The organism is Leisingera sp. G5_S3_59_S7 (assembly GCF_054968485.1).
This window is the reverse complement of record NZ_JBQKUH010000012.1, coordinates 1-55,097: the sequence shown is the minus strand read 5'-3', so window position 1 is coordinate 55,097 and position 55,097 is coordinate 1. Positions and strand designations below refer to the sequence as shown.

General features: G+C 65.5%; 55 protein-coding genes and 1 tRNA gene (1 of these 56 running past the window's edge). 29 read left to right on the top strand and 27 right to left on the bottom strand.

Annotation, left to right across the window (positions count from 1 at the left end):
* Together ACTRWG_RS08135 and ACTRWG_RS08130 are read left to right on the top strand one after the other, a co-directional pair.
* Positions 1-279 carry the 3' portion of a capsular polysaccharide export protein, LipB/KpsS family gene (locus ACTRWG_RS08135; RefSeq protein ID WP_462829204.1) on the top strand. It extends 744 nt beyond the left edge of the window, so only the last 279 of its 1,023 coding nucleotides appear in the window; its start codon lies beyond the left edge, outside the window; its stop codon occupies positions 277-279.
* A 101-nt stretch (positions 280-380) separates the two neighbouring features.
* On the top strand, positions 381-1,526 hold the full coding sequence (locus tag ACTRWG_RS08130; RefSeq protein WP_027237227.1) for a lytic murein transglycosylase: 1,146 nt from the start codon (positions 381-383) through the stop codon (positions 1,524-1,526).
* Between the two features lie 12 nt (positions 1,527-1,538).
* Here the strand turns inward: ACTRWG_RS08130 and ACTRWG_RS08125 are convergent, their stop codons facing one another.
* Positions 1,539-2,183 (bottom strand): response regulator transcription factor, encoded by a 645-nt coding sequence (locus tag ACTRWG_RS08125; RefSeq protein WP_027237228.1) that lies wholly within the window; start codon positions 2,181-2,183, stop codon positions 1,539-1,541.
* 61 nt (positions 2,184-2,244) lie between these two features.
* Complete coding sequence (locus ACTRWG_RS08120) at positions 2,245-3,672, bottom strand: cache domain-containing protein (protein WP_027237229.1); 1,428 nt, start codon at positions 3,670-3,672, stop codon at positions 2,245-2,247.
* 283 nt (positions 3,673-3,955) lie between these two features.
* On the opposite strand from ACTRWG_RS08120, the gene ACTRWG_RS08115 reads away from it, so the two are divergent.
* The 3 genes from ACTRWG_RS08115 (at position 3,956) to ACTRWG_RS08105 (ending at position 8,476) form a co-directional block, all read left to right on the top strand.
* Entirely contained in the window at positions 3,956-5,038 is a 1,083-nt protein-coding gene (locus ACTRWG_RS08115; protein ID WP_027237230.1) for a TRAP transporter substrate-binding protein, read from the top strand.
* Between the two features lie 141 nt (positions 5,039-5,179).
* Positions 5,180-6,106 (top strand): TRAP transporter small permease subunit, encoded by a 927-nt coding sequence (locus ACTRWG_RS08110; protein ID WP_462829203.1) that lies wholly within the window; start codon positions 5,180-5,182, stop codon positions 6,104-6,106.
* A 15-nt stretch (positions 6,107-6,121) separates the two neighbouring features.
* On the top strand, positions 6,122-8,476 hold the full coding sequence (locus ACTRWG_RS08105) for a TRAP transporter large permease (RefSeq protein WP_027237232.1): 2,355 nt from the start codon (positions 6,122-6,124) through the stop codon (positions 8,474-8,476).
* 172 nt (positions 8,477-8,648) lie between these two features.
* On the opposite strand, the gene ACTRWG_RS08100 is transcribed toward ACTRWG_RS08105, so the two are convergent.
* The 4 genes from ACTRWG_RS08100 to ACTRWG_RS08085 all read right to left on the bottom strand — a co-directional run bounded on the left by ACTRWG_RS08100 (position 8,649) and on the right by ACTRWG_RS08085 (position 10,964).
* Positions 8,649-9,032 (bottom strand): VOC family protein, encoded by a 384-nt coding sequence (locus ACTRWG_RS08100; RefSeq protein ID WP_027237233.1) that lies wholly within the window; start codon positions 9,030-9,032, stop codon positions 8,649-8,651.
* Complete coding sequence (locus ACTRWG_RS08095; protein WP_027237234.1) at positions 9,032-9,856, bottom strand: arginyltransferase; 825 nt, start codon at positions 9,854-9,856, stop codon at positions 9,032-9,034. The genes ACTRWG_RS08100 and ACTRWG_RS08095 overlap by 1 nt, the downstream gene beginning before the upstream one ends.
* Positions 9,857-9,986: 130 nt before the next feature.
* Positions 9,987-10,418, bottom strand: a complete 432-nt coding sequence (locus ACTRWG_RS08090) for an RDD family protein (protein ID WP_027237235.1) — start codon at positions 10,416-10,418, stop codon at positions 9,987-9,989.
* Positions 10,419-10,502: 84 nt separating this feature from the next.
* A complete protein-coding gene (locus ACTRWG_RS08085) occupies positions 10,503-10,964 on the bottom strand; it encodes a DUF2852 domain-containing protein (RefSeq protein WP_027237236.1) in 462 nt (153 codons plus the stop codon).
* A gap of 350 nt (positions 10,965-11,314) precedes the next feature.
* Here ACTRWG_RS08085 and ACTRWG_RS08080 point away from each other — a divergent pair, with 350 nt between their 5' ends.
* From ACTRWG_RS08080 to ACTRWG_RS08065, 4 genes are all read left to right on the top strand, one after another.
* Positions 11,315-14,119: a [protein-PII] uridylyltransferase family protein gene (locus tag ACTRWG_RS08080; protein ID WP_027237277.1), complete on the top strand. Its 2,805-nt coding sequence runs from the start codon at positions 11,315-11,317 to the stop codon at positions 14,117-14,119.
* The gene (locus tag ACTRWG_RS08075) at positions 14,103-14,372 is read left to right on the top strand and encodes a hypothetical protein (protein WP_027237278.1); all 270 of its coding nucleotides are present in this window, start codon (positions 14,103-14,105) and stop codon (positions 14,370-14,372) included. Before ACTRWG_RS08080 ends, ACTRWG_RS08075 begins: the two co-directional genes overlap by 17 nt.
* 100 nt (positions 14,373-14,472) lie before the next feature.
* Positions 14,473-15,687: an RSP_2647 family RNA methyltransferase gene (locus tag ACTRWG_RS08070; RefSeq protein ID WP_027237279.1), complete on the top strand. Its 1,215-nt coding sequence runs from the start codon at positions 14,473-14,475 to the stop codon at positions 15,685-15,687.
* 5 nt (positions 15,688-15,692) lie between these two features.
* Positions 15,693-16,241, top strand: coding sequence for an RSP_2648 family PIN domain-containing protein (locus tag ACTRWG_RS08065; RefSeq protein WP_027237280.1), 549 nt, complete (start codon positions 15,693-15,695; stop codon positions 16,239-16,241).
* A gap of 55 nt (positions 16,242-16,296) precedes the next feature.
* Here the strand turns inward: ACTRWG_RS08065 and ACTRWG_RS08060 are convergent, their stop codons facing one another.
* Complete coding sequence (locus ACTRWG_RS08060; RefSeq protein WP_027237281.1) at positions 16,297-16,983, bottom strand: M48 family metallopeptidase; 687 nt, start codon at positions 16,981-16,983, stop codon at positions 16,297-16,299.
* Positions 16,984-17,144: 161 nt separating this feature from the next.
* Between ACTRWG_RS08060 and ACTRWG_RS08055 the strand changes: the two genes are divergently transcribed.
* Positions 17,145-18,317, top strand: a complete 1,173-nt coding sequence (locus ACTRWG_RS08055; protein WP_462829202.1) for a threonine/serine exporter family protein — start codon at positions 17,145-17,147, stop codon at positions 18,315-18,317.
* Here the strand turns inward: ACTRWG_RS08055 and ACTRWG_RS08050 are convergent.
* The 5 genes from ACTRWG_RS08050 to ACTRWG_RS08030 all read right to left on the bottom strand — a co-directional run bounded on the left by ACTRWG_RS08050 (position 18,314) and on the right by ACTRWG_RS08030 (position 23,500).
* On the bottom strand, positions 18,314-19,765 hold the full coding sequence (locus ACTRWG_RS08050; protein ID WP_027237283.1) for an HD-GYP domain-containing protein: 1,452 nt from the start codon (positions 19,763-19,765) through the stop codon (positions 18,314-18,316). The two genes, ACTRWG_RS08055 and ACTRWG_RS08050, sit on opposite strands and share 4 nt — an antisense overlap.
* Before the next feature lie 186 nt (positions 19,766-19,951).
* On the bottom strand, positions 19,952-20,215 hold the full coding sequence (gene minE / locus ACTRWG_RS08045; protein WP_027237284.1) for a cell division topological specificity factor MinE: 264 nt from the start codon (positions 20,213-20,215) through the stop codon (positions 19,952-19,954).
* A gap of 3 nt (positions 20,216-20,218) precedes the next feature.
* On the bottom strand, positions 20,219-21,067 hold the full coding sequence (gene minD / locus ACTRWG_RS08040) for a septum site-determining protein MinD (protein ID WP_036797507.1): 849 nt from the start codon (positions 21,065-21,067) through the stop codon (positions 20,219-20,221).
* Between the two features lie 38 nt (positions 21,068-21,105).
* Entirely contained in the window at positions 21,106-21,870 is a 765-nt protein-coding gene (gene minC / locus ACTRWG_RS08035) for a septum site-determining protein MinC (RefSeq protein ID WP_051357831.1), read from the bottom strand.
* Between the two features lie 199 nt (positions 21,871-22,069).
* Positions 22,070-23,500: an alkaline phosphatase D family protein gene (locus ACTRWG_RS08030; protein WP_462829201.1), complete on the bottom strand. Its 1,431-nt coding sequence runs from the start codon at positions 23,498-23,500 to the stop codon at positions 22,070-22,072.
* Positions 23,501-23,683: 183 nt separating this feature from the next.
* On the opposite strand from ACTRWG_RS08030, the gene ACTRWG_RS08025 reads away from it, so the two are divergent.
* Positions 23,684-24,052 carry a hypothetical protein gene (locus ACTRWG_RS08025; RefSeq protein WP_462829200.1) on the top strand — a complete coding sequence of 123 codons (369 nt, stop codon included), beginning with the start codon at positions 23,684-23,686 and terminating at the stop codon, positions 24,050-24,052.
* 215 nt (positions 24,053-24,267) lie between these two features.
* Here the strand turns inward: ACTRWG_RS08025 and ACTRWG_RS08020 are convergent, their stop codons facing one another.
* The 4 genes from ACTRWG_RS08020 to ACTRWG_RS08005 form a co-directional block, all read right to left on the bottom strand.
* The gene (locus ACTRWG_RS08020; RefSeq protein ID WP_259956676.1) at positions 24,268-25,452 is read right to left on the bottom strand and encodes a vWA domain-containing protein; all 1,185 of its coding nucleotides are present in this window, start codon (positions 25,450-25,452) and stop codon (positions 24,268-24,270) included.
* A 19-nt stretch (positions 25,453-25,471) separates the two neighbouring features.
* Positions 25,472-25,639, bottom strand: coding sequence for a hypothetical protein (locus tag ACTRWG_RS08015; protein ID WP_027237290.1), 168 nt, complete (start codon positions 25,637-25,639; stop codon positions 25,472-25,474).
* Positions 25,640-25,672: 33 nt separating this feature from the next.
* Positions 25,673-27,094, bottom strand: a complete 1,422-nt coding sequence (locus ACTRWG_RS08010; protein ID WP_245597392.1) for a DUF2927 domain-containing protein — start codon at positions 27,092-27,094, stop codon at positions 25,673-25,675.
* Between the two features lie 130 nt (positions 27,095-27,224).
* On the bottom strand, positions 27,225-28,064 hold the full coding sequence (locus ACTRWG_RS08005; RefSeq protein WP_027237292.1) for an AAA family ATPase: 840 nt from the start codon (positions 28,062-28,064) through the stop codon (positions 27,225-27,227).
* A 186-nt stretch (positions 28,065-28,250) separates the two neighbouring features.
* Here ACTRWG_RS08005 and dksA point away from each other — a divergent pair, with 186 nt between their 5' ends.
* Both dksA and ACTRWG_RS07995 read left to right on the top strand, forming a co-directional pair.
* Positions 28,251-28,673, top strand: coding sequence for an RNA polymerase-binding protein DksA (gene dksA / locus ACTRWG_RS08000; protein ID WP_036797862.1), 423 nt, complete (start codon positions 28,251-28,253; stop codon positions 28,671-28,673).
* 102 nt (positions 28,674-28,775) lie between these two features.
* Positions 28,776-29,942: an FAD-dependent monooxygenase gene (locus ACTRWG_RS07995; RefSeq protein WP_027237294.1), complete on the top strand. Its 1,167-nt coding sequence runs from the start codon at positions 28,776-28,778 to the stop codon at positions 29,940-29,942.
* Positions 29,943-30,043: 101 nt separating this feature from the next.
* Here ACTRWG_RS07995 and xth read toward each other — a convergent pair whose 3' ends face one another.
* Positions 30,044-30,850 carry an exodeoxyribonuclease III gene (gene xth / locus ACTRWG_RS07990; RefSeq protein WP_027237295.1) on the bottom strand — a complete coding sequence of 269 codons (807 nt, stop codon included), beginning with the start codon at positions 30,848-30,850 and terminating at the stop codon, positions 30,044-30,046.
* Between the two features lie 276 nt (positions 30,851-31,126).
* On the opposite strand from xth, the gene ACTRWG_RS07985 reads away from it, so the two are divergent.
* The 3 genes from ACTRWG_RS07985 (at position 31,127) to ACTRWG_RS07975 (ending at position 33,891) form a co-directional block, all read left to right on the top strand.
* Positions 31,127-31,813 (top strand): hypothetical protein, encoded by a 687-nt coding sequence (locus ACTRWG_RS07985; RefSeq protein ID WP_462829199.1) that lies wholly within the window; start codon positions 31,127-31,129, stop codon positions 31,811-31,813.
* 105 nt (positions 31,814-31,918) lie between these two features.
* Positions 31,919-32,980, top strand: a complete 1,062-nt coding sequence (locus ACTRWG_RS07980; RefSeq protein ID WP_462829198.1) for a DUF6902 family protein — start codon at positions 31,919-31,921, stop codon at positions 32,978-32,980.
* Positions 32,980-33,891, top strand: coding sequence for a DMT family transporter (locus ACTRWG_RS07975; protein ID WP_462829209.1), 912 nt, complete (start codon positions 32,980-32,982; stop codon positions 33,889-33,891). The genes ACTRWG_RS07980 and ACTRWG_RS07975 overlap by 1 nt, the downstream gene beginning before the upstream one ends.
* 121 nt (positions 33,892-34,012) lie before the next feature.
* On the opposite strand, the gene ACTRWG_RS07970 is transcribed toward ACTRWG_RS07975, so the two are convergent.
* Complete coding sequence (locus ACTRWG_RS07970; protein WP_008558117.1) at positions 34,013-34,336, bottom strand: HesB/IscA family protein; 324 nt, start codon at positions 34,334-34,336, stop codon at positions 34,013-34,015.
* A 92-nt stretch (positions 34,337-34,428) separates the two neighbouring features.
* Between ACTRWG_RS07970 and ACTRWG_RS07965 the strand changes: the two genes are divergently transcribed.
* From ACTRWG_RS07965 to ACTRWG_RS07925, 9 genes are all read left to right on the top strand, one after another.
* The gene (locus ACTRWG_RS07965) at positions 34,429-35,580 is read left to right on the top strand and encodes a deoxyguanosinetriphosphate triphosphohydrolase (RefSeq protein ID WP_027237298.1); all 1,152 of its coding nucleotides are present in this window, start codon (positions 34,429-34,431) and stop codon (positions 35,578-35,580) included.
* 374 nt (positions 35,581-35,954) lie between these two features.
* Complete coding sequence (locus tag ACTRWG_RS07960) at positions 35,955-36,347, top strand: GFA family protein (protein WP_027237299.1); 393 nt, start codon at positions 35,955-35,957, stop codon at positions 36,345-36,347.
* A 268-nt stretch (positions 36,348-36,615) separates the two neighbouring features.
* A complete protein-coding gene (locus ACTRWG_RS07955) occupies positions 36,616-36,915 on the top strand; it encodes a YciI family protein (RefSeq protein ID WP_027237300.1) in 300 nt (99 codons plus the stop codon).
* A gap of 186 nt (positions 36,916-37,101) precedes the next feature.
* A complete protein-coding gene (argS, locus tag ACTRWG_RS07950) occupies positions 37,102-38,847 on the top strand; it encodes an arginine--tRNA ligase (protein WP_027237301.1) in 1,746 nt (581 codons plus the stop codon).
* A gap of 118 nt (positions 38,848-38,965) precedes the next feature.
* On the top strand, positions 38,966-40,147 hold the full coding sequence (locus ACTRWG_RS07945) for an SPOR domain-containing protein (RefSeq protein WP_462829197.1): 1,182 nt from the start codon (positions 38,966-38,968) through the stop codon (positions 40,145-40,147).
* 117 nt (positions 40,148-40,264) lie between these two features.
* Complete coding sequence (nagZ, locus tag ACTRWG_RS07940) at positions 40,265-41,269, top strand: beta-N-acetylhexosaminidase (RefSeq protein ID WP_462829196.1); 1,005 nt, start codon at positions 40,265-40,267, stop codon at positions 41,267-41,269.
* Positions 41,262-42,056 carry a segregation and condensation protein A gene (locus ACTRWG_RS07935; RefSeq protein WP_027237304.1) on the top strand — a complete coding sequence of 265 codons (795 nt, stop codon included), beginning with the start codon at positions 41,262-41,264 and terminating at the stop codon, positions 42,054-42,056. Before nagZ ends, ACTRWG_RS07935 begins: the two co-directional genes overlap by 8 nt.
* The gene (gene scpB / locus ACTRWG_RS07930; protein ID WP_027237305.1) at positions 42,056-42,733 is read left to right on the top strand and encodes an SMC-Scp complex subunit ScpB; all 678 of its coding nucleotides are present in this window, start codon (positions 42,056-42,058) and stop codon (positions 42,731-42,733) included. Before ACTRWG_RS07935 ends, scpB begins: the two co-directional genes overlap by 1 nt.
* A gap of 110 nt (positions 42,734-42,843) precedes the next feature.
* Complete coding sequence (locus tag ACTRWG_RS07925) at positions 42,844-43,044, top strand: hypothetical protein (RefSeq protein ID WP_027237306.1); 201 nt, start codon at positions 42,844-42,846, stop codon at positions 43,042-43,044.
* Here the strand turns inward: ACTRWG_RS07925 and ACTRWG_RS07920 are convergent.
* On the bottom strand, positions 43,019-44,170 hold the full coding sequence (locus ACTRWG_RS07920) for an MFS transporter (protein WP_027237307.1): 1,152 nt from the start codon (positions 44,168-44,170) through the stop codon (positions 43,019-43,021). The two genes, ACTRWG_RS07925 and ACTRWG_RS07920, sit on opposite strands and share 26 nt — an antisense overlap.
* 104 nt (positions 44,171-44,274) lie before the next feature.
* Here ACTRWG_RS07920 and ACTRWG_RS07915 point away from each other — a divergent pair, with 104 nt between their 5' ends.
* A complete protein-coding gene (locus ACTRWG_RS07915; protein ID WP_027237308.1) occupies positions 44,275-44,772 on the top strand; it encodes an Lrp/AsnC family transcriptional regulator in 498 nt (165 codons plus the stop codon).
* A gap of 124 nt (positions 44,773-44,896) precedes the next feature.
* Here the strand turns inward: ACTRWG_RS07915 and ACTRWG_RS07910 are convergent, their stop codons facing one another.
* The 8 genes from ACTRWG_RS07910 to ACTRWG_RS07875 all read right to left on the bottom strand — a co-directional run bounded on the left by ACTRWG_RS07910 (position 44,897) and on the right by ACTRWG_RS07875 (position 51,837).
* Positions 44,897-45,976, bottom strand: a complete 1,080-nt coding sequence (locus ACTRWG_RS07910; RefSeq protein ID WP_260000115.1) for a 2'-deoxycytidine 5'-triphosphate deaminase — start codon at positions 45,974-45,976, stop codon at positions 44,897-44,899.
* 125 nt (positions 45,977-46,101) lie between these two features.
* Positions 46,102-46,178, bottom strand: a tRNA-Pro gene (locus ACTRWG_RS07905).
* A gap of 149 nt (positions 46,179-46,327) precedes the next feature.
* Positions 46,328-48,307 (bottom strand): MerR family transcriptional regulator, encoded by a 1,980-nt coding sequence (locus tag ACTRWG_RS07900; RefSeq protein ID WP_462829195.1) that lies wholly within the window; start codon positions 48,305-48,307, stop codon positions 46,328-46,330.
* A 17-nt stretch (positions 48,308-48,324) separates the two neighbouring features.
* Positions 48,325-48,627 carry an integration host factor subunit alpha gene (gene ihfA / locus ACTRWG_RS07895; protein WP_008207184.1) on the bottom strand — a complete coding sequence of 101 codons (303 nt, stop codon included), beginning with the start codon at positions 48,625-48,627 and terminating at the stop codon, positions 48,325-48,327.
* 101 nt (positions 48,628-48,728) lie between these two features.
* Positions 48,729-49,703 (bottom strand): beta-ketoacyl-ACP synthase III, encoded by a 975-nt coding sequence (locus ACTRWG_RS07890; RefSeq protein WP_027237310.1) that lies wholly within the window; start codon positions 49,701-49,703, stop codon positions 48,729-48,731.
* Positions 49,704-49,719: 16 nt separating this feature from the next.
* Complete coding sequence (plsX, locus tag ACTRWG_RS07885) at positions 49,720-50,832, bottom strand: phosphate acyltransferase PlsX (protein ID WP_027237311.1); 1,113 nt, start codon at positions 50,830-50,832, stop codon at positions 49,720-49,722.
* 37 nt (positions 50,833-50,869) lie between these two features.
* Positions 50,870-51,076: a 50S ribosomal protein L32 gene (rpmF, locus tag ACTRWG_RS07880; protein ID WP_008558107.1), complete on the bottom strand. Its 207-nt coding sequence runs from the start codon at positions 51,074-51,076 to the stop codon at positions 50,870-50,872.
* Between the two features lie 224 nt (positions 51,077-51,300).
* Positions 51,301-51,837 (bottom strand): YceD family protein, encoded by a 537-nt coding sequence (locus ACTRWG_RS07875; protein WP_259956656.1) that lies wholly within the window; start codon positions 51,835-51,837, stop codon positions 51,301-51,303.
* 99 nt (positions 51,838-51,936) lie between these two features.
* On the opposite strand from ACTRWG_RS07875, the gene ACTRWG_RS07870 reads away from it, so the two are divergent.
* The 3 genes from ACTRWG_RS07870 to ACTRWG_RS07860 all read left to right on the top strand — a co-directional run.
* The gene (locus tag ACTRWG_RS07870) at positions 51,937-52,410 is read left to right on the top strand and encodes an outer membrane protein assembly factor BamE (RefSeq protein ID WP_027237313.1); all 474 of its coding nucleotides are present in this window, start codon (positions 51,937-51,939) and stop codon (positions 52,408-52,410) included.
* A gap of 83 nt (positions 52,411-52,493) precedes the next feature.
* Positions 52,494-53,234 carry a GNAT family N-acyltransferase gene (locus ACTRWG_RS07865; RefSeq protein ID WP_051357833.1) on the top strand — a complete coding sequence of 247 codons (741 nt, stop codon included), beginning with the start codon at positions 52,494-52,496 and terminating at the stop codon, positions 53,232-53,234.
* Positions 53,235-53,303: 69 nt separating this feature from the next.
* Positions 53,304-55,097, top strand: a 1,794-nt coding sequence (locus ACTRWG_RS07860; RefSeq protein ID WP_462829194.1) for an ABC-F family ATP-binding cassette domain-containing protein, incomplete at its 3' end; no start/stop codon positions are given.

Sequence of the window (55,097 nt, the reverse complement as noted above, 5' to 3'; positions counted from 1 at the left end):
ATTCTCTATGGCACGTCTGACTTTCACCATATGGCAGAAACCGTCACCGCGCCGGGGCAGTTCGCGGAGGCGCTGCACCGCGCACAGGCGCGAACCGGCGGCTATGCCCAGTTCCTGACCTGGTACTTCCGGCACAATTGCCTTGAAATCGGCGCGCCGGACCTGGAGCAGCGGATCTGGGAGATTTTTGCCCGGGCAGGCTTCCCGCGGGAGCGGTTCGCGTCGGGGCGGGCATTGGACAGACAGGCGGGACACCAAGACGGCAGGTCTTTGCTCTGACGCGATTCCGGACCTTGGCGGCCCCGCCGGTTTCTGGCAGCCTGTGAGGCAAAAGCCCTGCTGCACAAGGCAGGCGGCAACCAGCGGAACGGGCAGAGATTATGAATATCACACGGCGTCATTTCGGGTTTGGTCTTACAGCCTTCGGGCTTACGGCCTGCAGCAGCACGGTGCCTGCGGGGGGCAGCTCCCGCAGCACTGGTCTGCCGGCGGATCTGCGGCCCGTGCCTAATACGGGTTATGACCGGTGGGTGGCTTCCTTCCGCTCCCGGGCTGAGGCCCGGGGCATTTCCCAATCCACCCTGCGCGCGGCCTTCCGCGGGGCCGGGTATCTGCCCGGGGTTATCAAGCGCGACCGAAACCAGACCGAATTCAAGCGCACGCTGGAGGATTATCTGTCCATCGCCGTCTCGGACGAGCGGCTGGCCAAGGGCCGCGCCGCTTTTGCCCGGCACCAGACCATCCTGCGCACTTTGGAGCGCACCTATGGCGTTGATGCGGAAATCATCTGCGCCATCTGGGGGCTGGAGAGCTTCTTTGGCGAGCGCCGCGGCGACGTGCCGGTGATTTCCGCCACTTCGACGCTGGCCTATGACGGGCGGCGCGGCTCGTTTTTTGAGAAGCAGCTGATGGCGGCGCTCAGGATCCTGCAGAACGGTGACATCACGCCCGCCCGGATGACCGGCAGTTGGGCAGGCGCCATGGGGCATACCCAGTTCATCCCGACCTCCTACCAGGCCTTTGCGGTGGATTTCACCGGCGACGGGCGGCGCGATATCTGGTCGGAGGACCCAAGCGACGCGCTGGCGTCCACCGCTGCCTATCTGCAAAGGAACGGCTGGACCCGCGGGCTGAAATGGGGCGGAGAGGCCGGGGCGCCCGGCACCCCCTCAGGCCGTATCATCCAGCCGCAGGCGGGCGGGCCGAAGTTTGCGGTGACCAGCAATTTCAACGCCATCAAGCGCTACAACAACTCGGATGCCTACGCGATCGGGGTGGGCCATCTGGCCGACCGCATCGCCGGGGGCGGTCCGCTGCGCGCGGGTTTCCCGCCGGACAAATACGGGCTGACCAAGGATGACCGCATCCTGCTGCAAAAACGCCTGACGGCCAAGGGCTTCGATACCGGCGGTGCCGACGGGGTGCTGGGGCCGAAAAGCCGCGCTGCGATCAGCGGCTACCAGTCCAGCCGCGGCCTGCCGGTGACCGGCGATCCGTCTCCGGCGCTGCTGGCCAGTCTGAACTAGGGGCAGGGCGCCTCAGAACCCGGCGCCGGTGCCCTGCAGCACCCCGTGCTCCAGCGCATAGCGGGTCAGCCCGGCGGTGGAGGAGATGCCCAGCTTGCGCTTGATGTTCTTGCGGTGGGTTTCGACTGTTCTGACCGAAATATCCAGCGCCTGGGCAACTTCCTTGTTGGATTTGCCCTGCGCCAGTTCCAGCAGGATGGTTTGCTCGCGCCCGGTCAGCGCTTCGCGGGTGCCGTTATCCTTGGGCTTCAGGGAGCCGGCCGCACCGGTGCAGAGATAGGTCTGCCCCTCCATCACCGCGTCAATCGCCTGCTTGATCTCATCCGTCGGCACGTCTTTCAGCACATAGCCCATCGCGCCGTGGCTCAGCGCGGTGGAGATATATTCGGCGCTGTCATGCATCGACAGGATCAGGATGCGGGTGCCGGGGTGCTGTTCCAGGATGATCTCGGTGGCGCTGAGGCCGCCGAGCTTGGGCATATTCAGGTCCATCAGCACCACATCCGGCGCCAGCCTGCCCATCTGGTCCACGGCATCGCGGCCGTCGGTCAGCGAACCGACCACCTCAATATCGTCGTAGCTTTCCAGGATCGACTGGATGCCCTCGGCGACCATCGGGTGGTCATCCACGATCAGAACCTTTACCGGATCAGCCATCATTCCCCCAATGCAGCTTTCCATTGCCCGGGAGCCTTGCACCTTGCCGCATTCTCCCCGGTCACGGCAGCTGTGCAGGCGTTCCCTCTTCGCCCGGCGGCAGCAGATGGCTGAGAGGCAGGCTTGCCTCGATCACCGTGCCGCTTTGGGTGCCCCGTGATGACAGAATGCGCAAGGTGCCGTCAAGCTGCTCGATCCGTTCCTGCATGTTGCGCAGGCCGATCCCGGGGCCAGTGCGGGCATCCCGCGGCGGCAGGCCGCGGCCATTGTCGGTGATCCGCATGGTGGCGCCCTTGGTGTGGCCGCGCAGGTCGATGCTGACCTTGGTGGCGTCCGCGTGGCGTTCGATGTTGGTCAGCGCCTCCTGCGCGATGCGGTAGAGTGCAATCTTGGAATCCTGGTCCAGCCGGTTGCGGAACACTACGGTTGAGAATGCTGTCTCGATCCCTGTGCGGGCGGCAAAATCATCGGTCAGCGCCTTCAGCGCGGGCCCCAGGCCCAGATCATCCAGCACCCCGGGGCGCAGATCGCGGCTGATCCGGCGCACCTCGGTAATCGCGGTCAGCAGGCTTTCGGTGCCTTTCTCCAACGGCGCAACCGCGCCTTCGCCATCGCCGCGGGTCAGGCGGCGGCGGGTGTTGTCCAGCGCATAGCGCACGCCAACCAGCAGTTGGCTGATGCCATCATGCAGCTCCCGCGCCACCCGGCCGCGCTCCTCCTCCTGGGCGTCGAACACCCGCTGGGTCAGCTCCTTCAGCTTGGCGTCCGCCAGCCGCCGCTCGCGGATGTTCAGGAACATCCCCGAGGCAAAGACCAGTACCAGAGAAATCAGCGTGATCGCCCCGATATACAGAAATGTGCGCTGCACCCGTGCCTCCACGTCCGCGCGGGAGGCGGCCACGGTGGCCAGCACATCGTCGATGAACACGCCGGTGCCGATGGCCCACTGCCAGTCCTGCAGGCCCAGCACATAGGCGATCATCTGCGCCTCTTCCCCGGTGGAGGGCTTTTCCCAGGTGAAGCTGTGCCAGCCGGCGCCGTCGCGCGCCAGCCGGATGAACTCATCCACCACCGGCACGCCTGCGCTGTCCGTCAGGCCCGCCCAGTTGCGGTTGATGAATTCGGTCTGCCGCGGGCTGACCAGATTGGTGCCGTCATAGTCATAGACAAAGAAGAAACCGTCCTTGCCGTAGATCATCGCGCTGAGGATCTGCGCCACCTGTTCCTTGGCCTGCGTATCATCCGGCGCCGCCAGGCCATAGATATGGGCAAAGCCGTTGCGCGCCTGGGTCACGTAGTTGCGCAATTCCGCCTTCTTGGCCTCCAACAGCTGCACCTCCAGCGCCTGAATCTCGCGCTCGGCCAGGGCGCGCGACTGGTAGCCCACCAGAACCGCAATCGCCGTGCCCGCCACGATCAGCGGCAAGGTCATCAGAAGCGACAGTTTCTGCGCGTAGGTAGGGCGCAAAAGTGTTTCGAAAAGACGCATCAGCGGGGTCCTGGAATTGGTCAGAATCTTGTACCGAATCAATGTGCAGCCGCCCAGAAGAATCAAAGAGGCATCACACGATTGCGCCCATTGCGTGTGCCGGCATTTGGCGGTTCGCGCCAGAAATGCGCCAACTTTTCCTGTCCGGCCGCGAAAAACGTGCCGTTCTACGCAGTACTAGGTATTCACATAAAATTCGCCGCCGCTAGGCTGGCCGCACTCGAACCGATCCGCCCGGGGGGGACCTTCCGGGCAATCCGAATGATAATGGGAGGAATACTTTATGGATCGCCGTTCTTTTTTGAAAACGTCCGCACTGGGCGGCTCCGCCGCAGCAGCCGGCACATTGGCCGCGCCGGCCTATGCCCAGGGCAAGCGCACCCTGACCATGGTCACCACCTGGGGCCGCGGCCTGGCAGGTGTGCATGACTCCGCGCAGTATGTTGCCGACACCATTACCGCCATGTCCGATGGCAACCTGACCATCGACCTGAAAGCCGCAGGCGAGCTGGTCGGCGCGTTTGAAGTGTTCGACGCCGTGACCGCAGGCCAGGCCGACATGTACCACGCGGCCGATTATTATTTCGTCAGCCAGCACCCGGGCTATGCGTATTTCACCGCAGTGCCGTTCGGCATGACCCCGCAGGAGCTGACCAACTGGTACTACCACGGCGACGGCCACGCGCTGCATGACGAGCTGGGCCAGATCTTTGGCCTGAAGTCCTTCATCGGCGGCAACACCGGCCCGCAGTCCGGCGGCTGGTACAACAAGGAAATCAAAGGCCCCGAAGACTTTAACGGTCTCAAGTTCCGGATGCCTGGCCTCGGCGGCAAGGCACTGGGCAAGCTGGGCGCCTCCGTGCAGAACATCCCTGGTTCCGAAGTGTATCAGGCGCTCTCCTCCGGCGCCATCGACGGCACTGAGTGGATCGGCCCCTGGGCGGACGAAAAGGCCGGTTTCCAGGAAATCACCAAGACCTACTACACCGCGGGCTTCCACGAGCCGGGCGCGGCGCTGTCGGTTGCCACCAACCGCGAAGTCTTCGAAAGCCTGTCGCCGGCCCATCAGAAGATCATCGAGATGGCGTCCGCAGCCGGCCACCAGTGGAGCCTGGCGCAGTTCATGAACAACAACGGCGCAGCGCTGCAGCGCCTGCAGTCCGGCGGCGTGAAGACCCTGGAATTCCCGGACAGCGTCTGGGATGCCTTCGGCCAGGCCACCAAGGAAACCCTGGACGAGTTCATGGGCGACGAGCTGTTTGCGAAAATCCGCAACAGCGTCGAAACCTCAATGAAAGCCTCCTCCGGCTGGATCACCAAGTCCGAAGGCGCCTACCGCGTGCAGCGCGACCGCGTCCTGGGCTGATCCGCCTGACTGGCATTAACCGGATCCTCCGCCGCAGGCGGGGGATCCACATGCAGTTGCCCTAAGCGCGGGACGGCCGGCCAGCAGCGCCGTGTGCCCAATCCTCCGCCGCAACTTCGCAGCAATCTTCCCGGGGGAAACATGCAGGAAGAGAGTGGCATCACCTTCTTTGGCGCAATCTGGGGCGGGCTTGTCTGGCTGATCCAGAACATCGCCGGCGCCTTTTACAACTTCGGCTACGCCGTCACCCATCCTCAGCTCTGGCTCGACTGGTCGGACAAGGCCTCGATCATGCGTTTCGTCTACTATGGCGGCTCGGTCGAGTTCTTCTTTGTCATCTTCACCACCTTCCTGGTGCTGACCGGCATCGGCTTCTACTTCCGCGGCTTCATGTGGGGCATGGTGAGGGGACTTGAGGGGCTGGCCAACACTCTGGGCCGCTTCTTTGCCTGGGCGGGGCTTCTGATGGTCCTTCAGCAGATCATCATCGTCTTCATGCAGCGGGTGTTCGCACGGCCCGACATCAGTTTCGGCTTCGGCATCCCGTTCAGCCAGGATATCAGCTGGTTTGCCGAAGAACTGAAGTTTTACAATGCCTTGGTGGTCTGCCTTTGCGTGACCTACACCTTTGTGCAGGGCGGCCATGTGCGGGTGGACCTGATCTATTCCGGCATCAGCTTCCGCGCCAAGAAGGTTGTGGACATGGTGGGCTCGCTGATCTTCATGATGCCCGCCGCGGTGCTGACGTGGATGTACGGCTGGTTCTTCCTGTGGCGGCATCTGATCGTGCCGAAACCGTCGGCGTCGGACAGCCTTGACCGGTTGGTGATGAAATCCCGCGCCCTGCGCTGGAACGTCGAGACCATCGGCTTCAGCCCCAACGGGTTCAACGCCTACTTCCTGTTCAAGATCCTGCTGGTGCTGTTTGCGGGCCTCGTGTTCCTGCACGCCATCGCCTTCTTCTACCGCTCCTTCCTGGAGTTCGTCGAAGGCCAGGGCAGTGAAAACAAATACCTCGACAAGGATAGTCTTGGAGAGGGTGAAGAAGCCTACGAAGGCACGCACTAAAGGGACGTCGGAAACATGCTATTTGGACTTGATGGCGTCGAAATCGGACTGCTCATCGTATTCTTCTGCCTCTTCGGGGGCATCCTCTCCGGCTTTCCGGTGGCCTTTGCCATCGGCGGTGCCGGGATCATCTCCTTCGGGATCATCGCCGCACTGGACAGCGCCGGGATCCTGGTGCACCAGGCAATTGATACCTCGTCGCAGGCCTACCGCGACCTGCTGAATTCGGGCATCAGGCCCGATAAGGTGTCGGTCTTCCGGTACCCGGATTTGCCAAGACTGGCGGAACCGGTGTTTGCGCAGGGCTGGGAAGTCGCGCTGGACCGCAACATCTCCTTCATCGTCAACCGGATGAACGAGCGGGTGCTGGCCGGTGCCTCGATTGAGACCCTGCTGGCGGTGCTGATGTTCGTGCTGATGGGCATCACCCTGGAGCGCTCCAAGATCGCGAACGACCTGCTGACTACCATGGCGCGCGTCTTTGGCCCGCTGCCCGGCGGTCTGGCGGTGTCGATTGTGGTTGTGGGCGCGTTCCTGGCAGCCTCCACCGGCATCGTCGGCGCCACCGTGGTGACCATGGGCCTGCTGGCACTGCCCACCATGCTGCGCAACAACTACTCGCCGGAACTGGCGACAGGTGTGATCGCGGCGTCCGGCACGTTGGGCCAGATCATCCCGCCGTCCATTGTGATCGTTCTGCTGGGCACCCTGGCGGGCGACCTTTATTCCACCGCGCAGGAGACCCGCGCGATGGAGGCAGGCTGTTCCGACGCGCTCACCTACCTGGGCGAACCGGCGGTGGTTTCGGTCGGCACCTTGTTCCAGGCGGCGCTGCTGCCGGGCATCATGCTGGCGCTGCTTTACGCCACTTATGCCTTTGGCTATGCGCTGTTGAACCCGCACAAGGCCCCGGCTGTGGCAATGGAGCAAAGCACCGGCGAGGTGATCACCCGCAACGAAGGCCTGATCTGGTTCCTGGGCGTCCCGGCCGCAATCATCGGCGGCGCGGTCCTGCTGAGCAGCTTCAACGTGATCGGCAGCCAGAACATCGTTGTTTCCACCTTCTCCGACGCCGGCGAGACCGCGTCCCTGCGCACCAATGTCGGCGCCGAGTGCAAGGCGTCAATGATTGACCTGCACGGGCAGGAAGCCTGGGACGCCGCGGTGGCGGAACAGGTAGCCATCAACGAAGCAGGCGGTGTCACTCTGGCGGAACGGCTGACCGAGGAAGAAATCGCCGCGGCGGTTGAGGCCAAGACCGCCGCCGCAGCCCCCATCGGCACCGGCATCAGCGTGATCATGGTGCTGCTGGGCCTGGTGCTGGCCTTTGGCCGCGGCGTGGCGCCTTCGCGCGATCCCAAGCCGCTGATCCTGGGCGCCATCGGCATCCTGCTGATTGCGCTGGTGGATCTGGTGGCGATTGCGCCGACCACCTCTCCCGGTGTCACGGTGCTGTGGATCGCGCTGCCGCTGCTGCTGGCGCTGTGGGGCAGCCGCGAGGCCGCCGCGCGCTGCGCCCGAAACGATCTGATCCGGGTGGTGTTCCCGCCGCTGGTGCTGATCGTTGCAGTGCTGGGCTCCATCCTGGGCGGCATCACCAACCCAACCCCCGCCGCGGCGCTTGGGGCAGGCGGTGCCATCATGCTGGCGGCCTACCGCAAGCTGCAGGACGAAGGCAAATCGGGCAAGATCATCATCTGGTCCACCTTTGCAGTGATGCTGTGCATCCTCGTCGGCATGAACTTCGACCTGCGGGTGAACCAGGGCGGCGTCAGCGTCGAGAGCTGGATTGCCTTCTTCGTGGCCTACGGCGCCTATCTCTATGCGCTGTTCGGCCTGCTGTATGGCTGCTGGGTTCTGTTCCGCTCCGGCGTGCTGACCCCGGTGGTGCGGGAAACCGCCAAGGTGACCTCGATGGTCTTCACCATCCTGATCGGCTCGCAGCTGCTCAACCTGGTGGTGATCTCCTTCGGCGGCGAGCACTATATCCAGCAGTTCCTGAAGAGCTTCGACAACGAAATGACGGTCTTCCTGATCGTGATGCTGGTGCTGTTCTTCCTGGGCTTCGTGCTCGACTTCCTGGAGATCATCTACATCGTGATCCCGATCGTGGGGCCGGTGATCTATGGCGGGTCGTTCGATCCGAAATGGGTGACCATCATGGTGGCGGTGAACCTGCAGACCTCGTTCCTGACACCGCCCTTCGGCTTTGCGCTGTTCTACCTGCGCGGGGTGGCGCCGAAAGAGGTGACGACGGCGCATATCTACCGCGGGATCGTGCCGTTTGTGCTGATCCAGGTGGTGGGGATTGCCATCCTTTGGGCCTTCCCGTCGATTGTGACGATCGTTCCGGCGCTGATCCCGAACTGATCCGGGGTTTCCAGGACAAGACAACGGAAAAGGGGCCCCAAGCGGGCCCCTTTGCTTTTGTCCCGGGGCAGGGGCGCTGCCCCTCTGCGCGCGCGGCGCGCATTCACCCCGGGATATTTTCAGCCAGATGAACAGGGGATCCCGGCGGGGACCGTCAGGCGAGGCGGGCGGCTCAGGCGAACTGGATAAGGTCCCAGCGGTTGCCGAAAGGGTCGCGCCAGACCGCGACGGTGCCATAAGGCTCCTGGCGGGGGGCTTCCTCGAAGGTGACGCCCTGGGCCAGCATTGCGGCATGGTCGCGGGCAAAGTCATCCGTGGCCAGGAACAGCCCGACGCGGCCGCCGAACTGGTTTCCGATTGCCGCCTCCTGCGCGGCCCCTTCGGCGCGGGCCAGGATCAGGCTGCCCTGCGCAGCCCCCGGCGGCAGGATGCGGACCCAGCGCTTGCTGCCCTGGTCAATGTCCTCCGCCAGATGCCAGCCCAGCTGGCCGCAGTAAAAGGCGATGGCGGCGCCGTAGTCCGGCACCACCAGCGAGACAGCGTGAAGGTTCTGCATCAGCGGTTGCGGTGAATGGGCTGTTCGGGCAGCTGGATATTGGCCACCTGTTCAGCAATCGGGTCGGTCGACAACGGATGCACGGCGGCCTCGAACTGCGCCGGGTCGGTCATCTTTTTCCATTCGCTCTGGTGATAGATTTCCAGTCCGGAGAATTTGGCCTTGTAGCCCATCTTCTGGCTGCCGGGCACCCAATAGCCCAGGTAGACGTAGGGAAGGCCTGCCTCGCGCGCGATGCTGATGTGGTCGAGGATCATGAAAGTGCCGAGCGAATCCTGCGGCTGGTCCGGCGCGTAGAAGGAGTAGACCATGCTGAGGCCGTCCTCCAGCACATCGGTGAGCGACACCGCGGTCAGCTGATTGCTGCCTTCCTCGGCATATTCAACCACCCGGCTGCGCACCGGGGTTTCCTCGATCATCGCGGCGTATTCGAACACATCCATGTCGGCCATGCCGCCGTCTGCGTGGCGGCTGTCCAGATAGCGGCGGAACAGGGCAAACTGGTCCTCTGTCGCCCAGGGCGAGGTCGCCCGGCGTTCAAGGTGCGCGTTGCGCTTCAGGGTGCGCTTCTGACTGCGGCTGGGGCTGAAGGCCGACACATCAATCCGGGCGGACAGGCAGGCCGAACACTCCGAGCAGGACGGCCTGTAGAGCACGTTCTGCGAGCGCCGGAAGCCCTGCTGGCTGAGGCTGTTGTTGAGCTGCTCCACCCCGTCGCCCTGCAGCGCGGTGAACAGCTTCCGCTCCATCCGGCCCTCCAGATAGGGGCAGGGCTGAGGGGCCGTCACGTAGAACTGCGGTGCAATCGGAAGGGTATGGCGCATCGGAACTCTTCGGCAGTTTCGCGGGACAGGTGGAACAAGCGGCAGCTACTCCAACTGATGATAACAACGCGGTTCCGGTGCGCCAAGTGGCCTTGTGGAAAATGGCTTAACGCTGTCTTGCGGAATTCACTCAAACCCGCCGGTTCAGCATGACGGTGCCGAGGAAATGGTCGGTCAACCCCTGGCCGCGCGGCGAGGTCAGCATCAGGATGATCGAGATCACCTGCAGCACCGGGAAGCCCAGCGACAGTGAATAGCCCGCGGTGTGCAGCGCCGCTAGGCCGCTGTCGAGCCGCTGGCCCGCGCTGTCGCGCAGCTCAATCCCGGCAAAGCGCATGCCCCAGGTGGCGGAGCCGTTGGCGATCGTCACGGTCCGGTAGGCAAAGCCGACCGCCAGATACAACAGCGGCCAGATCAAAAGCCCGGTAAACGCGGTCAGCAGCACCGCGGCAGCGCTGAGGGTGAAGATCAGGATGCTGTCGATGACCCAGGCGATCAGACGCTTGGCCGGAACAGACGCATAGAATTCTGCCTGGTAGTCGGGGTCGGGCAGGGCGGTCATGCAAGGGGTCCTTTGCTAGGGGAAAAGGCAGGCAGCGGAAGCCCCGCCCGGACGGGGGCGGGGCAGCCGGAGGAGGGGCAGAGCTTAGTGGCGCTTGGGTTCGCCGCCGGCTTCGTCCTCGTCCTCCGCGTCATCGCCATGATCGGCGGCGCGGGCGCGCTCGTCCATGAACTGGTCGAACTCGGCCTTGTCCTTGGCCTCGCGCAGGCGTTCCAGGAAGGCCTCGAAATCATGCTGTTCCTGCTCCAGGCGGCGCAGCGTATCGGCCTTATAGGCATCAAAGGCGCTGTTGCCCGAGGGTTTCATCGCCGAGAACCCGTGGCGCGCCCAGGCTTTGCCTCTGTGGCGGCAGGAGGATTTGCTGAACATGCGTTTGCTCCAGATCATGTAGAAAAGAAGGGCCAGGCCCACCGGCCAGAAGAACACAAAGCCCAGCACCATAACGGCAATCCAGGCGCCTTTGCCCTTGCTGTCCAGCCAGGCTTCGCTGCGGGAAAACCAGCCCTGCACCGGTGTATGGGGGGCGGTTTGGGTGAAACTCGTCATCGGGGTCCTCCAGGTTGCGGGTGTATGTAAATCCCTTTCACATTATTGCATATCGGGAGCCGCCGCGGGGGTTTCAAGTCCCTATGTGAATCTTTTTCACATGCTCTCTGAAAAGCGGCTGGGCTCAGGCCTGCAAGGGCTGTGTGTCCGGGCGGGAGGCGCAATCCGCCTGCCCGCAGCGGGCAAACTGCCGGCGGACACCCTGGCTGGGGCTCCCGCACCGGCACCGATCACAGGCTGGAGCGGGAGGAGGGAAATCCCGAAGGTGCGCGGCGGCACCTGGGCCGGGGCCCTGCCGCGCGGCATTTCGGCCATTGACGCGGCGGTGCCGCGGGAACAGTGTCAGGGGCATGACGACCGCCCTGCAGATCACCCGCATTCCCCGCCCCTTTGACCCTGAGCTTGGCGCCGAAGCGCGCGCGCTGGTGCCGGCGCTGTCCGGCGAACTGGCCGATCTGGTGGCCGGGGCCTGCGGCTCCAGCCCCTATCTCTCGGAACTCACCGGACGGGAGGCCGGGTGGCTGCCGGAGGCGCTGCAGGATCCCGGCGCGGCGCTGGAAACCATTCTGGCGGATTGCCGGACGCTGGAGGGCGCGCAGCTCAAGCCCGGCCTGCGCCAGGCCAAGCGGCGGCTGGCGCTGCTGACCGCGCTGTGCGACCTCAGCGGCGGCTGGAGCCTGGAGCAGGTGACCGGCGCGCTGACCGAATTCGGCGGGCTGAGCGCGGATGTCGCCATCAAGGCGGAAATCGCCAACCTGATCCGCCGCAAGAAACTGCCGGGCCTGACAGAGGACGACGTGGAAACCGCTGGCGGCCTCACCATCCTGGCGATGGGCAAGATGGGCGCGCATGAGCTGAACTACAGCTCCGACATCGACCTCATCTGCCTGTTCGACGAAACCCGGTTCGATCCGGATGACTTTTATGAGGCGCGCCAGGGCATGGTGCGCGCGACCAAGAACATGTGCGCAGCCCTCAGCGACCGCACCGGTGACGGTTACGTGTTCCGCACCGACCTGCGGCTGCGCCCCGATCCAGCGGTCACGCCCGTCTGCCTGGCGATGGAGGCGGCGGAGCGGTACTATGAGAGCCTGGGCCGCACCTGGGAACGCGCCGCCTATATCAAGGCCCGCCCCTGCGCCGGCGACATCGCCGCGGGCCAGCGGTTTCTCAAGACCCTGCGCCCCTTTGTCTGGCGGCGCCATCTGGATTTTGCCGCCATCCAGGACGCCCATGACATCCGCCTGCGCATCCGGGAAAGCAAGGGCACCGGCGGTGCGCTGAGCGTGCCGGGGCACGACATGAAACTGGGCCGCGGCGGCATCCGCGAAATCGAGTTCTTTACCCAGACCCGGCAGCTGATCGCGGGCGGGCGCGATGAATCCCTGCGCCTGCGCGGCACCGTCGAGGGGCTGGCGGCGCTGGCGGGCAAAGGATGGGTGCCGCAGGACGCGGCAGAGCAGCTGGCGGCGCATTACCGGGCCCACCGGGAGGTCGAGCACCGCATCCAGATGGTGCATGACGCCCAGACCCACCGGATGCCGAAATCCGATGACGGCATCGCCCGTATCGCCTGCCTGATGGACCGCGACCCGGAACCGCTGATGGCGGAAATCAAGGAACGCCTGGAAGACGTGCATGCGCTGACCGAAGGGTTCTTTTCCGCAGGCGCCGTGCCGCCGCCTGCTGCGCTTCCTGCGGAAACGGCGGAACTCGACGGCGCCGTCATCGCCCGCTGGCCGACCTACCCGGCGCTGCGCTCAGCCCGCGGTGCGCAGATCTTCGAACGGCTGAAACCGGAACTGCTGGCCCGGGTTGCCAAGACCGCCAAACCGGCAGAGACGCTGCTGGCGCTTGACGGCTTCCTGGCCGGGCTGCCTGCCGGGGTGCAGCTGTTCTCGCTGTTCGGCGCCAACCCGCAGCTCATCGACCTGCTGATCGATATCGCCGGCACCTCCAGCGAGCTAGCCAGCTTCCTGTCCCGCAACTCCGCCGTGTTTGATGCGGTGATTGGCGGATCCTTCTTTGATCCCTGGCCGGGCGCGGCCGAACTGCGGGGTGAACTGGCCCGCCGCCTGGCCCTGGAAAGCGATTATGAATCCCGCCTCGACGCCACCCGCCGCTGGTGCAAGGAATGGCACTTCCGTATCGGGGTGCATCACCTGCGCGGGCTGATCGACGGCCACCAGGCCGGGGCGCAATACGCCGAACTGGCAGAGGTGGTGATCGCCGGGATCACCCCGGAAGTGGTGGATCACTTCGCCCGTAAACACGGCCCCGCACCGGGCCGCGGCGCGGCGGTGCTGGCGATGGGCTCGCTCGGGGCCGGGCAGATCAACGCGCAATCCGATCTCGACATCATCGTGATCTACGACCCCGGCACGGCAGAGATGTCAGAGGGCAAACGCCCGCTGGCCACGCGCCCCTATTACGCCCGTCTTACCCAGGCTTTTGTCACCGCGCTGTCGGCGCCAATGTCGCAGGGCCGCCTCTACGAGGTCGACATGCGGCTGCGCCCCTCCGGCACCCAGGGTCCGGTGGCGGTCAGCCTGGCGGGTTTCACCCTCTACCAGCAGAACGAGGCCTGGGTCTGGGAGCATCTGGCGCTGACCCGCGCCCGGGTGGTTGCAGGGGAGGACAGCCTGGCCGCGGAAATTGAGGATTTCCGCGCGGGCTTCCTGGCGCAGCCGCGGCCGCGCGGCGAGGTGCAGCACGAGGTGGCGAAGATGCGCGAAAGGCTGGCCGCCGCCAAGGCTCCGGCGGGTGTCTGGGACGCCAAGAACGGGCCCGGGCGGATGATGGATGTGGAGCTGATCTCGCAAGCGGGGGCGCTGACCTCCGGCTCCGGCGCGCGCGATGTGCCCGCAGGCCTGGCCGGGGCTGTCGCTGCCGGATGGCTGAGTGACGCGGATGCAGAATACCTCGGCGCCAGTTACCGGCTATTCTGGTCCGTGCAATGCGCAGCGCGGCTGCTCTCCGGCAAGGCCATCGAGGCTGATGCCATCGGCGAGGGCGGGGCGCAGTTCCTCTGCCGCACCACCGGCTATGCCCGGCTGGATGCTCTGGAGCAGGAGCTGCAGTCCCGCTACACAGGCTGCGCTGCGATCATAGCGGAAGCCTTGCAAGGAGAAGGGGCGGATGAAGGGCAGCAGTGAACACGACCCGCGCGGTCTGATCTACGAATCCTACCGGATCGACGGCATCACCGGCGCGCAATGCCGCAGCATCTTCTTTGACTGGGCGCTGGGCATGGATGCTGCACGTGACAGCCGCGCCGACATTCAGGCGCTGTTGGAGCTTTACGGCACCGACCAGCCGGACCACCCGATGACGGCGGTGCTGCGCGACGGTCTGGCAGGCTCGGAAAAACCGCGCCGCCGCGGCGGCTGGCGCTCGCGCGAGCGGTGACAGGCCCGGACGCGCAGGGGCGCAGGCCGCCGCGCCGGTTCTGCGGCCGGGGGCGAAACGGCCTCTTTCCCTGTTTGGGGCTTACGGATATGAGGGGGGCATGACAGCCTCCCCTGATGCGCCGCAGCGCCCCCGCGTGAAAATGAAGCCCAAGTCCAACGCCCGCGCCATCCGGCACGGGTTTCCTTGGGTTTATGCCAACGAGCTGGTCACCGACCGGCGCACCCGCAATCTGGCGCCCGGCACCCTGGCGGTGCTGGAAGACGAGGCGCAGCGCCCGCTGGGGCTGGTTTCGGTCAATCCCGAAAGCAAGATCATTGCCCGGATGCTGGACCGTGACCCGGAGGCGCAGATTGATCAGGCCTGGTTCGCCGCACGCCTGACCCGCGCGCTTGAGATGCGCGAACGGCTGTATGATGCGCCGTTCTACCGGCTGGTCCATGCCGAATCCGATGGCCTCCCCGGCGTTGTGATAGACCGCTTCGGCGGCACTTGCGTGGTGCAGCCCAACGCCGCCTGGGCCGAGGCGCATCTGGACATGCTCGCCGCCGCCCTGGCAGACGTGACCGGCGCTGAAGTTATCCTGAAAAACGCGACAGGCCGCACCCGCGGGCTGGAAGGCCTCGATGACGTGAACCAGACCCTGCTGGGCGAGGCGCCCGCCGCGCCGGTGCCAGTCATGATGAACGGCGCCACCTATATGGCCGACCTTACCGGCGGCCAGAAGACCGGCCTGTTCTTCGATCAGCGCGAAAACCACGCCTTTGCCGCGCGCCTGACCGCGCCGGGCGCCAAGGTGCTGGATGTGTTCTCCCACGTCGGCGGCTTCGGCCTGGCGATGCTGGCGGGCGGAGCAGGGCAGGCCACCTGCGTCGACGGCTCTGCCGCCGCGCTGGAACTGGCCGTCCAGGGCGCTGAGGCCGGAGGCTTCAAAGACAAGCTCACCGCCCGCCAGGGCGATGCGTTCGACGTGCTGGCGGCCCTGGGGCAGGAGGGCGAGACCTTTGATGTGGTGATCTGCGACCCGCCCGCCTTTGCGCCCTCGAAGCAGGCGCTGGAAGCGGGCTTGCGCGCTTATGAGCGCGTGGCCAAGCTGGCCGCGCCGCTGGTAAAGCCGGGCGGCTACCTCGGCCTGTGCTCCTGCTCGCACGCCGCTGATCTGTCCCGGTTCCGCAACGCCTCGGCCCGCGGCATCGGCAAAGCGGGCCGCTGCGGCGCGCTCATCCACACCGGTTATGCAGGCCCCGACCACCCGCAGCTGCCGCAGCTGGCCGAAAGCGGCTATCTGAAGGCCGTGTTCTTCCGGCTGGACTGACGCAGGTGAAGCTGCTCCTCGACACTTGCGTGCTCTACCCGACGGTGATGCGGGAGATGCTCCTGGGCGCGGCGCGCCTGGGCCATTTCACCCCGCTGTGGTCCGCCCGGATCCTGGGTGAGTGGGAGCGCGCGGCGCTGAAACTCGGCCCCGAAGGCGCGGCGCAGGCATCGGCAGAGATTGCCCTGGCCCGCGCCAATTGGCCCAAGGCCGAAGTCGCCCCCGCACCGGGGATTGAGGCGCGCCTCTGGCTGCCCGACAGCGGTGACACCCATGTGCTTGCCGCCGCCATCGCAGGCCATGCCGACGCCATCGTGACGGTCAACAACAAGGACTTCCCCCGCCACACCCTGGCGGAGGAAGGGCTGGAGCGCCTTGGCCCGGATGAACTCCTCTACCGCTTCTGGCTTCAGGACAGCAGCGGCATGGAGGCGCTCGGCGCGCAGGTGCTGGCCGAGGCCAACCGCCTCTCCGGTGGCGCCTGGCAAATCCGCCCGCTGCTCAAGAAAGCCCGCCTGCCGCGGCTGGCCAAGGCCCTCTCGTCTTCTTTGTGAAAATCCTCCGGGGAGTTTGAGGGGACGGCCCCTCAATCCCGCCCTTGCCGCAGGCTCAGCCCCTGGACCATTTCGCTTCCAGCCGCTCCAGCGCGGCGATACGCTCATCTGTCTTGGGGTGGCTCATCAGCCAGGCAGGCGCCATGCCGGCCCGCGCCTGGGTCAGCTCTTCCAGCTTGGCAAACAGGCTTTTCTGCGGGGCCAGCCCGATCCCCGCCTTGGTCAGCAGCGCTGCGGCATATTCGTCCGCCTCATATTCATCCCCGCGCGACAGCCGCGCCGCCAGCAGCGAGGTCAGCGCCCCGGCAATCCAGGGGCCGATAAAGGGGATGTAACGTCCCAGGATCAGCATCAGCGCCGTGCGCAGCGCATTCTGGCCGGAAAAGTCGATGATCCGCTTACGCGCATGCCCCAGCGCGACATGGCCCAGCTCATGCGCGATCACGCTGGCCAGCTCCTCTGCGCTCACCTCGCCGTTCTGGTATTTGCGGTAAAAGCCGCGGGTGATGAAAATCCGCCCGTCCGGCGCCGCCAGCCCGTTCACCGGGTCGACTTCATAGATATGCACCGGGATGCGGGCGATGTTCAGCGCCGCTGCCAGCCGGTCGGTCAGCCGCTTCAGCCGCGGGTCCGCCAGCTCGGTTGAGCGCTGGTCCAGCTCGCGGCTGGTGCGCCAGACGGAAATCCGGTACATCACAAGGCCATAAAGCACGGCCAGCAGAATTGGCATGAGGCGCAGCATGCTCCAGATATGGGCCGAAACCGCGCCGCCAGCAAGAGGCAGCGGCCCGGAAGCCTTGCATCCAGCGCAGGCCGCCATGCAAAATCCGCACTCGCCGCCGCTTGCCGCATCCATTAAGGGGGCTGAACCCCAACACACTCCAGAACAACGGCATCCGGTACATGGCACCCCTGTCTCAGCTCCGCAACATCGCAGACACAGGCGAGACCCTGCACCGCAGCGGCTGCGCGCCCTACAAGATCGAGAAGTACCTGCAGTTCTATGCCAGAAAGCAGGGCATCAATGTGATCGTGCAGGCCACTCCCACCTCTATCTCCTGCCAGTTCCCGGATGAGGACAACCAGTTCATCATCCGCCGCCTGGAACCCGCCCAGATCAACCTCAGCCTGCTGGCGCGCACCATCATCCGCATCAACGCGGTGGAGGACCCGGGGATCGAGGAGCCGGGCCGCTATCCTGCCTGGCTGATCATGCTGGCCAATATTGCCATTCCGCCTGCCTTCCTGACCCTGATCGGCAGCGCGCTCACCACCATTGCGCTGTCGGCGGTGCTGGGTTTTCTGGTCTGGCTCTGCCAGCTGTTCTGCCGCGGCGACCGGGTGATCCTGGTCGAATTTCTGTCGGCGCTGGTAGCGGGGCTGGCGGTGTCGCTGGTCAGCAGCATGGGGGTGGAGGTTCCGGTCTGGGGCACCTGCATCGCCGCCATCGTGCTGTTCGTGCCGGGGCTGTCGATTGCCAACTCCCTGGAATGCCTGGCCTTCAACGACGTGATCTCCGGCTCCAGCCTGTTTGCCCAGTCGATCTTCGTGCTGATGAAACTTTTCATCGGCATCTACATCGGCGTCAGCATCGGCGCGGCACTGTGGGGGGCAACGCCGCATGTGGAGAATGTGAACGAAGTTTTGTGGTGGATGCCCTATCTGGCGCTGCCCGCGCTGTCGTTCTCGATCGGGGTGATCTTCAATGCCCGGCTGGTGGATATCGTGCGGGCACTGCCGGTTACGGTGCTGGGCATGTGGGGGCCGCTCTACCTCGGCTTCGGCGGCGGCTGGATCGTCGGCACCTGGGTCACCGCCATGTGCATCACGCTGTACGGCACCTGGCTTGCCAAAACGCTGAACCTGACCGGTGCGATCTACATCGTGCAGGGCATCCCGATTCTGGTCCCCGGCAGCCGGGTGCTGATGAGCGCGACGCAATCGCTGTTCAATGAAACCCTGATGGCGGACGCCAGCATCGGCCTGTCGGCCCTGCTGATGTTCTCGGCCATCGTGGCGGGGCAGGTGACGGCGCTGGCGCTTTATGCGCAGAAGAACCGCAACCTCGCCAGTTAGGCGCTCTGTTCTGCCGCGGGCAGTTCCCAATCCCCGCCGGTCAGGGGCGCATCGGTGGCCGCGGGCCAGCCGCTGGCCGTCACCGCATCCTGCAGCGCGGCATAACACTCGGGATCAATGCCGGGACCGGCCAGTTCATCCATGATGGCATAGGTCTTCTCCAGCGGCAGCGCTGCGCGGTAGGGACGCTCGGCGGTCAGCGCGTCAAAGATATCGGCCACCGCCATCACCCTCATTTCCTGCGACAGCTGGCTGGCGTCCAGCCCGTAGGGGTAGCCCTTGCCGTCAAGCCGTTCGTGATGCGCAGCGCTCACATCCGCAAGCTCGCGGAAGGCGGCAATCCGGCTCAGCACCTCATGGCCCAGCACCGGGTGGCGCTTCATCAGGGCAAACTCCTCATCGGTCAGCTTGCCGGGCTTGTCCAAGATGGTGTTGGAGATCCCAAGTTTGCCGATGTCATGCAACAGCGCGCCGCGCACCATCCAGCGGCGCCGCTCGGGAGAGTACCCCAGCTGGTCGCAGATCAGCCCGGTGTAACGCGCAACCCGCTGCGAGTGGCCGTGGGTAAAGGGGCTCTTGGCGTCAATAACCAGCGAAAACGCCCGGGCGATCTCATCCAGGTAGTCTTCATTCACGGCGTGGATATGCTGCGCCTGCGGGGTGGCAAAGACCTCTGCCTCCAGCCCCGAGTCCTGCAGATCAGCCAGGAAGCCGGGACGGCGGATCACTTCGGTGAAGACCGGTACAAGATCCGGGTCGAACCAGCTGCCTGCGCGGGCTTCCAGCTCCGCCGCTGCGGCCTCCGCCCCTGCACTGGCGGTAAAGACGTCTGCCACCTGCGCCATCAGCGCGATGCGCGCAAACAGCGGGATTGCTGCGCCTTTCAGGCCCTGCGGCTGGCCGCCGCCGTCCCAGTGCTCATCCAGACTGGCGATGCCCTCCGCCACATCCTCGGAGAAGCGCATCTGCCGGGCGATACTGGCGCCGCGGTTGCAGCGGGTCTGGATCAGCTCGCCCGCCAGCTGGCCGTTCCGGGCAATCACATGGCCCAGCGTTTTCAGCTTTTGCAGCGGGCTGGACCCCAGCGCGGTGTTGCGCAGCAAAAACTCGATGCCCTGGCGTGCGCCGCTCACCGTCTTGAAGTTCTGTTTGAAGGACAGATCATCGGTCAGGTACAGCTGGCAGATGCGGGCCGCGTTGGAGCTGCACCCGAGATCCTTCAGCAGCAGTGTGAAATAAAGGTCGGAGCGCGCCTGCGGCGGCAGCTCCAGCTCCCGCGCGGCCTGCATGCCGATCCAGCAGCAGCGGACGCAATGGCCCTCAGGCTGGCCTTCGGTCAGATCGAGGGCATGGCTGAGCGCTCCCAGCAGCTCCCCCAGCCGCAGGGTGCCCTGCGGTGCGGCTCTGCCGGACTGGCCGGGACTGGAGGGGGAGAAGATATATGTCATGGGCCTTCGGCAGGGCAATTGCGAAAGGCCCATGACAGCACGGGCAGGATTAACCTGCCCTTACCCGGCGCAGGATAAGGGTGGGGTCTCTGCGCCGGATTTTCTTAAAATTTCCGGGGCCGCCGTTTGGCAGCCCCGCAGTCTGAATTCAGAGGCCGCCGCTAGGCAGCCCCCAGGGCCCCGGCCCTAGTTCACACCCAGTTTTCCCGGGAATTCGATGTTGATTTCGAGGCTGGACAGCTCATCGCCGCGCTCCATCCGGATGTCGATCGCCTCGTCGCCGATCTGCATGTGGCGGCGGATCACTTCCAGGATCTCGCGCTGCAGCTGCGGCAGGCAGTCGGGGCGGGCGCCGCCGCTGCCGCTGCGCTCATGCGCCAGCAGGATCTGCAGCCGTTCCTTGGCAGTATTGGCAGAGGCTTTGCGGGGGCGGAGGGAAAATCCGAACATTGCTTACACCGCCCGGCGGAACAGCCGCTGCAGCAGGCCGCGGCGGGGATCTGCGGCAATCCGCATCTCGATCTGCTCGCCGATCAGCCGGCCCACCGCGTCCTCATAGGCCGCAGCCGCCGCCGACGGGTCGTCCAGCACCACCGGCACGCCCAGGTTGGAGGCGCGCAGCACCGCCGGGCTTTCGGGGATGATGCCCAGGAGCGGCACCGCCAGAACCTCCAGCACATCCTCCACCGTCATCATCTCGCCGCTGTCGATGCGGGATTTGTCGTGGCGGGTGATCAGCACCTGCGCCTTCACCGGCTCTGCGCCGCTCTTGCTGGCGCGTTCAGTGATGCTGTTCAGCAGCCCCAGAACCCGGTCACTGTCCCGGACAGACGACACTTCGGGGTTGGTGACCACAATCGCCTCATCGGCAAAATGCATCGCCATCTGGGCGCCGCGCTCGATCCCTGCCGGGCTGTCGCAGATGATATAATCGAACTCCTGGCGCAGCTCTTCCAGAACCCGTTCAACACCCTCTTTGGTCAGCGCGTCCTTGTCGCGGGTCTGCGAGGTCGGCAGCACCGACAGGTTTTCCAGCCGCCGGTCGCGGATCAGCGCCTGCTTCAGCTTGGCGTCGCCCTGGATCACGTTGATAAAGTCGAACACCACCCGGCGCTCGCAGCCCATGATCATGTCCAGGTTGCGCAATCCGACGTCGAAGTCGATCACCACCGTCTTGTGGCCGCGCCGCGCCAGCTCGGCGCCTACTGCCGCCGAGGTTGTGGTCTTACCGACACCGCCCTTGCCCGAGGTGACAACGATCACCCGGCCCAGCGGTTCTTCCAGTTTCAGGTCCTTGCTCATTCGTCCTGCCTCTCTCATTCCAGCCCTCTTAACAGCCTTCATCCCAAGGCTTCCACACACAGCCGCTCGTCCTGCAGGAACACCTGCACCGGGCGGTTCAGCAGCTCCGGCTCCAAATTCTCGTTTGTCCGGTACAGCCCGGCGACCGCCAAAAGCTCCGCGTCCAGGCTGTTGCAAAAGATCCGGGCGGTCTCGTCGCCCTCGGCGCCGGCCATGGCGCGGCCGCGCAGGCGGCCATAAACATGAATGCTGCCGCGCGCGATCAGCTCGGCGCCCGAGCTCACCGGCCCGACCACTACTAGATCGCCGCCTTCGGCCACCACCGTCTGGCCGGAGCGCACCGGCTGGGTGATCAGCCGGTTTTCCGGCGGCCTGAGTTTTTTGGGGATTTCGCGGCGCGGGCCGGGCCTGGTACTGCCTTCCATGTTGAGCGGCGCATCCTTGCCGCTGGCAATGGTGATCAGCCCGGCGTCCTCAGCCGCGGAGATCTGTTCCGGCGTGGCATTCTGCACCCCGAACACTGCCAGCCCGCGGCTGCGCAAGCAGTCCGTCAGCGCCCGCAGCTCTGCCGGGCGGGACAGGCCGGGCGCCTGCGCCAGATCCAGAATCAGCGGCGCGCCGTCGAAAAAGTGGGGGTTCCAGCGCAGCTGCGCGTCCAGTGCCGCGTAGAACGCCTGGTCCAGCGGCCCGTTCTCCGGGCGCAGCGCAACGGCGGTGAAATACCGCCCGCGGATCTGAAACGGCTTCACGGTGGCAGCGGGGGGCGCGCCACGGGGGGATATGTCTTGATGCGGCACGCTCACGCGATGCTCCTGCTCGGGGAATGCGGTTTTGGTCCGCGGCTTCTTTTCCTCTTGCGTAGCGTCAGCGGCATGGCCCGTTCAACCGGGGCGCGGCTGCTTCGGCGGACATGCGCCGGATGCCGCAGGCACCGGCGGATTTCCGCACGCGGACTGCTTCAGGTTGCGCAGAAAACCGTTGGCAAAGCGGGACTGGCGGCGGCTACAGCCGCAGCGGTTCGGACTGGCCCGAGGTTTCAAGGTCCCAGATTGCGGCCCATTGCGTGTCTTGCCTTTCCAGGATCAGATAGTTCCGTTCCGCCGCATAGCGCTCGGCCTGGCCGGGGATCTTGCGGATGCGGACAGGGTGGCCGGGCAGGGGGGCATCCCCCAGCCAAGACAGCATTCCCAACACCCGCGCCCAGGCCTTGGGAGGCGCCCGGTGGGAAATGCCGGAGGCGACCAGCTGGTGCAGCGTCTTGCCGCCGCCCAGGGGCATCTCGGCGCGCGCCGCCAGGTGGATCTCGCCGGACACGGCGGTGACCTGCTGGCCGTCCTTGGCGGCGGTATCCCGCATCATCCGCAGCATCCGCCGCCAGGAGGCCCGGTGCGCCCGGCTCTGCCACTGGTCGCGCAGGTCGTCCTCATACTTCTGCATCCGCGGCGTCAGCACCATCAGCAGCTCCAGCAGCGACAGCCGCGGCCCCAGCAGGGGCACGCTGGACAGCAGGAAGGTCTGCCCCGGCGCGGAGCGCTTGACCTCGGCCTTCATCATCCGCCAGCCGCCGCGCGCCATCACCCGGCGGCGGCTGCGCTCCGAGCGCAGATCGGGCGCCAGCAGCCGCAACCCCGGAGCCTCGATGCACCAGCCCAGATGGGTGCCATCAGGATCGGCAAACCGCGCGGGCAGGTCCCCGTGGCAGCAGCCGTGCTGAAACAGCAGCGCTGCTTCCCGGGCTGTCGCAAACAGTGTCTGGCCCACCGGCGAATAGGTGCTGGAGCGGCGCAGCGATCCCCAGCCGTCGCATATATCGTGGTCGTCCCATTGCATCAGCGAGGGCACGCGGGCCGCGAGCCAGGCCAGCTCCGGCGCGCTGTAGACCGCCAGGTAGCGGTGCAGAAAGCCCTCCCGCAGATGCGCGCGCAGGCTGTCCAGATCCTCCCGCGAGGGATCGCGCGGCAATTTGTCCGGCCAGCCATCGCTCAGCCGGTGGCCGTCCGTCACCTCATCGGCGTAGACCTGATCGCCGCCGTGCAGCAGCAGCGAGAAGGGGCGCTTGCGGTGCTCCGCACCCATCCGCGCCCACATGGCGTTGCGCTCTTTGCCGTCGCGGTCCAGGTCGCCATGCTCCTCGCCGTTGCAGGAAGCATAGGCGATCCGCATATCCCCGCCGAAACCGCCCGCGACCTCAAAGCTCTGCCCGTTCCACTGATAGCTGGAGGGCCGGTCCGCAGGCAGGGAAAAGCGCGCGCGCAGAACCGAAACGCTCGCGTATTCCGCCAGCGGTTCGGCCTGACGGTCCATACCGTCGAGCGAGACAGGCGGCACGGTTTGCCCCTTGGGCGCAATGAACAGCGCCGCAAGCTGCATCTGGCCATCGCGCAGATCGTCAAGGATCAGAATGGGGCCGGTGATGGAGTGGTTGCTGCTCATTCAGCAACAGGACCTAGGTGCGGCGGCTGCCGCAATCAACCGTCTGCAGGGCTGCAGAGGGGGATTTGCAGGGGCTGCGGCGGAATTGCCCGTGGCGCGGCAAGGCAACGCGTGGTCAAGATGCGCAATACGCCCGGCCCGGATGACCCCAAGGCCGCTTAAGCATTGATCCGGAGAAATTTTATGCAGTGGACTTTTCTTGCAGCGTCAGCGCTGGCAGCTTTGTGGATGGGGGTGCATGCCGTGGTCGGCGGCCGCGAATGCGCCGTGCCGCTCGCGCAGGACCGCAGCCTGCCTGATGCGGTGCGCGAAACCACATTGCTCTGCTGGCATTTGGTGACAGGGTTCCTTGGCCTGATGGCCCTGTTTCTGTTCCTCGGCGCCCGCGGTTCGGCGGATATGGCCCTGGCCGGAACGCTGATGGCAGCGGCCACGGCCGCAGCGGGCATCCTGGTGCCGCCGCTGCGCCGGGTGGGCTACGGCCTGCTGCCGCAGGGCTGGCTGTTCGTCCCAATCGCGGTTCTGGGCGGCTGGGGCTTGTTGGCGGGCTGACGTCCCGATCCGCGAAGCGAGGCGGTGCTCCCGCCCGTGCGGCCTGCATTGGAAATGCCGTCCTCCCGGTTGGGTCCGGCGCGCATCCTGCTTGCCCCGGCAAGCAGGATGCCGTGCCCAAGGCCGCCAAGGGGGGCTGGCGCAAGCCAGCGCACCTGCGGGCGCGGGAGGGCCGCTTGGCGCGGCTGCACAGGCTTCTCAAAAAGGGGGAAGGCCTAGCGGCTCAGCTCCCGCATGCCGCGTTCCAGCCCGTCCAGCGTCATCGGCACCATGCGGTCCTCAAAGATCTCCCGGATCATGCTGATTGAATGGGTGTAATCCCAATACTTCTCCGGCACCGGGTTGATCCACAGGTTCGACGCCCAGGCGTCGCGCGCACGCTGCAGCCAGACCTGGCCCGCTTCCTCGTTCCAATGCTCATTGGCCCCGCCGGGATAGGCGATCTCATAAGGCGACATCGAGGCATCCCCCACAAAGATGCACTTGTAATCCGGCCCGTAGGTGCGCAGCACCTCATGGGTCGGGATCTTCTCGTCCCAGCGCCGCCGGTTGTCGCGCCAGACGCCCTCATAAAGGCAATTGTGGAAATAGTAGTATTCCAAATGCTTGAACTCTGCCCGCGCGGCAGAGAACAGCTCCTCCACCACCTGAATATGCGGATCCATCGAGCCGCCGACGTCCAGGAACAGCAAGACCTTCACCGCATTGTGCCGCTCGGGCCGGGTCTTCACATCCAGATAGCCGTGCTCGGCGGTGGAGCGGATGGTGCCGTCCAGATCCAGCTCCTCCTGCGCGCCCTCGCGGACCCAGCGGCGGAGGCGTTTCAGCGCCACCTTGATGTTGCGGGTGCCGAGTTCGACATCGCCGTCGAGGTTCTTGAACTCGCGCTTGTCCCAGACCTTGACCGCGCGCTGGTGGCGGCTCTTGTCCTGCCCGATCCGCACGCCCTCGGGGTTGTAGCCATAGGCGCCAAAGGGCGAGGTGCCGGCGGTGCCGATCCACTTGTTGCCGCCCTGGTGGCGGCCCTGCTGTTCCTTGAGGCGCTCCTTCAGCGTCTCCATCAGCTTGTCGAAACCGCCAAGCGCCTCGATCTCAGCCTTCTCCTCTGCGCTCAGATGCTTTTCCGCCATCTTGCGCAGCCACTCCTCGGGAATGTCCACCGCCTCCATCACGGCCTCGGCGGGGATCGCCTCCAGCCCTTCAAAGGTGGCAGCAAAGGCGCGGTCGAACTTGTCGATGTTGCGCTCATCCTTCACCATTGCGGCGCGGGCGAGGAAGTAGAAGGCCTCGATGTCATAGGTCGCCAGCCCCGCCTTCATTCCCTCAAGGAACGTCAGGTACTCGCGCAGGCTGACCGGAATGGACGCCTTGCGCAGGTTTTCAAAGAAGGGCTGGAACATCGCAGAGCCTCCGGCAGGGTTACGCCAGCACCCGGTGTGTCAGAATGGTTGCCAGCAGGCCGAGAATACCAAAAACGATGGCATAGACAGCCCCGTATTGCAGCATGTCCAGGGTGTTGCCGCCACGTTTGCGGGCCTTCATCGCGCCAATCAGAGCGCCCAGCACCAAGCCGGCGATTACGATCATGTCTCTATCCGTTTCTGTTCAGTCACTGCCGGATCAGGGGGCAGAGGGGCGCAGCGCGGCGATTTCCTCCAGCCGCGCCTCGACCACCCAATCCGGACCAAAGCCGTACCTTGCCCATCCCAGGCTGTCCAGCCTGACCCGGCGGGCTTCGACGCTGCGGCCCTCCAGCTCCAGCGCCTCCGCCTGCAGCATCAGCAGCGTCGACAGCAGCGCCGCGTTCTCATGCGCTGCCGCGGTGTCCGCCGCCGGTCCCAGCCGCGCCAGCGCCGCCGCCCCGTTGCCGGTGGCAATCTCATAGGCGGCCAGCTGCACCGTCAGCTTGGCCTGATGCATCCGGGTGCCGGGCAGGCCCCGCAGGTAGCTCATTGCGGTGCGGAAGTGCTGCAGCGCCAGCTCCGGCTCGCGGACGTGCAGCATCCGGCCCAGTGTATAATGGCTCAGGGCGCGGCGGTGGTCCTGCCAGCCCAGGTCGCGGGCAATCTCCGCAGCCCGGTTGGCGGCCCGCAGCCGGTCCCGCGGCGAGGCGCTTGGCCCAAGCGCCTGCTCATAGGCGGCGATCCAGGCCCGCGGCGTTTCCGGCAGCCAGACGGCGGCGGTGCGGGTGCCGCCCGGATTGAGCCGCGCCAGCACCGCGGGCAGCTGCTCTGCCACTTCGGCCCGGCTCATGCCGGTGCGCAGCTCTGGCGCGTAGGTGGCGCGCAGGATCAGCATGTCAAAGCCTGTCAGCACCGCATGGATATTGTCATCGTTGAAGATCGAATCCGGCAGCCGGTAGAGATCGTTCAGCGGGCCGAGCGCCTGGGCCAGCTCCTCATGCAGGCAGTCGCGCACCTCCTGCGGGCTGGTGTCATTGGGGATGAACACCGCCAGCCGCTCGCGGCTGCGCAACAGCGACCAGTTGGTGCGCGCGCTGCGCCGGTTGCGCCGGTACTCACTCAGCGAGGACACATTCGGCACCACGAAACAGGCCGCCTTGGGCAATGCCCGCCGGATCTCCGCGCGGGAGACCGACTGGATGGTGATGCCGGCACTGTCGCCGGACACCCGGCGGATCGGGATCCCGGCCTCGTCCCGCAGCCGTGCCAAAAGCGCGTTGAGGTCGCGGCTGAACCCCGGGGCGGGGCTGCCCGTCACCCGCAGGGTGACTGGGCCTTCGAACCGGGTGAACTGGGGCAGGGTGCTGCCGCCTTCCAGCCGGAAATGCAGGTCCAGGAAATCGCGCGCAATATCTGCGTTGGAGCGCTGCGGCGGCTGCGGCCGGCGGGCGGGGAACACCTTGACCGGCGGCAGCGCGGCCGGGGCTGCTGCCGCCCGGGTCGGCGCCTCCACCCGGGCTGAGGGGACGGAACAGGCGGCCAGCGCCAGCAGCGCCGCTGCGGCGGCAGCGCCCCGCAGCAGGCGCAGGGCCTGACGGCAAGCGGGCAGGTGTGAAACCGGGGCAGCGTCAGCAGGCAATCAGGCGTCTCCTATCAGCCCGGACATGGCAGCCCGGCTCTTACCACTCTGATAGGGGAATGCGGCAGCAATTTGAAGGAAAACGGGAGGGCGCCGGACAACGGCGCCTGCCGGGTGGTGCAAGCGGGCGTCAGCGCCGCCCGCGGGCCATGAACGCGAGGCGTTCGAACAGATGCACGTCCTGCTCGTTTTTCAGCAGCGCCCCATGCAGCTTGGGCAGCGCGCTGGCGCCGTCGCGGGCGATGTCCTCCGGGCTCAGATCCTCGGCCAGCAGCAGTTTCAGCCAGTCGATCACCTCCGAGGTTGACGGTTTTTTCTTCAGCCCCTGGGTATCGCGGATCTCATAGAACTGGGTCAGCGCAGCGGTCAGCAGGGCGTCCTTGATGCCGGGGTGATGCACCTCGACGATCTTCTTCATCGTCTCCGCATCCGGGAAGCGGATGTAGTGGAAGAAGCAGCGGCGCAAAAAGGCGTCCGGCAGTTCTTTTTCGTTGTTGGAGGTGATGATCATGATCGGACGGTGCCTTGCCTTGACCGTCTCGCCGGTCTCGTAGACGTGGAACTCCATCTTGTCGAGCTCCTGCAGCAGGTCATTGGGGAATTCGATGTCGGCCTTGTCGATCTCGTCGATCAGCAAAACGACTTTCTCGTCCGCCTCAAAGGCCTCCCACAGCTTGCCCTTTTTGATGTAGTTCCTGACGTCATGCACCCGTTCGTCGCCCAGCTGGCTGTCGCGCAAGCGGCTGACGGCGTCATATTCATAGAGGCCCTGCTGCGCGCGGGTGGTGGACTTCACATTCCACTCGATCATCCGAAGCCCCAGCGCCTCTGCAACCTGCTTGGCCAGCTCGGTCTTGCCGGTGCCCGGCTCGCCCTTGACCAGCAGCGGCCGCTCCAGTGTCACTGCCGCATTGACCGCAACTTTCAAATCATCCGTTGCGACATATTCTTTAGTGCCCTGAAATTGCATATCTTTCCTGTTCCAGTCATGATCGGTGCCGCAGCGCCCAGTTCTTATCAAGGTTTTAACCAAACCGCGCCACTATTGTGTAGTGACATTCCTTCCCGATAGGGATAAACGCTGCGGCAGAGGGGGAGCCAAAATGTTCAGGTGCAAATTATGACCAGCATTATGGGCCAGACCGAAGGAGCCGAAATGAAGCAAGAAGTGTTTCTGCCGGACGACTACCGACCGGCCGAAGATGAGCCGTTCATGAACGAACGGCAGCTTGAGTATTTCCGACGCAAGCTATTGAATTGGAAGCAGGAACTACTGTCCGACAGCCGCGATACAATCGAAGGGCTGCAGGACAACACCCGCAATATTCCCGATGTCGCCGACCGTGCCAGTGAAGAGACCGACCGCGCGCTGGAATTGCGCACCCGCGACCGCCAGCGCAAGCTGGTCGCCAAGATCGACTCTGCGCTGCGCCGCATTGACGAGGGCGAATACGGTTATTGCGAGGTGACCGGCGATCCGATCTCGCTGAAGCGCCTGGATGCGCGTCCAATCGCCACCATGAGCCTGGAAGCGCAAGAGCGCCACGAGCGCCGCGAAAAGGTCCACCGCGACGACTGACCGCTGGCTGCAGCGGACAAACCGACAATTTGATGACGCCGGGGTCTTTTGCTCCGGCGTTTTTTGTTTCATTGGGAACAGGCGGAGAATCTGCAGGAGCCCATGGAACTCAAAGGCCTGAAAATAACCGTTATCGGCGCCGGAATCGGCGGTCTGACCGCAGCGCTGGCGCTGCGCCGCCAGGGCGCCAGCGTGACCGTTCTGGAACAGGCCGAAGCAATCTCCGAGGTGGGCGCCGGTCTGCAGATCACCCCCAACGGGGTTGCGGTGCTGCAGGCTCTGGGGCTGGCGGATGACCTGGCCTGGTGCTCTCAGCGGGCGCGCGCCGTGGTGCTGCGCGGTCACCGCCGAGGCACTGAGGTGCTGCGGCTGGATCTCGATGAATACGCCGCCGGTTTGCGCTATTACTTCGTGCACCGCTCCGACCTGATCGGCATTCTGGCCGGTGCCGCGCGGCGCGAAGGCGTGCAGGTGCGGCTGCTGCAAAAGGCGGAGCGGGTGGAGCCCGGGCCGCAGCCCGTTGTGCATCTTGGCAATGGCGCCCAATGCGGCGGCGATCTGGTGGTGGGCGCCGACGGGCTGCACTCCAAGGCCCGCGTGGCGCTGAACGGCGAGCGCAATCCCACGTTCACCGGCCAGGTGGCCTGGCGCGCCACCGTGCCGAACCACCTGAACCTGCCGCCGGAGGCGCAGGTTTTCATGGGGCCTGGGCGGCATCTGGTGGCCTATCCCCTGCGCGATGGCAGCCTGATGAACCTGGTCGCGGTGCAGGAGCGCCGCGCCTGGGCCGAGGAAGGCTGGAACTTCAAGGACGATCCCGCCAATCTGCGCGCCGCCTTTGCCGGTTTCGGCGGCAGCGCCGCAGCGCTGCTGGAAGCGGTGGAGGAGGTGCTGCTGTGGGGGCTGTTCCGCCATCCGGTAGCGGCCAGCTGGCATGGGGAAAACACCGCGATCCTGGGCGACGCCGCGCATCCGACGCTGCCATTTATGGCCCAGGGCGCCAATCTGGCGCTGGAGGATGCCTGGGTGCTGGCCCGGTCCCTGCAGGAGTCGGCGGGGGTGAAGGCCGGGCTTGCGCTTTATCAGTCGCGCCGCCGCGACCGGGCGGAGAAAGTGGTGCAGGCGGCCAGCAGCAATGCCTGGAAATACCACCTGCGGGCGCCGCTCAGCTGGCCTGCGCATCAGGTGCTGAAACTGGGCGGCCGCTTTGCGCCGGACAGGATGGTCAGCCAGTTCGACTGGATCTACCGCCACGACGTCACCGCCTGAGGCGGGGCAGGCGGGGGTCTCCCGCCGGCCGCAGTCTCATTTGTGAAATGAGCCGCTCCCGTTGGGCCGGGCGCCGCGCCGGGGCGCGGCGCGGGCGGCGCCTAGATGTCCAGGTCGACCCACACCGGCACGTGGTCGGAGGGTTTTTCCCGGCCGCGCACGTCCTTGTCGATCTGGCAATCCAGCAAGAGGTCGGCGGCCTGCGGCGTCAGCAGGAAGTGGTCGATGCGGATGCCGTCGCCGCGGTTCCAGGCCCCGGCCTGGTAGTCCCAGAAGGAATAGTGGCCCGGGCCCTGGTGCCGGGCGCGGAAGGCCTCTGTAAAGCCCAGGTTGACGATCCGCTGGAAGGCGGCGCGGCTTTCCGGGCGGAACAGCGCATCCTCGGCCCAGGCCTCCGGCCGCTTGGCATCTTCGGCTTGCGGGATGATGTTGTAATCGCCGGCCATCAGCGCGGGCATCTCATCGGCCAGCAGCGCTTCGGCCCGTGCCTTCAGCCGCTCCATCCAGGCGAGCTTATAGGCGTATTTGCCGCCTGCCACCGGGCTGCCGTCCGCGTCCAGCTCCACCGGGTTGCCGTTGGGCAGGTACAGGCCGCAGATGCGGATCGCCTGCTTGCCCACCACCGTGGCCTCGATCCAGCGCGCCTGTTCGTCGCTGTCATCGCCGGGCAGGCCGCGGCGCACATCCTCCAGCGGCAGTTTTGACAGGATCGCCACCCCGTTAAAGCTTTTCTGGCCGTGGGTCTCCACGTTATAGCCGCGCTCCTCGAAGATTTCGCGCGGAAACGCCTCATCCACGGATTTGATTTCCTGCAGCAGCACCACATCCGGCTGCGCCTCATCCAGCCACTCCGGCAGCGCCTGGGCCCGGGCCTTGATGCCATTGATGTTGAAGGTGGCGATTTTCATGGCTTGTCTCCGGCGCAGGTTGCGGTATGTGAAGCCGATCTATCGCTGAATCAGCGCCGGGGGGCAAGCCCGGCACCGGTGCCGCGAATCACCAAGGCGCCGCCGAATCATCCGGTTTTGCGTTTGTGAAAAATAACCCTCAGGTTGATTATATTTATTTTGCAAAAATAGACGTGTGAATAACGCGGTGAATATTCTGTGGATTAATTGAATTAAATTAAAAATCACAAAAAATAACGCGACGAAGTTGAAGTTAAAAATCAAAGGAAATGCAATGTGAAATTGCATTTTATGTTTGCGCTGTATCCCGGCCGTGCCAGCGTCAAGGAGCCTTTTGTCAAAAACGAATGGGGTTCCAACATGACTGCTCAGCGTAAAATCCAGACCATCCATGCAGCCCGCCCGGCCGCAAGCACCAGCCTGTTTGCGGGTGATGCCACAGAGATGTTTTCTTCCGGCTCCGCGCCGGAATGCACTGCGGATCTGACGGCCGGGGAGGGCGCGGCACTGTTTTCTTCAGGCTCGCTGCCGCAAACGGCCGAGTACTGGTCTGGCGGGGAAACCGGTTTGTATTCGTCCGGCTCGGCACCCATGGCCCACGGCGAAACCGCAGCGGGCGACCTGGTGGAAATGTTCTCCTCCGGTTCGGCGCCGGCGGCGCAAAGCGATGCTGCCGCAGGTGATCTGGTGCAGTTGTTTTCCTCCGGGTCAGCCCCGCAGGCTCAATCAGAAGTTGCCGAAGGCGGCCTGACAGAGATGTTCTCTTCCGGTTCCGCCCCTGCGGCGGGTGAAACTGCATCCGGGGATCTGACGGAAATGTTCTCTTCCGGCTCAGCGCCCGCGGCAACGGCAGAGGCCGGCACGGGCGAGGGCACCCATCTGTTCTCTTCTGGGTCCGCACCGGCAGCGGGTGCGCGCACCAGCGCTGGTGATGCCACCCGGCTGTTTTCCTCGGGCAGCTGAGCGAAACGGGGCCGGTCTCCCTCCCGGCCCCCGATCAGGGGCGGCTCCGCCTGCGGGGCCGCTGCCGCGCCGCTTCGATCCGGTATCCATCCGCAAGAGGTTTCCATGGCCGAAATCATCCCGTTTTTCCCGCCCGCCGCCCGCCAGTCCCGGGCCGATGCCCAGAAGGCGCTGATCGCCGGTTTCGCCTTGCACCGGCGCAGCCAGGAGGACGTTTTCTGGCTCAAGGAAAACGCCGAGCTTCTCAACATTCTGGAATGCACAGGGGCGGATGTTGCCGCGGACGCCCTGCAGCCCCTGCTGCCGTTTTACGACGGCGCAGCGCGCCATATCAGTTTTTTCCGCCAGTACTACCGCTTTATACTGTCAATCTGCCTGGACCTGGAGGACTTGGGTCTGCCGGGGCAGACCGGGGCGCAGATTGCCCAATGGGTTTCCGCCCAAGGGCTGGCCCAGGCAGAGCTGTCGGACCTGCAGCGGGCAGAGGCCCGCCGCCTGCTGGCGCGGCGCGGCATCGCTCTGCGGGACGAGGGGCTGGACGACCGGCTCCGCGGCTTTATCTCCCGTCCTCAAACCTTTGCTATTCCGAACAAAAAGGCCGCCTATGAGCTGACCCATATCGTGTTTTACCTGTCCGAGTACGGGCGCCGGGATCCAGCCCTGCCGGCGGCTGCCGTGACGAGCCTGGAATTTGCGGGCCTGGTGGCGTTTCTCGACCAGAATGCTGACCTGCTGGCGGAGATCTGCATCGCCATGCGTTACGCCCGGCAGCAGCCGCCGGCCGCGTGGGAGGCTTGGATCGACGGGCAAGTTTCCGCTTATATACTCGCTAAAGATGAATTTTCTGGACTTCATGATGCGTATCACGAGTACTTTCTAGTCAACTGGCTCATGCTGCTGTCTGGCCGTTCGGCCTTCCGGCAGCCGGTTCCCCCGGGGGCTTTGCATGTGTCGGCGCAGCAGGGAGGGAGCATTTTGAGGAGCCTGTCTGAAGCCGTGTTTGATGCCGGAGCGGCCCGCGCCAGCTGGAGCGCCGTGAAAGCCCGCGCCGAAGCGGCGCTGAGCGAGGAGCAGCATCGCATTCTTTCCGCGGCGGAGCGCAGCTGCGCCGGATTTGCCGGATTTTTCGAAGGCTTTGCCCGTGCAGGCAGCGCGGGAGCGGCATGATGCGCTGCTCCCGCAACCAGGCCCTGGCCGGGGCGCTGCTGGTGATCGCCTATACCGGGCTGATCGCCTCTGCCGACGGGATCACCAAGCTGCTTGCGGGCCAATACGCAGCGGCCCAGCTCTATGCGCTGTCCGGTGCCATGGTTGCGGGGTTTTGCCTGCTGGCGGACCGGCTGCCTGCTGTGCGCGGCGGCTTCCGCACGCGGTGCCCGCGGGCGATGGCCTTGCGCTCCGGTGCGACGCTGGTTGCGGCGGTGTGCTTTTTCTATGCCTTCCGGCTGCTGCCCTTTGCCGAGGTGTTTGTGTTCATCGGGCTGATGCCGCTGCTGGCGGGCGCCATGTCCGGGCTGGTGCTGAAGGAGCCGGTGCGCCCGGCCGCCTGGGCGGCGCTTGGCGCTGGTTTTGCAGGCGTGCTGTTTCTGTTTCCGGGCGGGGTTGCCTCCGCCTCGCTGGGCCATCTCGTGGCTTTGGCCGCCGCGGTTTCCGGCACATTTTCCATGACACTGGCGCGGTTTATCGGGCGGTATGAAAGTAACTCATTGGCGCAGGTCTTTTATCCCAACCTGACCATCTGCCTGGTGATGCTGCTGCTGCTGCCCTTTGTCTGGATCCCGATGCCGCTGGCGGATGCGGGCTGGGCTGCGGCTTATGCCTTCCTGTTGTTCGGCGCACGCTGGCTTCTGGTGGTGGCGCTGCGGCTCTTGGCCTCCTACGCCGTCACCCCTTTGATGAATTTGCAGTTCATCTGGATGGCGGTGATCGGCGCGGTGTTCTTTGGCGAATTCCCGCCCGCGACCACTTATGCCGGCGGTGTTATCGTCATTGCCTCGGGCCTTTATCTGGTCTGGGACCAGTTCGCCCCGGCGCTGCCGCGGCTGCGCAATCCGGGGCGGCTGCAGACCGATCCGTGACGCGCCAATCAATTGCATGCGCCTAGCAAAGGGCACCGGAATTATGCGATAACTGCGGCCCGGAAATCACGCGTTTTCCGGGTCGTTTCCCGCGCTGGGAAACGTGCCCGCAAGGGCGGGATCACATTGAGAACGAGGTGCCGCAGCCGCAGCTGGAGGTGGCGTTGGGGTTCTCAATGGTGAACCGCGCGCCGATCAGTTCCTCGGTGAAATCAATCACCGCGTTCTCCAGGAACGGCAGCGACACGGCATCGACCACCACTTTTTCGCCCTGTCCTTCAAGGACCAGGTCATCGGGTTTCGCCTCATCCAGCGCGATCTCATACTGGAAGCCGGAACAGCCGCCGCCTTCGACCGCGACGCGCAGCGCCTGGCCCTGATCCGCGGCGCCGATTTCGGCCAGCCGGGCAAAGGCGCGGTCGGTGACTTTCGGGGGCAGGTTCATACGGTCTCTCTCCAAAGCTGATGTTGCAGCGCAAGACATTATATAGAAAGGTGCAATCCAGGCAGCAAGATTTGCCAAGGAAAAGATTTGATATGCATGCGCCTTTTGCCACGATGCCCGACCGCAGCCGCGGGCGGCAGGTTCCGGAGGAGGAAAGCTCCTTCCGCTCGCCCTATCAGCGCGACCGCGACCGGATTATCCATGCCAGCGCTTTCCGCAGGCTCAAGCACAAGACCCAGGTATTTGTGGAGCATGAGGGCGACAACTACCGCACCCGACTGACCCATTCGATAGAGGTGGGGCAGGTGGGCCGAACCATTGCCGGCGCGCTGGGGCTGAATCAGGAGCTGACAGAGGCGGTGGCGCTGGCGCATGACCTGGGCCACACGCCGTTCGGCCACACCGGCGAGGACGCGCTGCATGCGCTGATGGAACCCTACGGCGGCTTTGACCACAACGCTCAGGCGATCCGCATCGTCACCCGTCTGGAGAGGCACTATGCCGCGTTCGACGGCTTGAACCTCACCTGGGAAACCCTTGAAGCGATTGCCAAACACAACGGCCCGGTGGTGGGGGAGCTGCCCTGGGCGCTGGCCGAATGCAACGCCGAGGTCGATTTGGAACTGCACACCCACGCCAGCGCCGAGGCGCAGGTGGCGGCGCTTTCCGATGACATCGCCTATAACAACCACGACCTGCATGATGCGCTGCGCGCCGGTCTGTTCACCGACGATGACCTGGCCCGCCTGCCGCTGCTGGACAAGGCCTATGGCGAGGTGGACCGGCTCTATCCCGGCCTCGACCCGAACCGCCGCCGCCACGAGGCGCTGCGCCGGTTCTTCGGTGTGATGGTCAGCGACGTGATCGACACCGCCCGCGCCCTGCTGGCAGAAACCGGCGTCCAGAGCGTCGAGGAAGTCCGTGCGCTGGGGCAGCCGGTGGTGAAATTCTCCGATCCCTTGTGGCGCGACCTGAAGGACATCCGCGCCTTCCTGTTCACGCGCATGTACCGCGCGCCATCAGTGATGGAGAAGCGCGCCAAGGTCGCCAAGGTGGTGGAGGCGCTTTTCCCCTACTTTCTGGACAATCCGCTGGAGATGCCGGAGCGCTGGCACGCCGACATTGCCGCAGCCGAAGACCGCACCGCGCTGGCGCGGATCGTGTCGGACTATATCGCCGGCATGACCGACCGTTTCGCCCTGCAGCAGCATGAACGGCTGATCGGGGTGAAGGTCGAGGTATAAGGGCTTCCGGCTGCTGTTTCTTTCCTTTCGCCAGTGCCGTTCATCGGCAGGGCAGGGATGGCGGCGCCGCCAACAGGGGCGGAGGATAGGGCCGGAACGCCAGCGCGCCCCGGGTCCGGTCAAAAGCTTCATCCGTCAGACGCCCCTGCACCTTTTGCCGAGGTGGTCTTTGGGGCCCTGGTCTCCTGTTCGCGCGGGGTGCCAGACCCGCGCCATGTGCTGCAGCGGGAGGGATCTTCGCAGCTTCCGGTTAAACCCGCGCTAGCGGGGCGTACGGTGCTGGCGGCCGCGGCGCAACGGGGGCGGGCGCCTTGTTTGCCTGTGAATGTTCCTGTAATGTTCTTAATCATTGGGTGATATGAAGGAACGCTGGAATGATTGAGGGAAGCTGCTGTTGCGGTGCCGTGAAATTTGAGCTGCTGGCGCAGCCCGCGCTGATGGGCACCTGCCATTGCTCCCGCTGCCGCAAGGCCGGGGCCAGCACTATTGTCTTTGTGAAAAAGGACGACTTGCGCTGGGTTTCCGGCAAAGAGGAGGTGGCGCTGTACCAGCCCGCGCCGCCCTATAAGAACGGCCGCTGTTTCTGCCGGATCTGCGGCAGCTCGCTGGGGGAGATCCTGTCGGAGGAGGAGAGCTTCCCCATCGCCGCAAACGCGCTGGATGGGGTGCTGGAGGTGGCAAACAGCTTTCATGAGTTTGTGGGCGAGAAGCCCAGTTGGTACGAAATCTGCGACGGTGCAAAGCAGTCGCAGGGGCATCCGGTTTAGGTATGGCAGCGTAGGGCGGGCGATTGCGCCCGCCGCGCGCGGTAGGAAAACCGGAACGGGGTGGTGGGCAAATTGCCCGCCCTGCGTGCTCAGGGGGGGGGGCATTCGCGCCAGCCCAGGCAGGCGCAGACCTATCTGGTGTGTCCTGCCGGTCATCACCGGGTTTTCTGAAGCTCCGCCAAATTGGCCGTAAGCCGTGCTATGATCTGGCCCTATGACGCCGCGGGGCATCGGCGGTATCCGCAAACGGAGCAGCAAGGGAAAAGCCATGGCACGCTGGACCGTCACATTTACAGACAAGCCCGAGATGGACCGGGTGCGCGGCGACAGGAAGCGGCGTGAGGCGCATATCGCCTACGTGCGCGCCCATCCTGAATTGCAGATCGGCGGCGCGCTGGCGATGCGGCCGATGCAGGACTTTCCCGGCGCGATCTGGAATGTGGAGGCCGAAACCCGGCAGGATGTCGAGCGGCTGATCCTGCAGGACCCGTATTACGTTGCCTCTCTGCGCCGTTACACGATCACGGAATGGGGCACCGCCTCAGCCGTTCAGGGCATTTTGTCCTGATCCGCCGGCGGCCAGGCCAGACGGCGCGCGCCGCAGCGGCGGCGCATATTTCCGGCGCGGAAAAATGGCCGGAAAATTTGAATTTTCCGGAGCGCTCCGCCTGAGGCCGCGGGCTGCCCCTGCAATGCTGTTGACCCTTCCTGCAGCCCCCGGTATCCGCTGTGCTGAACATATGGGACGCCAGATATGAACCTCTTTACCGATATCCGCACGCTTGTGATTGAAAGCCTGACCGCCATGACCGGCGAGGGCGCGCTGCCCGAGGGGCTTGATTTTGCCAATGTCGCGGTGGAGCCGCCGCGCGATGCCGCCCACGGCGACATGGCGACCAACGCGGCGATGGTGCTGGCCAAGCCCGCGAAAATGAAACCGCGCGACATTGCCGAGATGCTGGCGGCCAAGCTGGCAGCGGATGACCGGATCACCAGCGCCGAAGTTGCAGGCCCCGGTTTCCTCAACCTGCGCTTGGCACCCGGCATCTGGCAGGGGGTGCTGAAATCCGTCCTGGACGCAGGCACGGATTACGGCCGCTCTGACTTTGGCGCGGGCAAGCGCGTGAACGTCGAATATGTCTCCGCCAACCCGACCGGCCCGCTGCACGTGGGCCATACCCGCGGTGCGGTGTTTGGCGATGCGCTGGCGGCATTGCTGGCCTATGCCGGCTATGACGTCACCCGCGAATATTACATCAACGACGGCGGCGGCCAGGTCGACGTGCTGGCGCGCTCTGTCTACCTGCGCTACCTGGAGGCGCACGGCCAGGAGATCGCCTTTGCCGACGGCACCTATCCCGGCGACTATCTGGTTCCCGTCGGCCAGGCGCTGAAGGACAAGGTGGGCGACGCCTATCTGAATCAGCCGGAAGAGGTCTGGCTGGCAGAGGTGCGCGCGTTTTCCACCGATGCGATGATGGCGCTGATCCGCGAGGATCTGGCCCAGCTTGGCATCGAAATGGACGTGTTTTATTCCGAGAAATCCCTCTATGGCACCGGCAAGATCGAGGCGGCGCTGAAGGCGCTGGAGGCCAAGGGGCTGATCTATCAGGGCGTGCTGGAGCCGCCGAAAGGCAAGAAGCCGGACGACTGGGAGCCGCGCGAGCAGACCCTGTTCAAATCCACCGATCACGGCGACGACGTCGACCGGGCGGTGAAGAAATCCGATGGCTCCTGGACCTATTTCGCGCCGGACATCGCCTATCACTACGACAAGGTGGAGCGCGGCTTTGACGAGCTGATCGACATCTTCGGCGCCGACCACGGCGGTTACGTCAAGCGGATGAAGGCGGCGGTGTCGGCGCTGTCCGATGGCAAGGTACCGCTGGACATCAAGCTGTGCCAGCTGGTGAAGCTGTTCAAGGACGGCCAGGAATTCAAGATGTCCAAGCGGGCAGGGACCTTTGTCACCCTGCGCGATGTGGTCGATGCCGTCGGCCCCGACGTCACCCGCTTCATGCTGCTGACCCGCAAGAACGACCAGGGATTCGACTTCGACCTCGATAAGGCGCTGGAGCAGTCCAAGGACAACCCGGTGTTTTACGTGCAATACGCCAACGCCCGGATCTGCTCCACCCTGCGCAAGGCGGCGGAACAAAACATCACCGCGGATGATGCCGCGCTGAAGGCTGCCGACCTCAGCCTGATCGCCGACCCGGCGCAGCTGGCGGTGGCCAAGAAGCTGGCCGAGTGGCCGCGCCAGGTGGAAATCGCCGCCCGCACCCATGAGCCGCACCGTGTGGCCTTCTATCTTTACGACCTGGCGTCGGAGCTGCACGGGCTGTACCACCTCGGAAAATCGCAAGAAGGTTTACGATTTGTTAACGAGAGCAGCCAATCGGCAACACATGCGAATTTGGCCCTGGCCAAGGCCGTTTCCGTTGTCATTTCGGCAGGTCTTGGTATTCTTGGCGTGAAACCGGCAGAAGAGATGCGATAACCAAAACGGGGCGGGTGCCCCTGCGGTGTAAATTGCACATCCGCCGGAATGAGGCAGTTCAAGAGACTTGGGGCGCAGCGCTGTTTCGGCGCTGCCAAACCGGGCAGTGAGGCGGACAATGGCGTATTTTGCGCAGGCGGGCCAAGGGCACGCCTATACACAGGGCGGTGTTCAGCAGCAGGACACCGCAACTGGCGGCTCTTACGGGCAGCAGTACTCCGATCAGCATCTTACAGGTCAGCAATACACAGGTCCGGGAGCGGAACCGGCTTACGGTTACGAGGATGCCGCCTACGGGTACCAGCCTGACGGCCAGGGCTATGATGCGCAGGATTACGCTGCTTTCGCTGCGCCCGCCGGGCTGCGGGCGCGATTCTCCAAAACGCTGAGCCTGCTGGGCGCCGCGGCCTCGATCGCGCTGGTCGCAGGGGTTGGCTTCTGGGGCTACAAGCTGGTGATGCGCGATGTCAGCGGCGTGCCGGTGGTGCGCGCAGCCGAAGGCCCGATGCGCGAACAGCCCGCGAATCCGGGCGGCTCCCAGGCAGATCATCAGGGCCTGGCGGTGAATGCGGTGGCCGCCAGCGGCAGCGCTGAGGCACCGGCTGACCGGCTGACCCTGGCACCGCCCGCGATCCGGCTGACAGAGGACGACAAACCGCTGCCGCAGCTGGCCGCTGAAACCGCCCCGGCAGAGCTTCCGGCCGTTCCGGCAGAGCCGGGGGCGTCCGAAGGCCCCGGTGTCAGCGATGACGCGGTGGCCTCTTTCCAGAACGGCGATATCGACGCATTGGTTGCCGAGCTTGCCCGCGAGGCGGAAACGCTGTCGGCTGCGGTGCCTGCCTCGGCGCAGGCGCCTGCCATCGTGCAGCCGGAACCGCTGAAGCCGGGTTTGGCCGCAGCAGCGCCGTCGCCTGCCGTCCTGAACGCGCCCGGCGTCAAAGTCTCGCTGCGGCCATCGGCCCGGCCCGCAAGGTTCAGCCCCGCTCCGGCCGCAGCCGCACCGGCAGCGCGGGCCGCAACTGTCGATGTCGACCCGGCCACCCTGCCGGCCGGCACACGGCTGGCGCAGCTCGGCGCCTATGAGAGCCCGGAAGTCGCGCGCGCCGAATGGGACCGCATCCATGCCCGCTTTGCCGATTACCTGGAAGGCAAACAACGGGTGATCCAGCGCGCCGAAAGCGGCGGCCGCACCTTCTACCGGCTGCGGGCGATGGGCTTTGCGGGCCTGTCGGACGCCCGCCGCTTCTGCTCGGCGCTGGTGGCTGGCAATGCCGACTGCATTCCGGTAACCACACGGTAACGAACCGCCCGGCCGCCAGGCCGGGCAGCGCCCGACCCGCCCCCAGGGCGGGCGCTTTGCACCCACCCCGGGCCGGGCGCCGCCCTCCCGGATTCAAGGGGGCGATAGGGTACACTCATGACTTTTGGAGCCACCATCCTCGACGCCGACGGCTTGCGCCTGAGCGCAGATGAAAAGGCGTTCTTCCGCGATGCCGATCCCTTCGGCTTTATCCTGTTTGCCCGCAACATCGCAGATGCCGGTCAGGTCCGCGCCCTGTGCAACGACTTCCGCGAGGCGGTGGGGCGCAACTGCCCGATCACCATCGACCAGGAGGGCGGCCGGGTGCAGCGCCTGCGCAGCCCGCTGGGGCGGGAGTGGCTGCCGCCGCTGGAGCATGTGCAGCGGGCGGGCGCCGGCGCCGAACGCGCCATGTACCTGCGCTACCGCCTGATCGCGGATGAGCTGCACGGCCTCGGGATCGACAGCAATTGCGCCCCGATTGCCGATGTGGCCTGCGCGGACACTCATGAGTTCCTGAAAAACCGCTGTTACGGCGAGGACGCGCCGGCCGTGGCCGCGATCGGCCGCGCGGTGGCGCAGGCGCATCTGGACGGCGGCGTGCTGCCGGTGCTGAAGCACATTCCCGGCCACGGCCGCGCCACTGCCGACAGCCATCTGGACCTGCCGCATGTGGCCAGCACCCCGGACCTGCTGGAGCAAACCGATTTCGCTGCCTTCCGCGCGCTGAACGATCTGCCGCTGGGGATGACCGCGCATCTGGTCTATGACGCCTACGACAGCCGCCCGGCCACCACCTCGCCGGTGATGATGCAGCTGATCCGCGAGCAAATCGGTTTTGACGGGCTGGTGATGACGGATGATATTTCGATGAAGGCGCTCAAGGGCTCGCTGACGGATATCACACGTGACTCGCTGGCGGCAGGCTGCGACGTGGTCCTGTTGTGCAACGCCCCGCTAGAGGATCGCGTCGCGGTGGCAGAGGCCGCAGGGAGCATGTCAGAGGCAGCGCAAACCCGCGCAGACCGCGCGCTGGCTGCCCGCAAACCCCCTGCGGATCTTGACATTCAGGCCGCCGAAGACGAACTTGCCGCCCTCATGGGCGGGCAGGTGTATGGCTGAGCAGACACTCTTTTCAGACGCGGACACATCGGTAGAGGAACGGCTGGCGGCCGAGGCCCTGATCGTGGATGTGGACGGCTTCGAAGGTCCGCTGGACCTGCTCTTGACCCTGTCGCGCACCCAGAAGGTGGACCTGCGCAAAATCTCCGTGCTGGAGCTGGCCCGGCAGTACCTGGCCTTTGTCGAAAAGGCCAAGGAGCTGCGGATCGAGCTTGCCGCCGACTATCTGGTGATGGCGGCCTGGCTGGCCTTCCTGAAATCCCGCCTGCTGCTGCCCCCCGACCCGGAGGAGGAGGGCCCCTCGGGCGAGGAACTGGCCGCCCACCTGGCGTTCCAGCTGGAGCGCCTGCAGGCGATGCGCGACGCTGCGGCGCGGCTGATGGGGCGCGACCGGCTGGGCCGCGACTTCTTTGCCCGCGGCGAGGTGGAAACCGTCGCCCGGATCAAGACCGTTACTTATACTGCCAACCTCCTGGATCTGATGCAGGCCTATGCCCGCATCCGCACCAAGGAGGATTTCCGCCCCTTTGTGATGGACCGCGACTCGGTCTTCACCATGGAGGAGGCGCTGGACCGGATGCGCCACCTCTTGGGCTTTACCGGCGATTGGACCGATCTGATCAGCTACCTGCCGGACGGCTGGCACAGCGACCCGGTCAAGCGGCGGTCGGCCACCGCGGCGACCTTTGCCGCCTCGCTGCAGCTGGTCAAGGAAGGCAGGCTTGAACTGCGCCAGAGCGAAACATTTGCGCCGATCCAGCTGCGCAGCCTGAACGAGGATACCTGATGGAAGACCAGCTTATGGACAGCCAGGGCGCTCCCATCCCCGATGACAATGACACGCTTTTCGATGCCCCGCCGATGGCGGAGCAGGAGCGGATGGTGGAAGCGGTGCTGTTTGCCAGCGCCGAGCCTGTCACCCTGCGCGATCTGGAAGGGCGGATGCCGCATGGCTGCAACCCGCGCGAGGCGGTGGAGCATCTGCGCAAGCGATATGAGGGCCGCGGCGTGCGGGTGGTGCGCCTGGGCGATGCCTGGGCAATCCGCACCGCGCCGGACCTGGGATTCCTGATGCAGAAGGAAACCACCGAGCTGCGCAAGCTCAGCCGAGCCGCGATCGAAACCTTGGCCATCGTTGCCTATCATCAGCCGGTCACCCGCACCGAGATCGAGGAGATCCGCGGCGTCTCGGTGTCGCGCGGCACCATCGACCAGCTGATGGAGATGAACTGGATCCGTCTGGGCCGCCGCCGGATGACGCCGGGCCGCCCGGTGACATTTGTGGTGACGCCGGATTTCCTCGACCACTTCGGCCTGGAAAGCGCCCGCGACCTGCCGGGCCTGAAAGAGCTGCGTGCCGCGGGCCTGCTGGAGAACCGCCCGCCGCCGGGCAGCCTGCCGCTGGGCCAGAGCGGCGACGAGGACGACGAGGCGGAAGAACAGGCGGAACTGTTCGAGGAGTGATGCCCCGGCAGCGGCAGTTGCCGGATGCTTGCCCTGCGCACGCTTTATGCCCCGAAATGGTCTCAATCTGGAGGTACGGTCCCAGGCAGGGCAAAGCATGGGGCATAGCCATGAATATCAACTGGATCGTCAACATGGTGCTGCGGCGGCTGGTCAGCCGAGCAGTGGGTGCCGGTGTCAACGCAGGCATCAACGCCGTTGCCAGGCGCAGCAAGCAGCAGAGCCGCAGTCAGGGACACAGCGCCCCGCCGGTGCAGCAGGCGGGCCGCTCTCGCATTCCTTCCGTCAAGCAGGGGCGCCGCCAGCGCTAGGGGCTGCCGGTTTGAGGCCAAGCGCCTCCAGCGCGGCGCAGGCCGACAGCAGCGCCGACACGCCCAGGCAGCCCGCCAGCCCCCAGACGGCATAGGCAGCCGCGCCGGTGAAAGGCGCTGCAAAGACACACAGGTACGTCACGGTGCTGAACAGCCCCATAATGGCGCCGCGCTGGCCTGGGTCCAGCAGCGTCACTCGCGCCACCACAAGGTTCAGCGCCAGATGCTGGCCAATTCCCCACAGCACCGCCAGCCCCAGCAGCAGCCCATAGCTGTCCGCCCAAACCATCATCAGCAGGTAGCTGGCCGTGACAGCCAGGAACACCGGCGGCGTTGCGCGCGCCAGGCCCAGCCGGTCCAGCAGCGGATCAAGCAACACCGCCAGCCCGAACCCGGTGCCATAAAACAGCGGCAGCAGCCCGGCTTGGGTAATGCTCAGCCCCAGGTCTTCGGTGATATGCGCGCCGGTGAAGAAATAACTGCTGTAAAACCCAAGCATCATCAGCGCGGTGGACAGCAGCCCGCGGACAATCCCCGGCACCCGCAGGGCCGTCAGCGGCGAGGTGGCCTGGCCGCTGGGGCTGCCGGCGCCGCGCAGCCGGGCCGCAGCGGCCCAAAGCAGCAGCGCCACACCCGCCAGCGTGCCATAGACCGCGCGCCAGCCTGCCAGGTCGGTGGCCCAGGCGCTGACGCTGACGCCCAGCACCAGCGAAACCGTCCAGCCCGACAGCACCAGCCCCAGCACCCGCGACTCGCGCCCCTTGGGGGCAATCACCATCGCCAGAGTGTAGATCGAGGGCAGGGCGGCGCCGGCGGCCAGCCCGCAGACCGCCTGCGCCGCCATCAGCGTCCAGACATCCGGCGCCGCGGCGCTGGCACCCAGCCCGGCACCCAGCAGCAAGAGCGCGGCGCGCAGCAGCCGCCCCGCGCCGATACGGTCCCCCAGCGGTGCCAGCAGCAGTGCTGCGGCGGCCACTCCCAGCCCATAGGCGCTGGCCGCCCGCATCACCTCTGCCGTGGTGGCATTCAGGGTTTGGCTGACAGCCGTGACCACCGGCGACAGCAGCAGCGAGTTTGCACCAATCACGCCAATTGCGCTCATCAGGATCAGAATCGGGGTTCGCATGGGTTTACCTTGAAAAATGTTCAGGTAAATTTGCTATGTGCTGAATGTGGTTCTGTGAAGGGCGTGCAGCCAAGGCGGTAGGAAAAACAGATGGAGTTCGGAAAATGGCTGGGAGCACCCGTGCGCTGGACGCTTTGGACCGAAAAATATTAGGCGCGCTGAGCCAGGACGCGACGCGCTCCTACGCTGCCATCGGCCAGCAGGTCGGGCTGTCGGCGCCCGCGGTGCACGAACGGGTCAAGCGGCTGCGGGCGTCCGGCGCGATTGAGGCAACCATTGCGCGGCTCGACGGCGCCGCGGTGGGCAAGCCGCTCCTGGCCTTCATTCACGTGGATACCGAGGGCTGGGGCGTGACCACGGATCTGCTGGCGCTGCAAAAGATGCCGGAACTGGAGGAGGTTCACAGCTCCGCCGGGGACACCAACCTGATCCTCAAGGTCCGCGTCGCCTCGCCCAAGGCACTGGAGGGTTTGCTGGCCCGGATCTATGAGGTCGGCTGCGTGCGCGCCACCCGCACCTATACGGTGCTGTCCACCCATCTGGACCGGCCAGTGCAGGCGGGCACGACAGAGGATCTGGCAGACGGCGGGCCGGTGAAGTAATTGATCCTCCGCCTGGCCGAAGGCCGGGCCGTGCCCGTCCGCCCCGTCAAACCGAAGGTTTGCCTGCGGTAAAACGGGCGGGCACTTCGTTTCCGCCCTCGGACGGGCGCTGCCCTAACCGGTATCAGGCAGGCGTCTTGAAGTGCTTGGACAGCTTCAGCCCCTGGCCCTGGTAGTTCGACGCAATCCCGGCACCATAAAGCTGCTCCGGCACCTCGGCCATCTTCTCATAGACCAGACGCCCCACCACCTGGCCGTGCTCCAGCACAAACGGCGCCTCATGGCAGCGCACCTCCAGCACCCCGCGCGAACCGGCGCCGCCCGCCGCGTCATGACCGAAGCCGGGATCGAAGAACCCTGCGTAATGCACCCGGAATTCGCCCACCATCGCCAGATACGGCGCCATCTCGGCGGCAAAGGCAGGCGGGATATGCACCGCCTCGCGGCTCACCAGGATATAAAACGCGCCGGGGTCCAGAATGATGCGGCCATCCTTGGTGCGCACTTCCTCCCAGTATTCCTGCGGGTCGTATTCGCCAATCCGGTCCAGGTCGATCACGCCGGTATGCGGCTTGGCCCGGTAGCCGACCAGATCGGTGCCCGGCAGTTTCAGATCAACGGAAAAGCCCAGCCCGTCCTCGATCACCGCCTCGCCATCGACCAGCGGCGTGCCGGCGTGCAGCATTTTCAGCTCCGCATCCGACAGCACCGCCTGGCCGCGGCGGAACCGGATCTGGTTGAGCCGCATGCCCGGACGCACCAGGACCGAGAACGACCGCGGACAGATCTCGGCGTAAAGCGGCCCGGTGTAGCCCTGCTTGATCCGGTCAAACTCCTCGCCGCCATCGGTGATGGTGCGGGTCAAAAGGTCCAGCCGCCCGGTCGAGCTTTTGGCGTTGGCCACCGCTGAGACATCCTGCGGCAGCGCCAGCCCCTCCATCAAGGGCACCACATAGACGCAGCCCTTTTCCAGCACTGCGCCGCCGTCCAGGCTGATGCGGTGCATCTCGAATTCCGTCAGGCGGTCTGAGACGCTTCGGCCCTGGCCTGCCAGAAAGGATGCCCGCACCCGGTAGGCCACAGTGCCCAGCCGCAGGTCGAGGCTGGCGGGCTGCACCTGGCCCTCCACCAGCGGCGAACTGACGGTGATGTCCCCGCTCTCCAGCATGTTTTCAATGGTTTGGCTGGGCAAAACGCCTGTCATTTCCTGTCCCTCCCCGCGCCGGATTTTCCGGCGATGCTGGCCCAATCGGCCCCGCTGCGCAATCGGCAATTCAAGGCCGGGATATGAAAACGCCCGGGTGCCGAAGCACCCGGGCGTTTTTCAAATGGTCGGGCTAGCAGGACTCGAACCTGCGACCTTCCGTCCCCCAGACGGACGCGCTACCAGGCTGCGCCATAGCCCGTTGAAGAGCCTTCTAACCGTTTTCACGGCAGGGGCAAGAGGGGGCGGCAAGATTTTTTACCGATCCGCCCGGAAATCCTGCCGGCAGAGACAGTTGCGCAGCCGCATGCTTATGGCTGCCGGTTCCGGGCACGGGAAACGGCCCGGAAATCAGGTGATTTCCGGACCGGAAGCGGTGCCGGTTTCAAGCGTTGGCCCCGCAGCCGCATCTTTTGCGGCCAAGGCCCGCAGCTCATCGGCGCAGGCGGCAATCCCGGCCACGGACTGCGGCGGCAGGCTGCGGATGGCCGCCAGATGGGCCAGAACACCGGGCTGCGGCAGCCGAGGGGCAGGGGCGTCTGCCGCTCTCTCCACCTCTGCCGCATCCTCCGGCGCAGGCGCTTGTTCGGGCACTAGTCCGGGGGCCGGAGCTGCCTCCAGGCTGTCGTGCGGCTGGTCAGGCTCAGGGGCTGCATCCGCTTCGGGGTCAAAGCCGGAGCCGAATTCCAGCGCATCCACCTGCCGGGCGGCTTCGTCCAGATCGTGCGGCGGGAAGGCGGCCGCAGGATCGGCCGCCGGGTCCGGGTCCGCTTCGGCCTCCGGCAACGACGCGGCAAAAGGCTCTGCGCCGCTGCCGCCAAAGTCCAGCGGTTCTTCGGGCTGAAGGCCTGCCGCCGCAACCAGAGTGTCCTGCGCCGGTTCCGGCTCAGCCCCGGTTCCGGGGGCGGCAAACGGGGCGGCTTCTGTGGCCCAGGCGGCCTCTTCTGCCGCCCTGTGCTCTTCCACGGTGTCCAGAGCCTCTGCCGGCTCAGATCCGGCGGACGGTTCCGGCGCAGCGGCGTGCTCCGGCTGGTCAAAAGGTGCCGGCTCCGTCAGATCCTCCGGCGCCGCCTGCGGGTCCGGTTCGGCAGTGTCTGCAGCGGCGGGCGCTTGGGCGGTCCAATCTGAGACGTCCGCCGGTTCTGTTGAGTCCGGCATGTCGTGCGCGGGCGGCGGCACTGCGGCGGAGGCAGGGGCAGCAGGAAACTCCTGCTCCGGCGTGGTTTCAGGCTCCGCATCTGACACGTCCCGCGCGTCCGGCTGCTCCTGCTCCGGCGCAGGGGCAGCGGCGTCCTGGGCAGAAACCTCGTCAAAACCAGCACCTGCGGCAGGAGGCTGAAAATCTTCATGCGGTTCCGGCGCAGCCTCCTGGACGGCCTCATCTGCGGCCGCTGCAGGCTGCTCCAGCGGCACAGAGCCGCTGTCCGGTGCGGGTTCAGGCGGGGCGGCTTGGCCGCCGTCGTCCGGGGCGATTTCTGCCGGGCGGGTTTCTTCGGGCGCGTCTTCTGCGGCCTCTGCAGCGCCGCCGCTCCACGGCGATGCGGCCTCCGTTTCCACGGCAGGGGCAGAGAAATCCTCCGTGGCCGCGGGCGCGATGCTGTCCGCTGGCGGCTGTTGCGCAGCCGGGGCGCTGGGGGCGGGTTGATCAGTGTCTGCCCCGGTCTCGTGCTCTGTACCGGTCTCGGCGGCAGGCGGCGCCAGATCCATCCGCATCTGCGGCTCAGGCGCAGCGGCAGCTGGGCCGGCGGGGCTGTCAGGCTCAGCGGCGGCGGCGGGCTCCGCCGCATCATCCGGGGCAGCGTCCAGGATGCCGTCAGCAGGACTGTCAGGGGCGCTGCCAGAGGCGGCAGGGTCTACCGCTGCAGGGGCGCCTGCCGGTTCCTGCAGGATATCGTCCGCGGTGGCGGCCTGTTGCGGGAACCCGACCACATTGCTGGCATCGGAGCCGGAGTCTTCCTCTGCCGCCTGCTCGTGGCTCAGCTCCAGCGAGCTTTGCCAGTTGTCGCCCAGCTTGTCCGCCGGCGGCACCGCCGCGGGCCGGTCGGCGGGTGCCCCATCCACCGGGTGCGAGAACTCCGCCACATGGCCGGCGCCATGCTCGCGCAGCAGCGCCTGAACGTCCTTGATCGACATCCCGTCGTCATGCAGCAGCTTCCTGATGCCGCCCAGCAGCCGCATATCCGCAGGCCGGTAATAGCGGCGCCCGCCGGCGCGCTTTACAGGTTTAACCTGGGTGAACTTGCTCTCCCAGAAGCGCAGGACATGCGCCTGCACGCCCAGCCAGTCCGCAACTTCGCTGATGGTGCGGAAGGCGTCCGGTGATTTTGACATGGCTCAATTGGTCCCGTTTATTTACGGTTGCCGTCTGCCACGCGGTCTTTCATCAGGTGGGAGGGCCGGAAGGTCAGCACGCGGCGCGGCTGAATCGGCACTTCTTCGCCGGTCTTCGGGTTGCGCCCGACCCGGGCAGACTTGTCCCTTACGCTGAATGTCCCGAACGAGGAGATCTTCACCTGTTCACCGCGCACCAGGGCGTCCGACATATGCTGCAGCATGCTTTCCACCAGCTGCGCGCTTTCGTTGCGCGACAGGCCTACTTCCCGGAAAACTGCTTCACTCAAATCCATTCGTGTCAGTGTTTTTTCGCCCATACCAATCCCCGTTGTTTGCCAAAGCATAGGGCGCAGGGAAATTCCCTGTCAATATCAATGAATTGCGCGGGGTGTTTCGGGCGGGAATCCGGGTGGAATGGTTACCAGCGCAGCACAACGGCGCCCCAGGCCAGACCGCCGCCGATGGCTTCGGTCACGATCAGGTCGCCTTCTTTGATCTGGCCGCGCTCTTTGCCGACAGACAGGGCAAGCGGAATGGAGGCCGCGGAGGTGTTGCCGTGATCCTGCACGGTTACAACCACGTTGTCCATGCTCAGGCCCATTTTCTTGGCGGTGCCCTGAATGATGCGGATATTGGCCTGATGCGGCACGATCCAGTCCACATCCGCCGCCGACAGCCCGGCGCGGTCCAGTGCGGTGTTCGCGGTAGAGGCGAGTTTTTCGACCGCGTGGCGGAACACCTGGTTGCCCTGCATCCGCAGGTGGCCGGTCGACTGGGTCGACGACACGCCGCCGTCGACATACAGCAGATCCTTGTAGCGGCCGTCCGAGTTGAGGTCGGTTGCCAGAATGCCGCGGTCCTTGTTGGTGCCCGCCAGCTCCTGGCCCTCCAGCAGCAGCGCGCCTGCGCCATCGCCGAACAGCACGCAGGTGGAGCGGTCGGTCCAGTCCATGATCCGGCTGAAAGTTTCGGCGCCGATCACCAGCACCCGCTCCGCCTGGCCCGAGGCGATCAGCGCATTGGCGTTGCTCAGCGCATAGACAAAGCCCGCGCAGACCGCCTGCACGTCAAAGGCAAAGCCCTTGGTCATGCCCAGCTTGGACTGCACCATGGTGGCGGCAGAGGGGAAGGTGAGGTCGGCGGTGGAGGTTGCCACCACGATGGCATCCACATCTTCAGCCGTCAGGCCCGCATCCGCCAAAGCGCCTTCAGCAGCCTTGGCAGCCATATCCGATGTGGTCTCTCCCTCAGCGGCGAAATGGCGGCGTTCGATGCCGGACCGGGTACGGATCCATTCGTCCGTCGTGTCCAGTGAGGCCTCGAATTCCGCGTTTTCAACCACCCGTTCAGGGAGATAGTGGCCTATGCCAACAACTACCGCGCGTCGCGTCATCCGGTGCCTGCCTATTTCAGTCTTTATCGGTGGCCGCCCGCAGGGCGCGGGCAGCAGTATTATCTTGGGTATGCGCGCCGGCAGATGCAACCCGCGCGGCCAGTTTTTCGGCGAATCCGTGCTGAGCCAGGCGGTAGGCCAGCTTCACCGCCGCCGAAACGCCGGTGGCATCGGCGCCGCCGTGGGATTTCACCACAGTGCCGTTGAGGCCCAGGAACACCCCGCCGTTGACCCGTCGCGGGTCCATCCGCTTGGACAGCCGCTTGAGCGAGGTCATCGCCAGCAGCGCCGCAATCTTGGACAGGAAGGAGTACTGGAACGCCTCGCGCAGCGCGGTGCGCATCACCCGGGCGGTGCCTTCGCCGGTCTTGATCGCCACATTGCCTGTAAAGCCGTCCGTGACGATCACATCCACGGCATCGCCGGGAATGTCGCTGCCCTCGACAAAGCCCACAAACTCATAGTTCGCCTGCGCCGCATTGTCCGCAATCAGCCCGAAAGCCTCTTTCAGCTCGGCGCGGCCCTTGTGCTCTTCGGTGCCCACGTTCAGCAGCCCCACCCGCGGGCAGGTGATGTCCATGGAATTGCGCACATAAGAGGTGCCCATCAGGGCATATTGCAGCAGGTCCTCGGCATCCGCCTTCACGTCGGCGCCGACATCCAGCATCACGTTGAAGCCCTGCGGGTTCAGCGACGGCCACAGGATGGCAATGGCCGGGCGGTTGACGCCGGGCAGCTTGCGCAGGCGCAGCATGCTGAGCGCCATCAGCGCGCCGGTGTTGCCGCAGGAGACAGCGCCCGCCGCCTCGCCTTTCTTGACCGCTTCCAGCGCGGACCACATCGAGGTGCCCTTGCCGTTGCGCATCACCTGAGAGGGTTTGTCCTCCATGGTGACCACGTCGCGGACGTCACGGATCTCGACGCGGCCCTTGAGGGCGCGCTTCTTGGCAACCAAAGGTGTCAGCTGATCCGCAGGACCGTGCAGGATGAACCCGATATCCGGGTTCTTCTGTGCCGACATGGCAATGCCGGCCACCACAACAGCGGGGCCGGCGTCTCCGCCCATGGCGTCAACAGAAATGATGATGCGGCCGGCTTCTGCCTGATTTTTCGCGGGTTTACCCGTCATGCGAAAGCCTGCCTGGCATCAGGATCCTGTCCGTGGCTTACGCCGCGTCCTCGTCGATCTCGATTTCGTCAGCTGCCGCGACGATTTCTTTGTCGTCGTAATGGCCGCAGGACGGGCACACGTGGTGCGGGCGCTTCAGCTCGCCGCAGTTGCCGCATTCGTTCGGGTTCGCAGCAACCAGTGCATCGTGCGCGCGGCGGTTGTTGCGGCGCGATTTGGATACTTTGTTCTGTTGGACGGCCATGTCTCAACCTTTGTCTGTTTGGGCCTTGGGGCCATCCCCGCGGCGCGATTGCATTCTGTTCGATCGGTGTGACGTGCGTTTAGGCGCCTGCCTTAGCATTGTCCAACCAAAAATTCCGATGAGCGCGCGAAAATACTGCGAATCTCCGCTGGCGCAAGCTGTTTTTTAGGGCAGCGCAGCGCCTGGCGCCAGATGCAATTTCCGCATGTGCGAAAAATCCGACCTCAGTCCTCATCTTTCAGCTGCCCGCGCAGGGCGGCGAGTCCGGCAAAGGGCTTGGTGTCCTCGTCCCGCATCGGCGCCACGCCGTCTTCGGCATAGACCGCTTCGCCCAGTTCGGCGCCGTCTTTGCGCGGGTAGGGGGGGATATGCAGCGCCAGCGCCTCGGCCATCACCGCGGCCGGGTCGATGTGGCTGCCCAGCGGCTCGATGCTGTCGTCCTCGGGCATTTCCACTTCGGTGCCTTCCGGCGTCTCGAAATGGGCCGCATAGGTGAGGCTGACCTTTTCCTCGATCCGGGTGGTCACCGGCTCCAGCGTCACCACGCAATCCTGCACCACTGTGGCGCCCAGGGCGCCGGTCAGCTGCCAGTCGCGCTTGCCCATGGCCTTGACCTCCCCGGTGAAGCGGACCTTGCGCAGGGCGTTCACCCCCAGCTCGGCGGCCAGGGCGGCCAGCTCCTCCTTGCCCGGAGTGATTTCAAAGGCGGTCGGGGTGTTCTGCGGCAGGTCCGCCACCCGCAATGCGGTGCTCTCAGACATGTTGGGGACTTTCGTTTCTTGAACCGGAAGCGGTCATTAGGTAATCGGGTTGAAAGACGTATTCAAGCCGCGCTGTGCGGCGCGGCTCGGGGGGCCCTCATGTTTGCAAAGGCGTTTCATTACAAGTCCGTTCTGCGCGGCGCGGTATTTGCGGCGGCCGGGCTGGCGCTGGCGGCCTGTTCGTCGGTTTACCGCAAGCATGGCTATGTGCCGACACCGGGTCAGCTGGCCGAGGTGGTGCCGGGCATCGACACCCGGGATTCGGTGGCTGAAACCATCGGCGTCCCGACCTCGACCGGTGTGCTTAACGACAGCGGCTATTATTATGTCGCAACCCGCTTCCGCCACTATGGCGCCGCTGCGCCGGAACCGGTGGCGCGGGACCTTGTGGCGATCAGCTTTGACGCCCAAGGCGTGGTGGAGGGAATCCGCCGCTACAGTCTGGAAGACGGCAAGGTGGTGCCGCTGGAGCGGCGGGTGACCAGCTCCGGGGTGGAAGACAGCACCTTCCTGCGCCAGCTGCTGGGCAACCTCGGCAACTTCGGGCCCAGCCAGATCCTCAACACCGAATAGCCCGGCTTCACGGCTGTGTTACAGCGTCTGTGTCAGCATATGCGGGCCGCAGCAGCAGCGCGGGCCTGCAGCAGGGGGCAGCCATGGCAGAGCCGGACATTTTGCTGAGCAGGGGGCAGTACCGCGCCCGGCTTGCCTGCGGGGCGGCGGATGTTGCCGCGGCGCAGGCCCTGCGCACCCTGTGCTTCCGGACCTCTGGAACAGACTGCGACGCTTTTGACGGCCTGTGCACGCATGTGCTGGTCGAACACGCCGCGGCCGGCGCGCTGGTCTGCTGTTTCCGGCTGCTAGTGATGGAGGGCGGCGGCGGGCTGGAGCGCAGCTATGCGGCGCAGTTCTATGATTTGAATGGGCTTCAGGACGCCGGGGGCCGGATGGCGGAGCTGGGCCGGTTCTGTCTCCACCCGGACTGGCACGACCCGGACATCCTGCGCATTGCCTGGGGGGCAATCACGGGGTTTGTCGACAGGGGCGGTGTGCAGATGCTGTTTGGCTGCTCCTCCTTTGCCGGCACGTCGGCCGGGCCGTATCTGGACGCTTTTGCGCTGCTGCGGCAGCGGCACCTGGCGCCGCCGCAGTGGCGGGTGCGGGAAAAGGCGCCGGAGGTGGTCCGCTATGCTGCGGAGCTGCAGCAGGCGCCTGATATGAAGAAAGCGCTGCAGGCAATGCCGCCCCTGCTGCGGACCTATCTGGCGATGGGCGGCCGGGTCAGCGATCACGCCGTGGTGGACCGGCGGATGAACACGCTGCATGTGTTCACCGGGCTGGAAATCGGGGCGATCCCGGAGGCCCGCAAACGGCTGCTGCGGGCGGTGGCCGGGTGATTCTGAGTATTTTCGGAAAGATGAAAGCGGAGCGTTGACGCGATTTTGCCACCGGGGTAGCTGGCTGGCATGGCACGTATTCCTCTTTTGCAGATGTCCGGCATTTCCCTCACCTTTGGGGGCGATCCGGTTTTTTCGAACCTCGATCTGGTGGTGCAGCCCGGCGACCGGGTGGCGCTGGTGGGCCGCAACGGCTCGGGAAAATCCACGCTGATGAAGGTGATGGCGGGGCTTGTTGAAGCGGACACTGGCGATATCGTGGTGCCGCCGGGCAAATCCGTGGGCTACATGGAACAGGACCCGAAGATGGAGGGGTTTGCGACCTTGGGCGATTTTGCCGCCAGCGAACTGGACCCCGGCGAGATGTACAAGGTGGAGCGCGCGGGCGAAGGGCTGAAATTCGATCCTGCACGGCCGGTGGAAACCGCCTCTGGCGGCGAGCGGCGGCGCGCCGCACTGGCCAAACTCATGGCGGAAGCGCCGGACCTGATGCTGCTGGACGAGCCCACGAACCACCTGGACATCGAGGCGATCACCTGGCTGGAGAATGAGCTGAAGGCGACCCGCGCGGCGTTTGTGCTGATCTCCCACGACCGGGCCTTCCTGCGGGCGCTGACCCGCGCGACGCTATGGGTCGACCGCGGCGAGGTGCGCCGGCAGGAGAAGGGGTTTGAGCATTTCGAAGCCTGGCGCGACAAGGTCTGGGATGACGAGGATATGCAGCGCCACAAGCTGAACCGGCTGATCAAGTCGGAAAGCCGCTGGGCGGTGGAGGGCATCTCGGCCCGCCGCAAGCGCAATATGGGCCGGGTGCGGGCCCTGCAGGACCTGAAGGCGGAACGCTCTGCCCAGATCAAGCGGCAGGGCGCGGCGGAGATGGCGCTGGAAGCCGGGCCGAAGTCCGGGCGCAAGGTGATCGAGGCAGAAGGCTTGAGCAAGGCGTTCGGCGGCAAGCAGATCGTCAAGGATTTCTCGCTGAAGGTGCAGCGCGGCGACCGGGTGGCCTTTGTCGGTCCGAATGGCGCGGGCAAGACCACGCTCTTGAAGATGCTTTTGGGGATGGAAGAGCCGGATGCGGGGTCCGTGCAGCTGGGCACCAATCTGGAAATTGCCCTGTTCGATCAGACACGTGACCAGCTGGATGGCGATTCGACCCTGTGGGAGAACCTGACCGCCGATCCCTTGCTGGGGATTTCCGGCAAGGCCGATCAGGTGATGGTGCGCGGCCAGCCCAAGCATGTGGTGGGCTACCTCAAGGAATTCCTGTTCGACGAGCGCCAGGCGCGGGCGCCGGTGCGGTCGCTGTCGGGCGGCGAGAAGGCGCGGCTGTTGCTGGCGCGGCTGATGGCGCGGTCCTCGAACCTGCTGGTTTTGGATGAACCGACCAACGATCTGGATGTGGAGACGCTGGACCTGCTGCAGGAGCTCTTGGACAATTATGATGGCACCGTGCTGCTGGTCAGCCACGACCGGGATTTTCTGGACCGGGTGGCGACCACCACCATTGCGATGGAAGGCAACGGGCGGGCCACGGCCTATGCCGGCGGCTGGAGCGATTACATCGCGCAGCGCGGCCCGCTGGACACTGCGGAGCGGCCTGAGAAGGTGAAAACTGCGAAGGCAAAGCCCAAGCAGGAGAGCCAGCCCAAGGACGGTCTCAGCTTCAAGGAAAAGCACCGGCTGGACGCGTTGCCGGGCGAGATCGAGCGTCTGGAGGCGGAGATCGGCAAGCTGCAGGAGCTGATGGCGGATCCGGAGCTGTTCACCCGCGAGCCGGTGAAGTTCAAGAAAGCCACCGAGGCGCTGGTGGAGCGGCAGGAAAAGCTGGCGGCGGCCGAGGAGGAATGGCTGGAGCTGGAGGAA

Coding starts and splice junctions, on each gene's coding strand:
- ACTRWG_RS08130 (WP_027237227.1), top strand. CDS start 381: ATGAATATCACACGGCGTCATTTCGGGTTTGGTCTTACAGCCTTCGGG.
- ACTRWG_RS08125 (WP_027237228.1), bottom strand. CDS start 2,183: ATGGCTGATCCGGTAAAGGTTCTGATCGTGGATGACCACCCGATGGTC.
- ACTRWG_RS08120 (WP_027237229.1), bottom strand. CDS start 3,672: ATGCGTCTTTTCGAAACACTTTTGCGCCCTACCTACGCGCAGAAACTG.
- ACTRWG_RS08115 (WP_027237230.1), top strand. CDS start 3,956: ATGGATCGCCGTTCTTTTTTGAAAACGTCCGCACTGGGCGGCTCCGCC.
- ACTRWG_RS08110 (WP_462829203.1), top strand. CDS start 5,180: ATGCAGGAAGAGAGTGGCATCACCTTCTTTGGCGCAATCTGGGGCGGG.
- ACTRWG_RS08105 (WP_027237232.1), top strand. CDS start 6,122: ATGCTATTTGGACTTGATGGCGTCGAAATCGGACTGCTCATCGTATTC.
- ACTRWG_RS08100 (WP_027237233.1), bottom strand. CDS start 9,032: ATGCAGAACCTTCACGCTGTCTCGCTGGTGGTGCCGGACTACGGCGCC.
- ACTRWG_RS08095 (WP_027237234.1), bottom strand. CDS start 9,856: ATGCGCCATACCCTTCCGATTGCACCGCAGTTCTACGTGACGGCCCCT.
- ACTRWG_RS08090 (WP_027237235.1), bottom strand. CDS start 10,418: ATGACCGCCCTGCCCGACCCCGACTACCAGGCAGAATTCTATGCGTCT.
- ACTRWG_RS08085 (WP_027237236.1), bottom strand. CDS start 10,964: ATGACGAGTTTCACCCAAACCGCCCCCCATACACCGGTGCAGGGCTGG.
- ACTRWG_RS08080 (WP_027237277.1), top strand. CDS start 11,315: ATGACGACCGCCCTGCAGATCACCCGCATTCCCCGCCCCTTTGACCCT.
- ACTRWG_RS08075 (WP_027237278.1), top strand. CDS start 14,103: ATGAAGGGCAGCAGTGAACACGACCCGCGCGGTCTGATCTACGAATCC.
- ACTRWG_RS08070 (WP_027237279.1), top strand. CDS start 14,473: ATGACAGCCTCCCCTGATGCGCCGCAGCGCCCCCGCGTGAAAATGAAG.
- ACTRWG_RS08060 (WP_027237281.1), bottom strand. CDS start 16,983: ATGCTGCGCCTCATGCCAATTCTGCTGGCCGTGCTTTATGGCCTTGTG.
- ACTRWG_RS08055 (WP_462829202.1), top strand. CDS start 17,145: ATGGCACCCCTGTCTCAGCTCCGCAACATCGCAGACACAGGCGAGACC.
- ACTRWG_RS08050 (WP_027237283.1), bottom strand. CDS start 19,765: ATGACATATATCTTCTCCCCCTCCAGTCCCGGCCAGTCCGGCAGAGCC.
- minE (WP_027237284.1), bottom strand. CDS start 20,215: ATGTTCGGATTTTCCCTCCGCCCCCGCAAAGCCTCTGCCAATACTGCC.
- minD (WP_036797507.1), bottom strand. CDS start 21,067: ATGAGCAAGGACCTGAAACTGGAAGAACCGCTGGGCCGGGTGATCGTT.
- ACTRWG_RS08030 (WP_462829201.1), bottom strand. CDS start 23,500: ATGAGCAGCAACCACTCCATCACCGGCCCCATTCTGATCCTTGACGAT.
- ACTRWG_RS08025 (WP_462829200.1), top strand. CDS start 23,684: ATGCAGTGGACTTTTCTTGCAGCGTCAGCGCTGGCAGCTTTGTGGATG.
- ACTRWG_RS08020 (WP_259956676.1), bottom strand. CDS start 25,452: ATGTTCCAGCCCTTCTTTGAAAACCTGCGCAAGGCGTCCATTCCGGTC.
- ACTRWG_RS08015 (WP_027237290.1), bottom strand. CDS start 25,639: ATGATCGTAATCGCCGGCTTGGTGCTGGGCGCTCTGATTGGCGCGATG.
- ACTRWG_RS08005 (WP_027237292.1), bottom strand. CDS start 28,064: ATGCAATTTCAGGGCACTAAAGAATATGTCGCAACGGATGATTTGAAA.
- dksA (WP_036797862.1), top strand. CDS start 28,251: ATGAAGCAAGAAGTGTTTCTGCCGGACGACTACCGACCGGCCGAAGAT.
- ACTRWG_RS07995 (WP_027237294.1), top strand. CDS start 28,776: ATGGAACTCAAAGGCCTGAAAATAACCGTTATCGGCGCCGGAATCGGC.
- xth (WP_027237295.1), bottom strand. CDS start 30,850: ATGAAAATCGCCACCTTCAACATCAATGGCATCAAGGCCCGGGCCCAG.
- ACTRWG_RS07980 (WP_462829198.1), top strand. CDS start 31,919: ATGGCCGAAATCATCCCGTTTTTCCCGCCCGCCGCCCGCCAGTCCCGG.
- ACTRWG_RS07975 (WP_462829209.1), top strand. CDS start 32,980: ATGCGCTGCTCCCGCAACCAGGCCCTGGCCGGGGCGCTGCTGGTGATC.
- ACTRWG_RS07970 (WP_008558117.1), bottom strand. CDS start 34,336: ATGAACCTGCCCCCGAAAGTCACCGACCGCGCCTTTGCCCGGCTGGCC.
- ACTRWG_RS07965 (WP_027237298.1), top strand. CDS start 34,429: ATGCATGCGCCTTTTGCCACGATGCCCGACCGCAGCCGCGGGCGGCAG.
- ACTRWG_RS07960 (WP_027237299.1), top strand. CDS start 35,955: ATGATTGAGGGAAGCTGCTGTTGCGGTGCCGTGAAATTTGAGCTGCTG.
- ACTRWG_RS07955 (WP_027237300.1), top strand. CDS start 36,616: ATGGCACGCTGGACCGTCACATTTACAGACAAGCCCGAGATGGACCGG.
- argS (WP_027237301.1), top strand. CDS start 37,102: ATGAACCTCTTTACCGATATCCGCACGCTTGTGATTGAAAGCCTGACC.
- ACTRWG_RS07945 (WP_462829197.1), top strand. CDS start 38,966: ATGGCGTATTTTGCGCAGGCGGGCCAAGGGCACGCCTATACACAGGGC.
- nagZ (WP_462829196.1), top strand. CDS start 40,265: ATGACTTTTGGAGCCACCATCCTCGACGCCGACGGCTTGCGCCTGAGC.
- ACTRWG_RS07935 (WP_027237304.1), top strand. CDS start 41,262: ATGGCTGAGCAGACACTCTTTTCAGACGCGGACACATCGGTAGAGGAA.
- scpB (WP_027237305.1), top strand. CDS start 42,056: ATGGAAGACCAGCTTATGGACAGCCAGGGCGCTCCCATCCCCGATGAC.
- ACTRWG_RS07925 (WP_027237306.1), top strand. CDS start 42,844: ATGAATATCAACTGGATCGTCAACATGGTGCTGCGGCGGCTGGTCAGC.
- ACTRWG_RS07920 (WP_027237307.1), bottom strand. CDS start 44,170: ATGCGAACCCCGATTCTGATCCTGATGAGCGCAATTGGCGTGATTGGT.
- ACTRWG_RS07915 (WP_027237308.1), top strand. CDS start 44,275: ATGGCTGGGAGCACCCGTGCGCTGGACGCTTTGGACCGAAAAATATTA.
- ACTRWG_RS07910 (WP_260000115.1), bottom strand. CDS start 45,976: ATGACAGGCGTTTTGCCCAGCCAAACCATTGAAAACATGCTGGAGAGC.
- ACTRWG_RS07900 (WP_462829195.1), bottom strand. CDS start 48,307: ATGTCAAAATCACCGGACGCCTTCCGCACCATCAGCGAAGTTGCGGAC.
- ihfA (WP_008207184.1), bottom strand. CDS start 48,627: ATGGGCGAAAAAACACTGACACGAATGGATTTGAGTGAAGCAGTTTTC.
- ACTRWG_RS07890 (WP_027237310.1), bottom strand. CDS start 49,703: ATGACGCGACGCGCGGTAGTTGTTGGCATAGGCCACTATCTCCCTGAA.
- plsX (WP_027237311.1), bottom strand. CDS start 50,832: ATGACGGGTAAACCCGCGAAAAATCAGGCAGAAGCCGGCCGCATCATC.
- rpmF (WP_008558107.1), bottom strand. CDS start 51,076: ATGGCCGTCCAACAGAACAAAGTATCCAAATCGCGCCGCAACAACCGC.
- ACTRWG_RS07875 (WP_259956656.1), bottom strand. CDS start 51,837: ATGTCTGAGAGCACCGCATTGCGGGTGGCGGACCTGCCGCAGAACACC.
- ACTRWG_RS07870 (WP_027237313.1), top strand. CDS start 51,937: ATGTTTGCAAAGGCGTTTCATTACAAGTCCGTTCTGCGCGGCGCGGTA.
- ACTRWG_RS07865 (WP_051357833.1), top strand. CDS start 52,494: ATGGCAGAGCCGGACATTTTGCTGAGCAGGGGGCAGTACCGCGCCCGG.